Source organism: Lentzea sp. NPDC004789 (genome assembly GCF_053601075.1).
Genome location: NZ_JBSGBE010000001.1, coordinates 566,814 through 623,984, shown reverse-complemented (window position 1 = coordinate 623,984; position 57,171 = coordinate 566,814). Strand labels below are relative to the sequence as shown.

Here is a 57,171-nt window from a genome sequence, read left to right as displayed (position 1 = left end):
GCACCGCCGACTCGGGTTACCTGACCCGTCGTCTGGTGGACGTCTCGCAGGACGTCATCATCCGTGAGATCGACTGCGGCACCACGCGTGGCGTGAACATGACCGTCGGCGAGCAGCTGGGCGACAAGGTCGGCCTGCACGAGTTCGCGCAGACGTCGGTCTACGCCCGCACGGTCGCGGACGACATCCACGACGCGCAGGGCAACCTGATCCTGAACCGCGGCGACGACCTCGGCGACCCGGCGATGCAGTCGCTGGTCGAGGCCGGCATTCTCCGCGTGAAGGTCCGCTCGGTCCTGACCTGCGAGTCCGCGGTCGGTGTGTGCGCGTCCTGCTACGGCCGCTCGATGGCGACCGGCAAGCTGGTCGACGTCGGCGAGGCCGTCGGCATCGTCGCCGCCCAGTCCATCGGTGAGCCCGGTACGCAGCTGACGATGCGTACCTTCCACCAGGGTGGTGTGGCCGGTGACGACATCACGACCGGTCTGCCCCGTGTCCAGGAGCTCTTCGAGGCCCGCGTCCCGAAGGGCAAGGCGCCGATCGCCGACGTCGACGGCCGCGTCCGCATCGAGGACGGCGACCGCTTCTGGAAGATCACGCTGATCCCGGACGACGGCTCCGAGGAGATCGTGTTCGAGAAGCTGTCCAAGCGTCAGCGTCTCGCCAACACGGCGACCGGCCCGCTGCAGGACGGCGACCACGTGGCCGTCGGCCAGCAGCTGCTGGAAGGTACCCCGGACCCGCACGAGGTCCTGCGCGTCATGGGCCCGCGCGAGGCCCAGCTGCACCTGGTGCAGGAAGTGCAGAAGGTGTACCGCGCCCAGGGTGTGGCCATCCACGACAAGCACATCGAGGTCATCGTCCGGCAGATGCTCCGCCGGGTCACGATCATCGACTCCGGCGCGACCGAGTTCCTGCCCGGGTCTTTGGTCGAGCGTGCCGACTTCGAGTCGGGCAACCGCGCCGTCGTCGCCGAGGGTGGCGAGCCGGCAGCCGGTCGTCCGGTGCTGATGGGTATCACGAAGGCCTCGCTGGCCACCGACTCGTGGCTGTCCGCGGCGTCGTTCCAGGAGACCACTCGTGTGCTGACCGACGCCGCCATCAACGGGCGTTCGGACAAGCTCATCGGTCTGAAGGAGAACGTGATCATCGGTAAGTTGATCCCGGCTGGTACGGGCATCAACCGCTACCGCAACATCCAGGTCCAGCCGACTGAGGAGGCGCGTGCGGCTGCGTACGCGATCCCCTCGTACGACGACGGGTACTACACGCCCGACGTGTTCGGGACCGGGACCGGTGCTGCGGTGCCGTTGGACGACTACGACTTCGGGCGGGACTACCGCTGAGGTTGCTTAGTTGACATGGGACGGCCCCTGGAGCTTTCGCTCCGGGGGCCGTTTCGCGTTGGTGGGTGCGTTGCGGGCGGGTGGTCGCCTTGCTCAGGGTGCGTCGCGTTTAGGGCTTTCGGGGCTGCGCCCCGGACCCCGCCAATATGATCAAGGGCTGGCCAGTGCCGCACGCGGGTAGATGGCACGCCTGTTGCTTACGGCGGCCGCCGGTTGCGTTGGTGCTTGCAGTGACGGGACCACCCCACCGGGTTGTTTTGGAAAGACGGCTCGGCTTCGCCATCGCTGGATCAGCGGTTTGCGATTCCGTCCAGGCGGAGCGTTGTGGACTCGTCTCGGTGGGTGCCGGTGGTGCCCACGTGCTTCTCGCTGATGGTCGGGCCGTTCTTCAGCACGTGGTAGAGCGCCATGCCGTGGCCTCTGCCCAAGTCGTAGTCGGTCTTCAGCCACTCCAGGACCACGCCTGCCTTCGTGGTGGCGTCGTAGCCGCGTCCGGTGGCTTCTGCCAGCAGCTCGGCCGGGGTCTTGCCGGTCTTCTTCTCCGCGCCGTCTAGGTAGGCCTGGAAGGACATCGTCGGCTCCGTTCGTCTGTTGAACCGAGCCTAGGACGACTATCCCTGTCTTGACAAGAAAATTTGTCGGTAGAGCATGCCAGCTGGAAAGTCCTAGCGGCGGCGAGCGCGGGCCAGGGCTCGGGCTCGGATGACGAGGTCGTCTACGAGGTTTTCGTCGACGAGAGGTGGGACGCCGGGCTCGTCGGTGCAGCAGCGGGGCTTCGTGCGCTTCTCGGACAGGCGGGGGCGGACGCCGGCCATCTCGTAGAGGGCCTCGTAGAGGTCCAGGCCTGGGTCGTCGTCATGTGGGCCGACCAGCAGGACCCACACGACTTCGGGGGACGGGAAGGCGACCACCACTCGGTCGGCGCCTCGCAGGTGTTTCACGCAGAGGCGGGGGAGGGGTTCTGGGCCTGTCACGCGGTAGCCGAGGGCGGCGCAGCCTGAGTGGGCCAGGTCGTCCAGGAAGCGTTCGTAGGCCAGGCGGGCTCGGCCGCGCAGGCCGTTGGCCTGGGCGTGTGCGGTGTGGGTTTCTACTACCTGGATCAAGCTGTGCGGACCACGCGTCCCTTGCCGCTGCGCATCTCGTCGAGGGAGGTGGCGAGGTCGGAGCGGTCCAGCAACGACTGGTCGCTCAGGCGGCGGTGGACTTCGTCGATGAGGCCGCGGGTCTTGCCGGCGCGGCGGAGGTCGGAGACGAGGTGGAGGACCTCGTGGAGGCGCACGGTGTCGAGGAGCATGCGCGGTTCTTGGCTGTGGATGGCCAGTACGCCTTCCCGGGCCCAGGCCTTCACGGTCTTCTCGGTGAGGTCGAGGAGCTCTCCTGCCACCACGGGGCGCACCGGTGGGGCTTGGCGGAGGGTTTTGGCTACTACGCCGTCGAGCTTGTGGCGGCGTTCGTCGTCTTCTGCCAGGGATGACGCCACGGACTCGATCTCTTCGATCGTTTCGAAGAGGTCCCGGATGTGGGCGGCCTCGGTCGCGACAGACATGGCTACTCCTCCCGTTGACTACCGATTATCCACCCGTTTTTCGGTAGTCGTCAACGGCCCCGGAGCAGGGATCCGGGGCCGTGCGGACTCACGAGGAGAAGAAGAGGCCGGCGAGGCCGTGGTGCTTGCGGTGGCCGTAGTAGCCGTGGCCGCCGTGGTGGTGGTGGACCTGCGGTGCGGCACCCCAGGCGGGCTGGGCCGGGTAGTGCGCCGCGGGCGGAGGGGCGACGGGCGGCGGCGGGGGCGTGTGCAACGTGGCTTCGAGACGGGTGATCGACTCGAGCTCGCCGTAGTCGAGGAAGACCCCGCGGCAGCCGTCGCACTGCTCGATGTGGACGCCCATGCGGTCGAACGTGCGCATGTTCGCATGACACTTGGGACACTGCATCGTGTGAGCCTCCTGGGTGGGACCGGACAAAAGCGATATTAGCCGCGGTCACCGCGGTCGTGCGTCGAGATGATCCGACGGCACGCGTCGACCAGCGGTTCCACTGCCTGCAGACCGGTCACTAGTGCCCGTGCTGCCATCTGAACAACGTAGGCCTGAGCCGGGATGTTGAGGACATCCCATTCCGATGTCGTCAGGGCCACACCGCCTGTTTCACGGTAGGTGTCGAGGAACCGCGCCCACAGGTCACCGGGCAGGACGCCTGCCGCGAACAACGCCGCAGGTCGCGCCAAGTCCCACACCGGATCGCCGACTCCGAGGTCGTCCACGTCGATGAGGCGCCACGCCCCTCGGTGCACGAGCTGTCCGAGGTGCCAGTCGCCGTGGATGAGAGCTTTCGCCGACACGTCGAGCGGGGGCAGGACGGCGAACGCCGCGAGCACCACGTCGGCGTGCGGGAGCTCCGGTGGCAAGGCTCGGATGGCGCGCACGATGCGTTCCGGCGCACCGGCGACCGGGCCCTGCGCGGGCAGCGCGTGCAGCTTCGCGAGCAGGGCCGCGCTCTCCTCCCACGGTGCCGCGTCGGGGTCGGCCTGGCTCACCGGCGTCCCGTACGGCCACACCGTCACGGGCCGGTCTTCCACGAACTGCAACGGTTTCAACGGCGGCAACATGAGGTCCGGGTGCGCGGCCGCGATCTCCAGCCGTTGCCGCAACGCCTCGGCGTCGGTGTCCGCGGGATGCGCCTTGGCCACCACGTCGCCGACGCGCACCACGACGACGTCGCCGCGGTCGCCTCCGAGCACCTCGGGATCGGCGGAGGAGCCGGTCAGCGAGGCCATCGCCGCGATCAAGTCGTCCACCGGCTCAGTGAATCAGGTCCGCCTCACCTGGAGATGCAGATCGTCCGCACCGGCTGTGAGTAGGTCCGCGAGTCCTCGCCGCGGCACAACGAGCGGTCCGACTCGCCCTCGACGACCTTGGTGACCCTGCGCGTCCCCGCCCCGCACGCGACGCGCTGGAAGTACTGGTTCGTCGCTTTGAGACAGTCGCCTTCGCGGACGTTGAGCACGTAGCAGTAGCGCGTCGTGCCGGTCTTCCTCGACCGGCCGGACGACTCGTCCAGGTAGTCACCGGTGGGACACATGGTGCGCCTCTCGCGCGAGGAGACCCGGTACACGGCCTCGTCGGACGAACAGTCCACTTCGGCCATGTTCACGCTGGTGTCGTTCACGTCGACCTGCTTCGCGCACTCGCCGACGCCGGCCTGTTCGTGCCAGCCGGAGCAGCCGGCGAGGGTCAGCGTCAGCGCGGCGAGCAGGACGGTGATCTTCACGGCTTCCCCAGGCAGATGGTCGTGGCGGGCTGTGCGTAGAAGGTGGTCTTCTCGCCGGGACCGCAGCTCGGCCGGGTTCCGGTGACGACCTTCGTCACCTTCGACTCCGACGAGGAGCCGCACCGGCTCCTGCCGAGGTCGCTGTCGGTGCCCGTCCTGGCCCGGACGGGGCTGAGGCAGTCGCCCTCCCGCACGTTGAGCAACAGGCACGACGTGTCACCGGTGGCGGTGCGCCGGACGGCGCGATAGGACCCGTCCGGGCAGGTCCCCGGATCGAGTGACCAGCCGGGTGACTCGACGGTCAGCGCGGTCCGGTAGGTCGCGTCGTCCGCCGAGCAGTCGGCGGCCGCGAGGCCGACGGACTTCCGGTCCGCGACCACGGCGTAGCAGTGGCCGACGTCCGACGAGCTGCGCCCGTCGTCGAGGTGCAGGCCGGCGAGAACTGTGAAACCCGCCACGAACAGAGCCGTCAGCACGACCGGCACGATCCACTGCCGCCACACCGTCCGCGCCTCCCCGTCAGGATGAATCCGCTGGCCTGATGTCTACTGCACGTGCGCGTGCGGCACCCCCGTTTTGACCCGGGTAGACGTGGGCGGGTATCTTTGCTACTCGTGCCCGACCCATGTCGGGCCGCTCCGCGTGCCCGTGAGGCAGCGGTGTCCTCCACTCGCAGTGGCAGTTGAAGCCTTTGTTGGGTCTGAACTGTTGCTCGCGGACCTTGGGAGCGGGCGACACGCCCGACCTCGGGTGCAGAGAGGGATCAAGAAACACGAGGGTGAACCGCAAGGTGAACCCGCAAAGACGGAAGAAGCAGCCGGCGAATGCCAACGATCCAGCAGCTGGTCCGCAAGGGCCGCCAGGACAAGGTGGCGAAGCAGAAGACGGCGGCCCTCAAGGGCTCGCCGCAGCGGCGCGGTGTGTGCACCCGCGTTTACACCACCACCCCCAAGAAGCCGAACTCCGCACTGCGCAAGGTCGCTCGCGTGAAGCTGACCAGCGGTATCGAGGTCACGGCGTACATCCCCGGTGAGGGTCACAACCTCCAGGAGCACTCGATGGTGCTCGTGCGTGGCGGTCGTGTGAAGGACCTGCCGGGTGTTCGTTACAAGATCATCCGTGGCTCTCTCGACACCCAGGGTGTGAAGAACCGCAAGCAGGCTCGCAGCCGTTACGGCGCGAAGAAGGAGAAGAGCTGAGATGCCCCGCAAGGGACCGGCCCCCAGGCGGCCGCTGATCTCCGACCCGGTCTACAGCTCGCCGCTGGTGACCCAGCTCATCAACAAGGTGCTGGTCGACGGCAAGCGCTCGGTGGCCGAGAAGATCGTCTACGAAGCGCTCGAGGGTGCTCGCGAGAAGACCGGCACCGACCCGGTCGTCACGCTGAAGCGCGCGCTCGACAACGTGAAGCCGGCTCTCGAGGTCAAGAGCCGCCGCGTCGGTGGCGCGACCTACCAGGTCCCGGTCGAGGTCAAGCCCGGCCGTGCCACCACGCTGGCGCTGCGCTGGCTGATCACCTTCTCCCGGCAGCGTCGTGAGAAGACCATGGTCGAGCGTCTGATGAACGAGCTGCTCGATGCGAGCAACGGTCTCGGTGCGAGCGTCAAGCGCCGTGAGGACACGCACAAGATGGCCGAGTCCAACAAGGCCTTCGCCCACTACCGCTGGTGATGTGACGCCCGGCCCCGCACAGGGGCCGGGCGCTCCCAGCCCTAGTGAGCTGACAAGCTCAAGACAGGGGAAAGACCCGTGGCACAGGACGTGCTCACTGATCTTGCCAAGGTCCGCAACATCGGGATCATGGCCCACATCGACGCGGGCAAGACCACGACGACTGAGCGGATCCTCTTCTACACGGGGATCAGCTACAAGATCGGCGAGGTCCACGACGGCGCTGCCGTGATGGACTGGATGGAGCAGGAGCAGGAGCGCGGCATCACGATCACGTCGGCCGCGACGACCTGCTACTGGAAGAACCACCAGATCAACCTGATCGACACGCCCGGCCACGTCGACTTCACCGTCGAGGTCGAGCGCAACCTGCGCGTCCTCGACGGCGCCGTTGCCGTCTTCGACGGCAAGGAGGGCGTCGAGCCGCAGTCCGAGCAGGTCTGGCGGCAGGCGACCAAGTACGACGTCCCGCGCATCTGCTTCGTCAACAAGATGGACAAGCTCGGCGCGGACTTCTACTTCACCATCCGCACCATCTCCGAGCGCCTCGGCGCGAAGCCGCTCCCGATCCAGATCCCGATCGGTGCCGAGAGCGACTTCATCGGCGTCGTCGACCTGGTCGAGATGCGCGCTCTGACGTGGCGTGGCGAGGTCCAGAAGGGCGAGGACTACACGGTCGAGGAGATCCCGGCCGACCTCGTCGACAAGGCGCAGGAGTTCCGCGAGGGTCTTCTCGAGGCCGTTGCTGAGACCAGCGACGAGCTGATGGAGAAGTTCCTGGAGGAGGGCGACCTCACCGTCGACGAGATCAAGGCGGGTCTCCGCAAGATCGTCGCCGAGGGCTCCGCCTACCCGGTGCTGTGCGGTTCCGCGTTCAAGAACAAGGGCGTTCAGCCCATGCTCGACGCGGTGATCGACTTCCTGCCGTCGCCGCTGGACCTCCCGCCGGTCGAGGGCACGCTGCAGGACGGCGAGACCGTCGTGTCGCGCAAGGCCTCATCCGACGAGCCGTTCTCGGCGCTGGCGTTCAAGATCGCCGTGCACCCGTTCTTCGGCAAGCTGACCTACATCCGGGTCTACTCGGGCAAGGTCGCCTCCGGCACCCAGGTCATCAACGCGACCAAGGACCGCAAGGAGCGCATCGGGAAGATCTTCCAGATGCACGCCAACAAGGAGAACCCGGTCACCGAGGCCATCGCGGGCCACATCTACGCCGTGATCGGTCTCAAGGACACCACGACCGGTGAGACCTTGTGCGACCCGCAGCACCCCATCGTGCTGGAGTCGATGACCTTCCCCGAGCCCGTCATCCAGGTGGCCATCGAGCCCAAGACGAAGGCGGACCAGGAGAAGCTGGGCACCGCGATCCAGAAGCTCGCCGAGGAGGACCCGACCTTCCGGGTCAACCTGGACGAGGAGACCGGCCAGACCATCATCGCCGGCATGGGCGAGCTCCACCTGGACATCCTGGTGGACCGCATGCGCCGCGAGTTCAAGGTCGAGGCCAACATCGGCAAGCCTCAGGTGGCGTACCGGGAGACCATCCGCAAGGCGGTGGAGAAGTACTCCTACACCCACAAGAAGCAGACCGGTGGTTCCGGCCAGTTCGCGAAGGTGCTCGTCACCGTCGAGCCGCTGCCGAAGTCCGACGACGGCGCTCTCTACGAGTTCGTCAACGCGGTCACCGGTGGTCGCATCCCGCGTGAGTACATCCCGTCGGTCGACGCGGGTGCTCAGGACGCGATGCAGTACGGCGTGCTGGCGGGCTACCCGCTGGTCGGCGTGAAGGTGACGCTGCTCGACGGCGCCTACCACGAGGTCGACTCCTCGGAAATGGCGTTCAAGATCGCTGGTTCGATGGCCCTCAAGGAAGCCGCCCGTCAGGCGTCTCCCGCGATCCTCGAACCGATCATGGCCGTCGAGGTCACGACGCCCGAGGACTACATGGGTGAAGTGATCGGCGACCTGAACTCCCGCCGTGGCCAGATCCAGGCCATGGAGGAGCGCAGCGGTACCCGTGTCGTCAAGGCGCTGGTCCCGCTGTCGGAAATGTTCGGGTACGTGGGTGACCTGCGGTCCAAGACCCAGGGTCGTGCCAACTACTCGATGGTGTTCGACTCCTACGCAGAGGTTCCCGCGAACGTCTCGAAGGAGATCATCGCGAAGGCGACTGGGGAGTAACCCCGCACCGGAGCACCGCAGTTCCACCGCGGGCTCTCCGGGGTTAACTCCCTGGGGTCCGCACTATCCGACCCTGACGTGTAAGTCCGGCGGGCGGCCACTACATTGCCCGCCGGACCAGCAAAGAAGAAGTCCAGGAGGACAATCCAGTGGCGAAGGCGAAGTTCGAGCGGACGAAGCCGCACGTCAACATCGGCACCATTGGTCACATCGACCATGGCAAGACCACGCTGACCGCGGCGATCTCCAAGGTTCTGCACGACGCGTACCCCGATGTGAACGCTTCGTTCGCGTTCGACCAGATCGACAAGGCGCCGGAAGAGAAGCAGCGCGGTATCACGATCTCGATCGCTCACATCGAGTACCAGACCGAGAACCGTCACTACGCGCACGTCGACTGCCCCGGTCACGCCGACTACATCAAGAACATGATCACCGGTGCGGCGCAGATGGACGGCGCCATCCTGGTGGTCGCGGCGACCGACGGCCCGATGCCGCAGACGAAGGAGCACGTCCTCCTGGCCCGCCAGGTCGGCGTCCCCTACATCGTCGTCGCGCTCAACAAGGCCGACATGGTCGACGACGAGGAGATCCTGGAGCTCGTCGAGCTCGAGGTCCGCGAGCTGCTCTCCGAGTACGAGTTCCCGGGCGACGACCTGCCGGTCGTGCGCGTTTCGGCGCTGAAGGCGCTGGAGGGCGACGAGACCTGGGGCAAGTCCGTGCTGGAGCTCATGGCCGCCGTCGACTCGGCGATCCCGGAGCCGGAGCGCGAGACCGACAAGCCGTTCCTCATGCCCGTCGAGGACGTCTTCACGATCACCGGCCGCGGCACCGTCGTGACCGGTCGTATCGAGCGCGGCATCATCAACGTCAACTCTGAGATCGAGATCGTCGGTATCAAGGAGACGTCGAAGAAGACGACGGTCACCTCGATCGAGATGTTCAAGAAGTTCCTCGACGAGGGTCGCGCCGGCGACAACGCCGCTCTGCTGCTCCGCGGCATCAAGCGCGAGGAGGTGGAGCGCGGCATGGTCATCGTCAAGCCGGGCACCACGACCCCGCACACCGAGTTCGAGGCTCAGGTCTACATCCTGTCCAAGGACGAGGGTGGCCGCCACACGCCGTTCTTCAACAACTACCGTCCGCAGTTCTACTTCCGCACCACGGACGTGACCGGCGTTGTGACGCTGCCCGAGGGCACCGAGATGGTCATGCCCGGTGACACCACCGGTATGACGGTCAAGCTGATCCAGCCGATCGCCATGGACGAGGGCCTCCGCTTCGCGATCCGCGAGGGTGGCCGCACCGTCGGCGCCGGCTCGGTCACCAAGATCATCAAGTGACCCAGCTGTAGCCAGTAGTTCGGCGCAAGGCCGGGCCAACGGACTCGTTGGCCCGGCCTTCGTCGTTGCAGGACCCGATGTGTGCGTCAGCTCACGTCACACCGCGCAGGGCGAGCGGGTGCAGATCCGCTGCGGGGGATTCCGTTGCCGGACAAAGAATCCGCCACCGCCGTCGCTCCACAAGCGACGGACGAGGTGGTTCACCGGCCAAGATCCGCACGTGATCTGCCTCCAACTCGCCCACCCCGATTTGGACCGCCTCACGCCCGTGTGGCATCCTTTACGGGTTGCTCGACGAAGGCCGGGCCGCACTCGTGCGTGTTCGAGTCCTTCACCGAGCGTCCGCGCCCTGTTAGTGAACGCCTCCTTGCGGAGATGGGCATCAGGGTGCATGGGCTGTGGTAGGCCCAATCCCACCGGGGAGACCTTGAGTGGGACCGGTATGCGCACCGGGCGCGACACGCCCGACCGCGTGGACCGGGCACCATGACACTTCAACAGGGGCGGAGCGCGCCAAGAGGCTGTAACAGGCCTCATCCGAGGCACCGCACCGCAGCGGTACGAGAAGCAGAGGAACGGCAAGCCATCATGGCGGGACAAAAGATCCGCATCCGGCTCAAGGCCTACGACCACGAAGCGATCGACGCGTCTGCGCGCAAGATCGTGGAGACCGTGACGCGCACCGGCGCTCGGGTCGTCGGGCCGGTGCCGCTGCCCACCGAGAAGAACGTGTACTGCGTCATCCGCTCGCCGCACAAGTACAAGGACTCGCGCGAGCACTTCGAGATGCGCACGCACAAGCGACTGATCGACATCCTCGACCCGACGCCGAAGACGGTGGACGCGCTCATGCGCATCGACCTGCCGGCCAGCGTCGACGTCAACATCCAGTAAGCGTTGGGCGCGGAGAGTAACGGACCAATGTCTGACAGGCAGATCAAGGGCATCCTGGGCACCAAGCTCGGCATGACTCAGGTCTTCGACGAGAACAACCGGGTCGTCCCGGTGACCGTCGTGAAGGCTGAGCCGAATGTCGTCACCCAGGTTCGCACCGAGGAGAAGGACGGCTACACGGCCATCCAGCTGGCGACCGGCGCGATTGACCCGCGCAAGGTCAACAAGCCCGTCGCGGGCCACTTCGCCAAGGCCGGGGTCACGCCCCGTCGCCACCTGGTGGAGCTGCGCACGGTCGACGCCAGCGAGTACGAGGTCGGCCAGGAGATCACCGCTGAGGTGTTCGAGGCCGGCGCTGTTGTCGACATCACCGGCACCAGCAAGGGCAAGGGCACCGCGGGTGTCATGAAGCGCCACAACTTCCGGGGCCTCGGCTCCAGCCACGGCACCCAGCGCAAGCACCGCTCGCCGGGTTCCATCGGTGGCTGCGCCACCCCGGGTCGCGTCTTCAAGGGTCTGCGCATGGCCGGCCGCATGGGCCACGTGCGCGTCACGACCCAGAACCTGAAGGTGCACAAGATCGACGTGGAGAACGGCCTGCTGCTCATCAAGGGCGCCGTTCCCGGTCCCAAGGGCGGTCTGGTGTTCGTCAAGACGGCCGCGAAGGGTGGTGCCTGATGTCGACGGTTGAGATCCGTACGCCGGACGGCAAGTCCGCCGGCACGGTCGAGCTTCCCGCCGCCGTGTTCGACGCGCAGGCGAACGTCGCGCTGCTGCACCAGGTCGTCGTGGCCCAGCAGGCCGCCGCGCGCCAGGGCACGCACGCGACGAAGACCCGCGGCGAAGTCTCCGGTGGTGGCAAGAAGCCGTACCGCCAGAAGGGCACCGGTCGCGCCCGCCAGGGTTCGACGCGTGCTCCGCAGTTCGCCGGCGGTGGCACGGTCCACGGCCCGCAGCCGCGCGACTACTCGCAGCGGACGCCCAAGAAGATGAAGGCCGCCGCGCTGCGTGGCGCCCTCTCCGACCGGGCTCGCGCCAACCAGGTGCACGTCGTGTCCGGCCTGGTGGACGGGGACACCCCGTCGACCAAGACCGCGCGCAAGGTTCTGGAGTCGGTCACCCAGGCTCGTCGCGTTCTCGTGGTGCTCAACCGCACCGACGAGGTCGCGTGGGTCAGCGTGCGCAACCTGCCGCACGTGCACGTGATCGCGCCCGACCAGCTCAACACCTACGACGTGCTCGTCAACGACGACGTGGTGTTCACCAAGGACTCGCTCGACGTGTTCCTCGCCAGCAAGGCCCAGTCGGGCTCTGGCTCGGCCGAGGCCACGGCGGTCGTGGTGGACGAGGAGGCCTCGAAGTGATCCCCGACCACAGGGACATCTTGCTCGCCCCGGTGATCTCCGAGAAGTCCTACGGACTGCTCGAGGAGAACAAGTACACCTTCCTGGTGGCGCCGGGTTCGAACAAGACCCAGATCAAGATCGCCGTGGAGAAGGTCTTCGGCGTGAAGGTCGTCAGCGTCAACACCATCAACCGGCAGGGCAAGCGCAAGCGCACCCGCACCGGGTTCGGCAAGCGCAAGGACACGAAGCGCGCGATCGTGACTCTGTCCTCGGACAGCAAGCCGATCGAGATCTTCGGCGGCCCTGCCGCCTGATGACGAGGACTGCGTAGAGATGGGCATTCGCAAGTACAAGCCGACGACCCCCGGTCGTCGCGGTGCGAGCGTCTCCGACTTCGCCGAGATCACTCGGTCGACGCCGGAGAAGTCGCTGATCCGCCCGCTGCACGGCCGTGGTGGCCGCAACGCGTCGGGCAAGATCACCACGCGGCACAAGGGTGGCGGTCACAAGCGGGCTTACCGCTTGATCGACTTCCGTCGCAACGACAAGGACGGCGTGCCGGCCAAGGTCGCTCACATCGAGTACGACCCCAACCGCACCGCGCGCATCGCGCTTCTGCACTACGCGGACGGCGAGAAGCGCTACATCGTCGCACCGGAGAAGCTGAAGCAGGGCGACACGGTTGAGAACGGCCCCAAGGCCGACATCAAGCCGGGCAACAACCTGCCGCTGCGCAACATCCCGGTCGGCACCGTGATCCACGCGATCGAGCTCCGCCCCGGTGGCGGCGCGAAGATCGCCCGCTCGGCCGGCGCCTCGGTGCAGCTCGTGGCGAAGGACGGCCCGTACGCCCAGCTGCGGATGCCTTCGGGCGAAATCCGCAACGTGGACGTCCGCTGCCGCGCCACGATCGGCGAGGTCGGCAACTCCGAGCACCAGAACATCAACTGGGGCAAGGCCGGCCGCATGCGGTGGAAGGGCAAGAAGCCCACCGTGCGTGGTGTCGCCATGAACCCCGTTGACCACCCGCATGGTGGTGGTGAGGGCAAGACCTCCGGTGGTCGCCACCCGGTCAACCCGGCTGGTAAGCCCGAGGGTCGTACCCGCCGCCGCAAGCCAAGCGACAAGCTCATCGTCCGGCGTCGTCGCACCGGTAAGAAGCGCTGAGCAGGGAGGGAGTGAAGGATGCCTCGCAGCCTTAAGAAGGGCCCCTTCGTGGACGACCACCTGCTCAAGAAGGTGGACGTTCTCAACGAGTCGGGCAAGAAGACCGTCATCAAGACGTGGTCCCGCCGGTCCACGATCATCCCGGACATGCTTGGCCACACCATCGCGGTGCACGACGGCCGTAAGCACGTCCCGGTGTTCGTGACCGAGGCCATGGTCGGGCACAAGCTGGGCGAGTTCGCCCCGACCCGCACCTTCAAGGGCCACATCAAGGACGACCGGAAGTCTCGTCGCCGCTAGGCGTCGAACTGAGAAGAGCAAGGGAAAAGCAGCGATGAACGCCCGTAAGGACGCTGAGGCGCAGGAGTTTCCGCGCGCCGTGGCTCGGGCTCGCTACGTCCGCGACACCCCCATGAAGGTCCGTCGCGTCGTCGAGCTCATCAAGGGTCGTAACGCCAGCGAGGCCCTGGCCGTGCTCCAGTTCGCGCCCCAGGCCGCCTCTGAGCCGGTCGCGAAGGTGCTCGCCAGCGCCATGGCCAACGCCGAGAACAACCTGTCCCTGGACCCCGCCACCCTCTGGGTGTCGGCGGCCTACGTGGACGAGGGTCCGACCCTCAAGCGTTTCCGCCCGCGTGCCCAGGGCCGCGCGTACCGGATCCGCAAGCGGACGTCCCACATCACCATCGAGGTGGAGTCGCGTCCGAAGAAGACCAGCGCGAAGGGAACCCGGTAGTGGGCCAGAAGATCAACCCGCACGGCTTCCGGCTGGGGATCACCACCGACTGGAAGTCCCGCTGGTACGCCGACAAGCAGTACGCCGAGTACGTGGCCGAGGACGTCAAGATCCGTCGGCTGCTCTCGCGTGGCATGGAGCGTGCCGGTATCTCCAAGGTGGAGATCGAGCGCACCCGTGACCGGGTTCGCGTCGACATCCACACCGCCCGGCCGGGCATCGTCATCGGCCGTCGCGGTGCCGAGGCGGACCGCATCCGCGGTGAGCTGGAGAAGCTCACCCGCAAGCAGGTCCAGCTGAACATCCTCGAGGTCAAGAGCCCCGAGTCGGACGCGCAGCTCGTGGCACAGGGTGTCGCCGAGCAGCTGTCCAACCGCGTTGCCTTCCGCCGCGCGATGCGCAAGGCCATTCAGTCGGCCATGCGTTCGCCGCAGGTCAAGGGCATCCGCGTGCAGTGCGGCGGTCGCCTGGGCGGCGCCGAGATGTCCCGCTCGGAGCACTACCGCGACGGCCGCGTGCCGCTGCACACGCTCCGCGCCGACATCGACTACGGCTTCTTCGAGGCCCGCACCACGTTCGGCCGTATCGGCGTCAAGGTGTGGATCTACAAGGGTGACGTGGTCGGTGGCATCTCCGCCAAGCGCGAGCGCGACGCGGCCCCCTCGCAGGCCGACCGCGCCCCGCGCCGCGACCGCGGCGAGCGTCCGAACCGGGCCCGTCGCTCGGGTGCCAGCGGCACCACCGCGACGAGCACCGAGGCCGGTCGTGCCGCAGCTGACGCCAACGCGTCCGCCGAGGCCCCGGCTGCTGCAGAGAAGACGGAGAGCTGAGTCATGCTCATCCCGCGCAGGGTCAAGCACCGCAAGCAGCACCACCCCAAGCGGTCGGGTGCTGCCAAGGGCGGCACGAAGGTCACCTTCGGTGAGTACGGCATCCAGGCTCTGGAGCCGGCCTACGTGACGAACCGGCAGATCGAGTCCGCTCGTATCGCCATCACTCGCCACATCCGCCGTGGCGGCAAGGTCTGGATCAACATCTTCCCGGACCGTCCGCTCACGAAGAAGCCGGCCGAGACCCGCATGGGTTCCGGTAAGGGTTCGCCGGAGTGGTGGGTGGCCAACGTCAAGCCGGGTCGCGTCCTCTTCGAGATGGCCTTCCCGAACGAGCAGGTGGCCCGCGAGGCGCTCCGCCGCGCGATCCACAAGCTCCCGATGAAGTGCCGCATCGTTACGCGTGAGGGTGGTGAGTTCTGATGGCAGCGGGTACCACCGCTTCCGAGCTGCGTGAGCTCACCGAGGAAGAGCTCGTGCTGCGTCTGAAGGAGTCGAAGGAAGAGCTCTTCAACCTTCGCTTCCAGATGGCCACGGGCCAGCTCGACAACAACCGGCGGCTGCGCACGGTCCGGCACGACATCGCCCGGATCTACACCGTGATGCGGGAGCGGGAGCTCGGGCTCTCCGTTTCGCCGGAATCCACTGGTGAGGGTGCGGCATGACCGACAGCAACGAAGTTCAGACCGAGAAGCGCAACGACCGCAAGGTCCGTGAGGGCCTCGTCGTGTCCGACAAGATGGACAAGACGATCGTGGTTGCGCTCGAGGACCGCAAGAAGCACCCGCGTTACTCCAAGGTCATGCGCTCTACCACCAAGGTGAAGGCGCACGACGAGGAGAACACGGCGGGCGTGGGCGACCGCGTCCTGCTCATGGAGACCCGTCCGCTGTCGGCCACCAAGCGCTGGCGGCTCGTCGAGGTCCTCGAGAAGGCCAAGTAAGTCCTTTCTAGACAGACCGAGCCCGTCGGGTCGGAAATCCGGCGGGCCAGGAATGGTCAGGAGCAAGTAAGTGATTCAGCAGGAGTCGCGGCTTCGTGTCGCCGACAACACTGGTGCGAAGGAGATCCTTTGCATCCGTGTTCTCGGTGGCTCCGGCCGCCGCTACGCGGGCATCGGCGACATCATCGTCGCGACCGTCAAGGACGCGATCCCCGGTGCCGGCGTGAAGAAGGGTGACGTCGTCAAGGCGGTCGTCGTCCGCACGGTGAAGGAGCGCCGTCGTCCCGACGGTTCCTACATCCGGTTCGACGAGAACGCCGCTGTGCTCATCAAGAACGACAACGAGCCGCGCGGCACCCGCATCTTCGGCCCGGTCGGCCGTGAGCTGCGCGACAAGAAGTTCATGAAGATCATCTCGCTGGCTCCGGAGGTGCTCTGACCATGAAGGTGAAGAAGGGCGACACGGTCGTCGTCATCGCCGGCAAGGACAAGGGCGCGAAGGGCAAGGTCATCCAGGCCTACCCGGAGACCGGCAAGGTCCTGGTCGAGGGCGTCAACCGGATCAAGAAGCACACCCGGATCACGCAGACCCAGCGTGGCGCGCAGTCCGGTGGCATCGTGACCCAGGAAGCCCCGATCAACGTCTCCAACGTGATGGTGGTCGACTCGGACGGCAAGCCGACCCGTGTTGGTTACCGTACGAACGACGAGGGCAAGCGGGTCCGCATTTCCCGTCGTAACGGGAAGGACATCTGAGCATGACTACCGCAGAGAAGATCGTGCCGCGGCTCAAGACGCGCTACCGCGCCGAGATCACCGGCGAGCTGCAGAAGCAGTTCAACTACGCCAACGTGATGCAGATCCCCGGCGTCGTGAAGGTCGTCGTCAACATGGGTGTCGGCGACGCCGCCCGTGACGGCAAGCTGATCGAGGGCGCCGTCAAGGACCTCTCGATCATCACCGGTCAGCGTCCCGAGGTTCGTCGGGCCCGCAAGTCCATCGCGCAGTTCAAGCTGCGCGAGGGCATGCCGATCGGCGCGCGCGTCACGCTGCGCGGCGACCGCATGTGGGAGTTCCTGGACCGCCTGCTGACGATCGCGCTGCCCCGTATCCGCGACTTCCGCGGCCTCTCGGGCAAGCAGTTCGACGGCAACGGCAACTACACGTTCGGTCTGAACGAGCAGTCGATGTTCCACGAGATCGACCCCGACTCGATCGACCGTCCCCGCGGCATGGACATCACCGTCGTCACCACCGCCACGAACGACGAGGAGGGCCGGGCGCTGCTGAAGCACCTGGGCTTCCCGTTCAAGGAGAACTGAGTCGATGGCCAAGAAGGCGTTGATCAACAAGGCCGCGAAGAAGCCGAAGTTCAAGGTCCGGGGCTACACCCGGTGCCAGCGTTGCGGCCGTCCCCACGCGGTGTTCCGCAAGTTCGGCCTCTGCCGGATCTGCCTGCGCGAGATGGCTCACCGCGGTGAGCTGCCTGGCGTGAGCAAGTCCAGCTGGTAATTCAAAGCTCCATTACTTCGCTGTAGGCCCGCACACGACCGTCCAGTCCCTCCCTCCGGGGAGGGCTGGTCTGGACCCTGAGCCGGTGAACCGCAGCGAGAAAGGTTGACCAGGTCACCATGACGATGACCGACCCGATCGCAGACATGCTCACTCGTCTGCGCAACGCGAACTCGGCTTACCACGACAAGGTCGTGATGCCGCACTCGAAGTTGAAGGCCAACATCGCCGAGATCCTCAAGCGCGAGGGCTACATCGCCTCGTACCGCGACGAGGAGGGCGAGGTCGCGAAGAACCTCGTCGTCGAGCTGAAGTACGGCCCGAACCGGGAGCGCAGCATCGCGGGCCTCCGCCGCGTGTCGAAGCCCGGCCTGCGCGTGTACGCGAAGTCCACCAGCCTGCCCCGAGTTCTCGGTGGCCTTGGTGTGGCGATCATTTCGACCTCTGGTGGTCTCATGACCGACCGCCAGGCCAACAAGGCAGGCGTGGGCGGAGAAGTCCTCGCCTACGTTTGGTAAGGGGGAGTAGACATGTCGCGCATCGGTAAGCAGCCGATCATTGTCCCCTCCGGGGTCGACGTGAACATCGCCGGCCAGGACGTCAGCGTCAAGGGCCCCAAGGGCACCCTGACCCTGACGATCGCTGAGCCGATCAGCCTGGAGAAGGCCGAGGACGGCACTCTCGAGGTCAAGCGCCCGAACGACGAGCGCCGCGTCCGCGCGCTCCACGGCCTGTCGCGCACGCTCGTGCACAACATGGTCGTCGGCGTGACCCAGGGTTACGAAAAGAAGATGGAAATCCACGGCGTCGGTTACCGCGTCGCGCTCAAGGGCTCTGAGCTCGAGTTCGCGCTCGGTTACTCCCACCCGGTGAAGGTCGAGGCCCCCGCGGGCATCACCTTCGCGGTGGAGACCCCGACCCGTTTCTCCGTCTCGGGTATCGACAAGCAGCTGGTCGGTGAGGTCGCCGCCAACATCCGCAAGCTGCGCAAGCCCGACCCGTACAAGGGCAAGGGCGTCCGCTACTCGGGCGAGAAGATCCGTCGCAAGGTCGGAAAGACGGGTAAGTGACATGAGCGAGTCGACTGTTACGAAGCGCAAGCCGGTGGGCAAGGACATCTCCACCAGGCGTCGTGTTGCCAAGGCCCGTCGCCACTTCCGCCTCCGCAAGAAGGTCAGCGGCACCGCCGAGCGTCCGCGCCTGGTCGTGCACCGGTCGTCGAAGCACATCACCGTGCAGATCATCGACGACCTGAAGGGCCACACGCTGGCGTCCGCTTCCTCCATGGAGGCCGACGTGCGTGCGCTGGAAGGCGACAAGAAGGCCCGTGCGGCCAAGGTCGGCCAGCTGGCCGCGGCCCGTGCCAAGGACGCCGGCATCACGGCGGTCGTGTTCGACCGCGGTGGCAACGCGTACCACGGCCGGATCGCTGCTCTGGCGGATGCCGCCCGCGAGGCGGGGCTGGAGTTCTGACAATGATGATCACTGGAATTGAGAGGGACGCCTGATGCCAGGACGTACGCGTCGCGAAGGCGGCGGGGGCGAGCGCGGAGAGCGCCGCGACCGTCGTGACGGCGGCCGCGGCGGCGCGGCCCAGGAGAAGACCCCCCACCTCGAGCGCGTGGTTGCGATCAACCGCGTCTCCAAGGTGGTCAAGGGTGGTCGTCGCTTCAGCTTCACCGCACTCGTGGTTGTTGGTGACGGCGACGGCATGGTCGGCGTCGGCTACGGCAAGGCCAAGGAAGTTCCCGCGGCCATCGCCAAGGGTGTCGAGGAGGCGAAGAAGAACTTCTTCCGCGTGCCTCGCATCGCCGGCACCATCCCCCACCCGGTCCAGGGTGAGAAGGCCGCTGGTGTGGTTCTGCTGCGTCCGGCCTCGGCCGGTACCGGTGTCATCGCGGGTGGCGCTGTCCGCGCCGTCCTCGAGTGCGCCGGCGTGCACGACGTGCTGTCGAAGTCGCTCGGCTCCGACAACGCGATCAACATCGTGCACGCGACCGTGGCGGCCCTCAAGGGCCTGCAGCGTCCCGAAGAGGTCGCGGCCCGTCGTGGCCTGCCCCTCGAGGACGTCGCTCCCGCCGGCATGATCCGCGCTCGCGCGGGCCAGGGGGTCTGACCATGGCTCTCAAGATCACCCAGGTGAAGAGCACCATCGGCACGAAGCACAACCACCGCGAGTCGATGCGCACCCTCGGGCTGCGCAAGATCCGTCAGTCGGTCGTGCGTGAGGACACCCCCCAGGTCCGCGGCTTGATCCACGCCGTGCGCCACCTGGTGGTTGTTGAGGAGGTCCAGTCGTGACCATCAAGATTCACGATCTGCGTCCGGCCCCTGGTGCCAAGACCGCCAAGACCCGCGTCGGTCGTGGTGAAGGCTCCAAGGGCAAGACCGCCGGCCGCGGTACGAAGGGCACGGGCGCTCGCAAGAACGTCTCGCCGCGCTTCGAAGGTGGCCAGATGCCGCTGCACATGCGGCTGCCGAAGCTCAAGGGCTTCAAGAACCCGTTCCGCACCGAGTACCAGGTCGTCAACGTCGGTGACATCGCGGCCGCCTTCCCCGAGGGTGGTTCCGTGGACGTCGCCGCGCTGATCCTGGCCGGGCTGGTCCGCAAGGGTCAGCTGGTCAAGGTCCTGGGCGACGGTGAGGTTTCGGTCAAGCTGGACGTCGTGGCGAACAAGTTCTCGAAGTCCGCTGTGGACAAGCTGGCTGCTGCCGGTGGGACCACCACCGTGCTGTAGTTCTGCGTTGTGTTGAAGGGCCCTGAGGCGTTGCCTCGGGGCCCTTTGGCGTTGCTGGGGTGTGGGTGCTGGTGGTAGGCCGTGGACGGGCGCGTTGGGGCGGGTGGTCGCCTTGCTGGACGCGACCGGGCGGGTGGTCGCCTCGCGTTGGGCGGGTCGCGTTCCCTGTCCGTGGGTGGGCGCGTTGGCACCGGACGGTTGCGTTGGTGCTTGCGGTGGCGTGTGACGGGACCACCCCGCCGGGTTCGTGTGGAAAGACGGCTCGGCTTCGCCATCGCGGGGGTTCTGCGGGTAGCTGAACTTTTGCGGGTCCCGGTGGGAACCCCTGGATGGGCGCAAACGTTCGCGGGCGGTGAAATCGCTGCTTGTAGCACGGATTTGCGTGGCGTGCTGGCCCGGATGGCCTAGTCGGGTGGCGAGAGATCAACCGGTTTGAACCTGTGATTGGCCACTGGGTACGGGCTGGTCGCGGGGGGCTGTTAGTGTTGCGGGCTGAACCCGGATGTCCTCCGGGTTGCTTGGTCGTGGCTGCCTGCTGCGGCCTGCCAACTACCGCATGTGCCGGTCCCTGGGGGTCGGCAACGCTCAGGAGGTTCGCGTGCTCGGCGCATTCCGCTCGGCTCTCGCGACGCCGGATCTACGCAAGAAGATCCTCTTCACGCTCGGGATCATCATTGTGTACCGGCTTGGTGCGACCATGCCCGCGCCGGGCGTGTCCTTCAAGAACGTCAAGCTGTGTGCCGACCAGCTTGAGGGGCAGAACATCTACTCGCTGATCAACCTGTTCAGCGGTGGTGCGTTGCTGCACCTGTCCGTGTTCGCGCTGGGCATCATGCCCTACATCACCGCGAGCATCATCATTCAGCTGCTGACCGTGGTCATTCCGCGGTTCGAGCAGTTGAAGAAGGAAGGGCAGGCCGGGCAGGGCAAGCTGACGCAGTACACGCGGTACCTGACCATCGGGCTCGCGATTCTGCAGTCGACCGGTCTGGTGGCGCTGGCGGTGCGCGGGCAGCTGTTCGGCGAGTGCGACCAGGACGTCATTCCTGGCAAGGACAGCATCTTCACCCTCATCGTGCTGGTCATCACCATGACCGCCGGTACCTCGGTCATCATGTGGCTGGGTGAGCTGATCACCGAGAAGGGCATCGGCAACGGCATGTCGCTGCTGATCTTCACCGGTATCGCCGCCCGCATCCCGACCGAGGGCAAGAACATCCTCGACAAGAGCGGCATCACCTTCGCCCTCGTGATCGTGGCCGCTCTCGTCATCATCGCGAGCGTCATCTACGTCGAGCAGGCCCAGCGCCGCATCCCGGTGCAGTACGCCAAGCGCATGATCGGCCGCCGCATGTACGGCGGTACGTCGACGTACCTTCCTCTCAAGGTGAACCAGGCCGGCGTCATCCCGGTCATCTTCGCCTCGTCGCTGCTCTACCTGCCGGACCTGATCGTCCGCCTCACCCAGGGGTCGTCGTCCCAGGCGAACTGGTTCTCGACGTTCGTCCAGACGTACCTGGTCAAGCAGTCGAGCTGGGTGCACATCAGCGTCTACTTCCTGCTGATCGTCTTCTTCACGTACTTCTACGTCGGCATCACGTTCAACCCGGACGAGCGTGCGGACGAGATGAAGAAGTTCGGTGGCTTCATCCCCGGCATCCGTCCCGGTCGTCCGACCGCCGAGTACCTGAAGTTCGTGTTGGGCCGCATCACGCTGCCCGGCTCGCTCTACCTCGGCATCGTGGCGATCCTGCCGAACCTGTTCCTGGACCTCACTGGTGACAACCAGAACCAGAACTTCCCGTTCGGCGGCACCGCGGTTCTGATCATGGTCGGTGTCGGTCTCGACACCGTGAAGCAGATCGAGAGCCAGCTCATGCAGCGCAATTACGAAGGGTTCCTCCGCTAGATGCGACTCGTTCTCGTTGGCCCGCCCGGTGCGGGCAAGGGCACCCAGGCTGAGGTTCTGAGCCGCAAGCTCGGCGTGCCGCACATCTCGACGGGCGACCTCTTCCGGTCACACATCAGCAACCAGACCGAGCTCGGGCTCGAGGTGCAGAGCATCCTCGACGAGGGCGCGCTGGTGCCGGACTCCATCACGAACGAGATGGTGCGCAAGCGCCTGGCCGAGTCGGATGCGGACCACGGGTTCCTGCTCGACGGGTTCCCCCGCAACGTGGCGCAGGCCGACAAGCTCGGTGAGTTCCTGGCCGTCGGTGGCCACGAGCTCGACGCGGTGCTCGAGTTCCGGGTCGACGAGGACGTCGTGGTGGAGCGGCTGCTCGCGCGTGGGCGCACGGACGACAAGGAAGACGTCATCCGGCACCGGCAGCAGGTGTACCGCAACGAGACGGCTCCGCTGCTCGACTACTACGCGGAGAAGGTCATCTCCATCGACGCGGTCGGTGAGATCGACGAGATCAGCGAGCGCGCCCTGGCGGCGTTGAACTCGCTGCGCGGCGAGAAGTGACGGGTGGACTGCTTGACCGGCTCCGCTCCGCTGTTTCGAGTTTTTCCGGCAGTGAACGCATGATCGAGATCAAGACTCGCGGCCAGCTGGAGGCGATGCGCGCCTCCGGCCTGGTCGTGGCGCGTGCCCTCAAGAACGTGGTCGACGCGGTGAAGCCCGGGGTCTCCACGTGGGAGCTCGACGAGATCGCCGAGCAGACGATCCGCGACGCCGGCGCCATTCCGTCGTTCAAGGGCTACCACGGGTTCCCGGCGAGCATCTGCGCGTCGGTGAACGACCAGATCGTCCACGGCATCCCCAGCCGCACGCAGGTGCTGGCCGAGGGTGACCTGATCTCGATCGACTGCGGTGCGATCCTCGACGGCTGGCACGGCGACTCCGCCGTCACGGTCGGCTGCGGTGAGCTCTCGCCTGCCGACCACAAGCTGTCCGAGGCCACCAGGCTGTCGATGCTCGCGGGCATCGAGGCCGCGGTGCCCGGTGGGCGGCTCACGGACATCTCGTTCGCCATCGAGTCCTCTGCCATCGAGTCGGGGGAGCGCGACGGCATCGAGTACGGGATCGTCGCGGACTACGGCGGCCACGGCATCGGCACCAAGATGCACATGGACCCGTTCCTGCCGAACTTCGGCAAGCCCGGCAAGGGGCCGAAGCTCAAGGTCGGCATGGCCATCGCGATCGAGCCGATGCTCACGCTCGGCACGGACGACTCCCAGGAGCTGGAGGACGGCTGGACCGTCATCACGCTCGACGGGACCCGTGCGGCGCACTGGGAGCACAGCGTCGCGATCACCGAGGACGGCCCGTGGGTGCTCACCGCGCCTGAAGAGCAGTAATCCCCTGAGCGTGGACTTGGCCCCGTTCGCCGTGAGGTGAGCGGGGCTATTTCGTTTGTCAAGCCGGATATGGTCGGGGTGACGAGCGAGTCCAATGCTTGGGGGCATTGTGGGGGTAACCCGTTTCGTCCTGTCCGCCCTTCTGATTTCCGCTTCAGGCTGCGCTGCCGTCAAGCCGGCCACCGACTTCACCTACCAGGACATCCCGCCGGAGAAGATCGCCGACCGGATCTTCCTGGCCGACACCATCGCCGAGGTCGAGCACTGCGAGCCGCCGTTCGGCGACGTGCGGGTCCTGCGGCCGAACTTCGTCAGCCCGCCGGCACCGGTCGACGGCGGCTGTGGAGGGCGGGCCCGAGCCGCCGCCGGGCAGGAGTACATCGAGGCCGTGAGCCGCATCACGGCGTTGCACGACACCGTCGTCCACGAGTGGGACGTGGTGCTGAAATCCGGGCCTGAGGCCGCGTACACGCGGTCGATAGCGGTGATGTTGCTGCACTGCCTCGACCGGGAGGGGTTCACCCAGCGCGGGCCCGGTGACCCCAGCCTGGAGAGCTACGGCGTCGGATCCGGCGACGTCGCGCTCGACAACGCGGCGCAGAGGTGCTCCGACGACACCGGCTACGGCAGCTCCGTCGCAGCTCAGAGGGTGCGCACGCTCAAGTCCGTGCTCGGCAGGCACGAGTCGGAGATCAACGAGATCGCCAAGCTCAGGCTCGTGCTGACGAGGTACGCACGGCCGGGTGACGGACCTGACAGGGCCCGATTTGGGTTGCCGGAGTGAACTGCGTACACTGGTCAGGTGGCGCATCCGTCGCGCCGGTTCAGTCATGCCCTCCGAGGTGAGATCGAGCCGGGCTGGAACGCGTCCGAAGGTTATTACCACCGTCACGAAACGCGGAGGACATGGGCAAGAAGGACGGGGCCATTGAGGTCGAGGGCCGCGTAGTCGAACCGCTTCCCAACGCGATGTTCCGCGTCGAGTTGGAGAACGGTCACAAGGTGCTCGCACACATCAGCGGCAAGATGCGACAGCACTACATCCGCATCCTCCCTGAGGACCGGGTTGTCGTGGAGCTCTCGCCCTACGACCTGTCCCGCGGGCGCATCGTCTACCGCTACAAGTGACCTCCAATAGCAGGAGATCTCAGGCGTGAAGGTCCAGCCGAGCGTCAAGAAGATCTGCGACAAGTGCAAGGTGATCCGCCGTCACGGCCGGGTCATGGTGATCTGCGAGAACCTGCGCCACAAGCAGCGTCAGGGCTGAGCAGTCCCACCACGCGCTCGTCGAGATCATCGATGACGCAGTAACGAGAAACTCCTCGCACCTGCCGCACGCAGGGCTTCAAGCGTGCGGACACCCCCGGATTCCAGGCCGGGGCCGGGACACCGGCTGTGAGAGCAGCCGGAAAACGACACAGCGAGTCAGTCACCGGAACTGGGCGAGGAGCAGACCTGGAAGTAGTCGACAGGAGTTAACCGCCACATGGCACGACTCGCTGGCGTCGACCTCCCCCGCGAGAAGCGGATGGAGATCGCGCTCACCTACATCTTCGGCATCGGTCGTACGCGCTCCAAGGAGCTGCTCGCCGCCACCCAGATCTCCCCCGACCTCCGGGTCAAGGATCTGACGGACGACGACCTCGCCAAGCTGCGGGACCACATCGAGACGAACTACAAGGTCGAGGGTGACCTTCGCCGTGAGGTCGCGGCCGACATCCGTCGCAAGATGGAGATCGGTTGCTACGAGGGTCTTCGGCACCGTCGCGGCCTGCCCGTTCGCGGTCAGCGCACGAAGACGAACGCCCGTACCCGCAAGGGTCCGAAGAAGACCGTGGCCGGCAAGAAGAAGGCCGGCAAGAAGTAAGACCTCGCGTCTACTGCCCTCAACTTAGGAGCTCGTTTTGCCACCGAAGTCCCGTCAGGGCGCCGGGGTCAAGAAGATCCGGCGCAAGGAAAAGAAGAACGTCTCGCACGGCCAGGCGCACATCAAGAGCACGTTCAACAACACCATCGTGTCGATCACCGACCCGATGGGCAACGTGATCAGCTGGGCGTCCGCCGGCCACGTGGGTTTCAAGGGCTCGCGCAAGTCCACGCCGTTCGCGGCGCAGATGGCCGCCGAGAACGCCGCCCGCAAGGCCGCCGAGCACGGCATGCGCAAGGTGGACGTGTTCGTGAAGGGTCCCGGCTCCGGCCGTGAGACCGCGATCCGTTCGCTGCAGGCCGCCGGTCTCGAGGTCGGCACCATCCAGGACGTGACCCCGCAGCCCCACAACGGCTGCCGCCCGCCCAAGCGGCGCCGGGTCTGAGGCACGGGGAGGAGTAAGCACAAATGGCTCGTTACACGGGACCTGCGACGCGTATCTCGCGCCGCCTGAAGGTCGACCTCGTTGGTGGGGACCAGGCGTTCGAGCGCCGTCCGTACCCGCCCGGCCAGCACGGCCGCGGCCGGGTCAAGGAGTCCGAGTACCTGCTGCAGCTCCAGGAGAAGCAGAAGGCTCGCTACACCTACGGCGTGCTCGAGAAGCAGTTCGTCCGCTACTACAAGGAAGCGGTTCGTCGCCCGGGCAAGACCGGTGAGAACCTGCTCCAGATCCTCGAGGCTCGCCTCGACAACGTGGTGTACCGCGCGGGCCTCGCCCGCACGCGTCGCCAGGCTCGCCAGCTGGTCAGCCACGGGCACTTCCTGGTCAACGGCCACAAGGTGAACATCCCGAGCTACCAGGTGTCGAAGTTCGACATCATCGACGTGAAGCCGAAGTCCATGCCGACGCTGCCCTTCGAGGCCGCTCGCGCGTCCTTCGGTGACCGCCCGATTCCCGCTTGGCTGCAGGTCGTTCCGTCGAACCTGCGCATCCTCGTGCACCAGCTGCCCGAGCGCGCGCAGATCGACACGCCTGTCACCGAGCAGCTCATCGTCGAGCTCTACTCGAAGTGATCCTCTCCGAGCCACTGTCCGCTCTGGACAGTGGCTCGGGTCGGGTCCCGCATCGGCGCGAAGGGTGTGCCGAGTGCGTTTGCCGGTCTCCGCACCGGCGTCGTGACGGCGTCAAATAGCGGGCGTCGTTGTAGAAAGGTTGAACCCAGTGCTGATTTCCCAGCGCCCCTCGCTCGGCGAGGAAGCGGTCTCCGAGACCCGTTCCCGGTTCGTCATCGAACCGCTGGAGCCGGGCTTCGGTTACACGCTCGGCAACTCGATCCGCCGCACGCTGCTCTCGTCGATCCCCGGTGCTGCTGTCACGAGCATCCGCATCGACGGCGTGCTGCACGAGTTCACCACGGTTCCCGGGGTGAAGGAGGACGTCACCGACGTCATCCTGAACCTGAAGGAGCTCGTCGTCTCGTCCGAGGAGGACGAGCCGGTGACCATGTACCTGCGCAAGCAGGGCCCCGGTGTGGTGACCGCGGGCGACATCGTGCCTCCGGCCGGTGTCACCGTGCACAACCCCGACCTGCACATCGCGACCCTGAACGGCAAGGGCAAGCTGGAGATCGAGCTCGTCGTCGAGCGCGGTCGCGGCTACGTCCCGGCGGTTCAGAACAAGCAGGCCGGCGCCGAGATCGGCCGCATCCCGGTCGACTCGATCTACTCGCCGGTTCTCAAGGTGACGTACAAGGTCGAGGCGACTCGTGTCGAGCAGCGCACGGACTTCGACAAGCTGATCCTCGACGTGGAGACCAAGCCCTCGATCACTCCGAGGGACGCGGTTGCCTCCGCGGGTAAGACCCTGGTTGAGCTGTTCGGCCTCGCTCGCGAGCTGAACATCGACGCCGAGGGCATCGAGATCGGCCCGTCGCCGGCCGAGGCCGACACCATCGCCGCGTTCGCGATGCCTATCGAGGACCTGGACCTCACGGTCCGTTCCTACAACTGCTTGAAGCGGGAAGGCATCCACACCGTCGGCGAGCTCGTGTCGCGCAGCGAGGCGGACCTGCTGGACATCCGCAACTTCGGTGCGAAGTCGATCGACGAGGTCAAGATGAAGCTCGTCGGCCTCGGCCTCGCCCTGAAGGACTCGCCTCCTGGGTTCGACCCGTCCGCCGCCGCGTCGGACTACCACCCCGGTGACACGGGCTGGGGTGCCGGTGCAGGCCTGGACCCGCACGACGACGGCCAGGACTACGCGGAGACCGAGCAGCTCTGACGCTCTGAATCAGAGCTAGAGGATCTCTTTCAGTTACAGGAGTAAGCGATGCCCACCCCTACCAAGGGCCCCCGGCTCGGTGGGTCTCCGGCGCACGAGCGGCTGCTGCTCGCCAACCTGGCGACGGCGCTGTTCCAGCACGGCCGGATCAAGACCACTGAGGCGAAGGCGAAGCGGCTGCGTCCGTACGCCGAGAAGCTGATCAGCAAGGCCAAGGTCGGTGACCTGCACAACCGTCGCGAGATCATGAAGGTGATCCGCGACAAGGACGTCGTGCACAAGCTGATCGCGGAGATCGGTCCGTTCTTCAGCGACCGTTCCGGTGGCTACACCCGCATCACCAAGACGCTGGCGCGCAAGGGCGACAACGCCCCCATGGCCATCATCGAGCTGGTGCAGCAGAAGCTCGTCTCCACCGAGGCCGAGGCTGCGCGCAAGACCAAGTTCGCCAAGGACGAGAAGCCGGCTGCGGCCGCGGTCGTCGACCAGGACGCCGAGGCGCCCGAGTCCGCGACCATCGACGCCGCCGACGAGCCCGCTGAGGGCGCTGTCGAGGTCGACGGCGAGCCGTCGGCCGAGGACGTCGAGGCGGAAGAGGCTGCTGAGAAGGACAAGTCCTGAGCAGTACGTCTGCTGACGAGCCCGTCGTTCCCACTTCTGGGGACGGCGGGCTCGTTCGTGTGCGGTTCGACCTGGGGTACGACGGCACCGAGTTCTCCGGGTGGGCCCGTCAGCCCTCGCGTCGCACGGTGTGCGGGGTGCTCGAGGACACCCTGTCGATGGTGCTGCGCGAGGACGTCGTGCTGACCGTGGCCGGGCGGACCGATGCCGGGGTGCACGCCTCCGGACAGGTCGCCCACGCCGATCTGCCGTCCACTGTGGATGTTGCCGGGCTGCCCAAGCGGTTGGCTCGGGCGTTGCCGTCGGATGTGCGGGTGTTCTCGGCTCGGGTGGTGCCGTTCGCGTTCGATGCGCGGTTCTCGGCGTTGCGGCGGCACTACGAGTACCGGGTTTCGGATGCTGACTTCGGGGCGCATCCGTTGCGGCGGTTGGACACGCTTGCCTGGCCTCGGCCGCTGGACGTTTCGGCGATGAACGCCGCGGCTGAGTTGTTGTTGGGGGAACACGACTTTTGCGCGTTCTGCAAGCGGCGGGACGGGGCTACGACCATTCGCGAGTTGCAGCGGCTTGAGTTGGCTCGGTCTGCTGATGACGGTGTGATCACCGCGTTTGTGTCTGCTGATGCGTTTTGTCACTCCATGGTTCGGTCGTTGATCGGGGCGTTGCTGGCCGTTGGGGAAGGGCGTAAGGGTGTTGAGTGGCCCTCGTCCTTGTTGTCGTTGAGCGGGCGCGCTAGTGGGGTGACTGTGGCTCCTGCTCATGGGCTGTGCTTGGTTCGGGTTGATTTTCCTGGGGATTCTGAGTTGGCGGCTCGGGCTGAGGCCACTCGGAAGGTTCGGACTCTGTCCGGGTCGTAGGTGGGCGCGTTGCGGGCGGGTGGTCGCCTTGCGTTGGGCGGGTTGCGTTTTCTGGCTTTCGGGGCTCTGCCCCGGACCCCGCCAATCTGATCAAGGACGGCCAGCGCCGCGGGCGGGCTGATGGCACGCCGGTTGCTTTGGGCGGCTTGCGGTCGCGTTGTTCGGTTGAGGTGACGGCACCACCCCACCGGGTTTGCACGGAAAAGACGGCTCGGCTTCGCCATCGCGGGTGATCTGGTGTTCCCTTCCCTTTCCCGTGGAAAGGGAGGAGCCCCCGGCGGGGGGACCGGGGGCTCCGAGGGGTGGAGTGGTTGTCGTTGGGCTAGATGTCCAGGGTCCAGGAGTCCAGGTAGCCCGTGTCCTGGCGGTAGTAGTCGTGGACGCGGAGTTTCCAGGTGCCGTTCGCGTCCTCAGTGGAGACGTTCACGTTGTAGGTGGCGTTGACGTCGTCTGCGCTGTCGTTGCCGTTGGGGACCTTCAGCATTTTGACGGCGCCTGAGGGGGCGATCAGGGCCAGTTCCAGGTCGCCTCGGTAGGTGTGCTTGATGGCCACCTTCACGGTGCCCGTGGCGCTTGCTTTGCCGTTGCAGTCGGCGATCGTGATGGACGAGGTCACGGTGTCGGCGTCTGGGATGGCGGTGCGGGTGTTGTTCGTGACCGCTGGGCACTGGCCCGGTGGGTTGCCCGGGGCGGTGCCGGTGATGTGCAGGAGCTTGTTCGGCGAGCCGGTGCCTGGGTTGGTGACGACGTCGGAGGTGGCGTTGTCCACCAGGGCGTCGCGGACCTGTTGCGGGGTTGCCGTCGGGGACGAGCCGAGGAACACCGCTGCCGCGCCCACTACGTGAGGTGTGGCCATTGAGGTGCCGCTGATGGTGTTGGTGGCGTTGTCGTCGGTCAGCCAGGCGCTGGTGATGTCGCGGCCCGGGGCGAAGATGTCCAGGCAGGTGCCGATGTTCGAGAAGGACGAGCGGGCGTCGGTGCGGTCGGTCGAGCCGACGGTGATGGCTTCCGGGGTGCGGGCCGGGGAGGTGTTGCAGGCGTTGCCGCCGTTGTCGTTGCCTGCGGCCAGGCCGTAGGTCACGCCTGCCGCGATGGAGCGCTTCACGGCTGCGTCCACGGTGTCGTTGGCGCCGCCGCCCAGGGACATGTTGGCCACCGCGGGCTTGTTGGCCGGGTTGTTGGTGACCTGGTCGGTCACCCAGTCGATGCCGGCGATGACGCCTGCGAAGGTGCCGGAGCCGCTGCAGTTCAGGACTCGGACGCCCACCAGCTTCACGTCCTTGGCGACGCCGTACTTCGTGCCGCCGACGGTGCCTGAGACGTGGGTGCCGTGGCCGTGGCAGTCGGTGGCGTCGTCATCGTTGTCCACGGTGTCGCGGCCGGAGACGGCACGGCCGCCGAAGTCGCTGTGGGAGAAGCGGATGCCCGTGTCGATGATGTAGGCGGTGACGCCTGCGCCTCGGTTCGGGTAGGTGTAGCTGTTGTCCAGGGGGAGGGCGTTCTGGTCGATGCGGTCCAGGCCCCACGACGGGGTCGGGGACTGCGTGTCGGTGAGGTGGACCTCGCCGTCCTGCTCGACGTAGGCGACGGCCGGGTCTGCTGCCAGGTGCTTCGCCTGGGTCTCGGACATCTCGGCGGAGAAGCCGCGCAGTGCGGACTTGTAGGTGTGCGTGACCTTTGCGCTGTACTTGGCGCTGAGGTTCTCCACACTGCTCGTGCCGTTGTCCTTCAGCACGACGATGTAGTTGTCCTTGATCGCGTTCGACGCACCGAGGTTACGAATCTCCCCCTCGGGCGCAGCGGTGGCGGAGACGGACGACAGGGCGAGCGCCGTGCTCGCCACCAGTCCGATCCCTGCCGCTCGTCTGACCCACGATTCACCCATAGCAGCGTGCTCCCTCGTCGAAGGATCGTGCAGGTGAGAGTTTTCTTAGTGGCGTAGACGGATTTCGCACAAGAAGGTCCACGAAAGTACCTTCGTATGGCGAATCAACAGATTTGCGGGCCATGTGAATTAATTGGTTCCGCTGAGCTATGGACAACGCAATTGCGCCCCGAACGGTTCACCGTTCGGGGCGCAAGTTTCGTCTATTTCGCCGAGCGTCTCAATCGCCTCGGCGGACGGCGCCGAGGATCTGCTGTTCGGCCGGGGTGGTGTACAGGCGCAGGTGCGCCCACATGTCCTGGCCCATCGCGATGACCTGGTCGTCCTTCAGCTGGGTCAGCTGCTGGAACATCTGCGGGCGCAGGCGCCACATCTGGCCCGCCAGCTGGGCCTGGCCCATCGGGAGGCGTTGCAGCAGCACGAGGTCCGCGTTGTTCGCCGTCGACGAGGCCTGCGGGTGCAGGTACGGCAGCACGTACATCGTGGTCTGCCACGGTGCGCGCGGCGGGAACAGCTCCTGCGGGACGTGGCCGCCGTCGTGGATCACGAGCAACGGCATGTCCTCCGTCGGGCGCGGCAGGTCCGCCGGGGAGAGGCGGCGCAGCTGCACCAGCTGAGACGGGCGGCCGTCCGGGCCCTGGCCCGCGGCGCGCACGACCGGTTGCCAGGCCTGGGGGCGGCCGGTGGCGATGATGATCCACGCGCCGGTGGCCATGGCCCTCAGCGCGATCTGGCGGGCCAGGTACAGGCCGCCGACGACCACCATGCGGGTCGGGGTGGGGCGCAGCACGGACACGGTGAGCGGTTCGCCCTTGGTGCCCTGGCCGAGCATCATGCCGCCGCGGTCGCCGCTCGGGCTGACCAGGTCGAGCATGTTCGGCGACACCAGGAACTCCGGTGCCACCGAGCCGCGGCCGCGCGAGTCGAGCAGACGGGACGAGCTCATGCCGCACCTCCCAGCGGCAGCGTCGCGGCCAGGCCGGCGAGCTGCATGCCCCGCAACGGGGTCAGCGTGATGTCGAGCTTGTCGCTCAGCTTCGACAACTGGTCCTCCGCGCGGTCGAGCTCGCTCGGCGTGCGGGCGCTCACCCGCACCAGGCCGCGCAGCGAGACCTGACCGTCCTCACGGGACGGTGAGATCGACATCGCCAGGGTCGAGGACAGCGCGCGCACGCCCGTGAGCGCGTTCAGGTTGCCCTTCAGGCCCTTCGACGGCCAGCCGGTGATCGCGTAGCTCGCATGACCGACGCCACCCGCGGTGACGCCCGACCACTTTTCGCGCAGCGACACGGGATTCGTGTTGCCGACGGCGGCGGTCAGTTCGGCGGACGAGATCGCCGCGCGCAGCAGCTCGTCCGAGTCGAGCGGGCGGATCGTGACGCCCGCGGACTCCAAGGCGTTGCGGACGCGGGACAACGCGCCGATCAACGCGCGGTGGGCGCCGACGACGCCGCCACCGCGCTCCCGGATCGCGTCACCGCACCGGCGCGGGTCGAGCCGCACCGTGATCCACGTGGTGCGCCGGGCGGCCGCGGGCAGCGGGCCGAGCACCTCCATGTACGAGCTGACCGCGGGCGAGTTCGGCGGGAGTGCCGCGCTGCCGGGGTAGCAGTGCCAGATCACGGTGATCGCGTCCAGCACGACACCGCGGTCCTCCAGGCACGGCGCCAGCGCGCCGAGCGGCAGCGACGGGGCCGAGCCGACCGGGGAGATCAGCGGCGGGGTCGGGTCGACCAGCAGCACGGCCGTCCACACGCCGTCGTGCCACGACAGCGCGAGCGGGCGGCGTTCGTGGTCGACGCCCTTCGCGATCACCAGGTCCGGGATCGCCAGGCGCAGCAGCGCGACGCGCGGGTCCTCGGGGCCGAGCACCTGCATCTCGTCGTCACCCGGCTTGGACTCCTGCGGCTCGACGCGCTTCGCGGTGCGGCTGTGCGAGCGGAAGCTGTAGCGGAGCCGGACGCCGATCCACTGGGTCAGCCAACGACCACGCGATCGGGTGAACGCCAGGATCAGTGCGATGAGAAGCACACCGCCGGCGATCGACACGGACACGACGTTGAGGGCGCCGCCGGAGGTTTTCACGCCCATGAGGGTGAGAACGAGGAGTGCGATGGCGAGACCGATCTCGATCGTGACTACGTTCGAGACGGGCAGAGAGCCGAGGCTGACTCCGGCACCTCTGCGCCGGACACGCCCGACGGGACGCGGAGGCACAGGTGCCTGCTGGCCAGGAACCCCAGGTCCCTGCGGCCGTGCCATCCCTGGGTTCGGCCGGGGCGGATGTGGAGTGGTCACGGACATCCGTTGTGGTCTCTTTCCCCTCGATGGTCGGTGGGCTTGGCGAACCGGCCCACGGAGCAACCTGCGTCCGGCTATCCTGCCGAACCGTACCGCGACTGGGAGAGCAGCGAGCCGAGAATGGCATCAACACCCACCACCAAGTCACACGTCGAGGCCTACCAATTCGTCCTGCGGCGGATGCAGTCCGCACTGGTCCGCAGAGACGCGGTGATGCTGCATGACCCCATGCGCAGCCACTCTCGCGCGACAGCGGTCGGTGTGGTCCTGGGCGTCGTCGGTCTGCTCGGCTTCCTCGTGTACGGGGTGTTCAGCCCGGCACCGCGGCTGGACGAGAACACGCAGATCGCCATCAGCAAGGAGACGGGTCAGGTCTACGTGGTCGACGCCTCGCCGAGGCGCCTGATCCCGATGACGAACCTGGCCTCGGCCCGGCTGCTCTGGTACTCCCGCAACAACCCCGACCAGCAGTCCGGTGGCGGTGACGCGCCGGGTGGCACCGCGAACAGCGGGCAGAACCAGGTCGCGGGCGGCGAGCCGAAGCTCGTGAGCGAGGCGACGCTCGCGGCACTGCCGCGCGGCAGGCTCACCGGTCTGCCGGACGCGCCGGACGTGCTGCCCAAGGCGGATCTCCGCATCGACGCGCAGTGGTCGGTCTGCGACACCCTCCAGCTGGACAAGTTCCGCGAGGACCAGGCGGTGGAGAACCAGATCAAGACGACCGTGATCGCGGGCGTCAGCGGCGGCAACCCGGAACTGGGTGACGAGGCCGTGCTGGTGCAGCAGCGCGGGGGCGCCAAGAAGACGTACCTGATCTACCGCAAGCCCCAGCAGCTCAAGGACATCTCGTCGTCGACGGTCCGCGCGGAGGTGGACCCCAAGAACGACAAGGTGCTGAACGCGCTGAAGATCAAGAACAAGCGGCCCCGGGCGATCAGCACGGCGCTGCTGAACGCGATCCCCGAGGTGGCTCCGCTGGCCGCGCCGGTGATCGCCAACCAGGGCAAGCAGGCGACCTACGTCACCGAGACGAGGGTCAACATCGGTGACGTCGTCCGGGTCGAGCGGCAGGCCGGCGACGAGTTCATGGTGGCGCTGGAAGACGGTTTCCAGACCGTCGACGAGACCGTCGGCGACCTGCTGCGCTGGTCCTACGCGAACAACAAGCAGGCGATCGAGCTCTCGCCGAACGCGATCACCGACCACAAGGACCCGAAGAACCCGCTCAAGCTCGAGTCCTACCCGACCAAGATCCCGACCACGCTCGAGGCGAACCCGAACAACACCGTCGTGTGCCTGGGCTGGAAGGCCGAGAACTACACCGCGGACAACAAGGCCGAGCACATCTCGGTGACGATCGGCTCCAAGCTGCCCGGTCCGAAGGACATGTCCGGAGTCGAGCTGAACACGCCGGGCGCGGCGGGCGAGATCATCGACGAGTTCATGATGCTGCCCGGCAAGCAGGCGGTCGTGCGGGCCAGCCAGAGCCTCGGCGACTACGGCACGGGCCCGGTGCAGATCGTCACCGGCCGCGGCGTCCGCTACGGCATCCCGGACGCCGGCACCGCGGCGGCGCTGGGCCTGGAGGGGAACTTCCCGCCGGCGCCGAACCAGATCCTGAGCCTGCTGCCGATGGGCCCGCAGCTCAACAAGAACGAGGCGAACCGCAGCTACGACGCGATCAACCCGGCCCAGAAGGGCCAGATCAAGGATCCGCAGGCGACCCAGAAGTAGCGGAACCGTTCCGGGTGCCTCATCGTCGGATTCACGGCAAATGCACTCGGAAGTGTCTTAGGGGGACAGTCGTGGCCGGTCGCATCTCCGTCGATCCGGAGTGGTTGGAGCAGTACGCCGACCGGATCGACGGCACGACGGACGATCTGCGGCGGGTGCGGGACGCCATGAAGGTGTCCCCGCTGCGCCCCCAGTCGTTCGGCGAGATCGGCGCGACGCTGGGAACCGCCCAGGGCTACGCGCGTGCGGCCGAGCTGCTCAACTCGCAGCTCGCCCGCGCCTGCGACACGCTCGACGCGGCCGCCAAGGGCCTGCACGCCGTTGCCGCGGAGCACGGGCACCACGACCGAGAAGCCCTGCAGCTCATCAAGAAGGCCGATCGGCGGTAGGGGGAGCTGTGGTGGCCAAGGACGGCAGGCAGATCGCGGCCGAGGTCGGTCCCGAGCTCGACTACCTCTCACGGGTCAGTCGCAAGCTCGGTGTCGTGGACCTCGTGCACGACTTCTTCGACCCGCTCGTGGGCGACTGGAACGACCTGCGCGAGGAAGCCGAGCGCTGGCGCAAGGCCGCGAAGGTGACCGAGGCGGTCACCAAGCACATCGCGGCACCACTCGGTGGCCTCGACGCGCGGTGGGAGGGCAAGGACGCCGACGCGTTCATGGACCACATGCGCAAGGTGGGGCTCGCGGGCGGCGACATGTCCGACGCGATGAACGCCATGGCGGACGCGTTGGAGGAGACCGCCGACGCGGTGCACGGCATCGTGCAGGACATGGCGCACGTGCTCGCCGACGCCGCCGACTCGGTGTCCGGCACGGCGGCGTTGCCCGTGGAGGGCGACCAGCGCGCGATCAGCCACATCGAGGAGCTCAAGGACCCGGTGCGCGAGCTGCACGACTCGGCACGGCAGGTCCTGGAGGCGTTTCTCAAGCTGTGCGACGGGGTTTCCGGCGACGGCGGCCACTTCGGCGCCGTGCGGATGGAGCACCAGTATCCCGACAAGGACTGGACCTACGCCGCGCCGGCCAAGCCGGAGCCGAAGCCGGCACCCGAACCGGCCAAGGCGTCCGACACGGCCACCGCGAGCAAGGGCGGGGTTCCGCCGACCGGTGGTGGCGGCGGTGGTGCCGGCGGCGTCGGCTCGGTCGGTGCCCCTGCCGCGTCCGCGGCGCAGCCGCAGCAGATGCAGTTCGGCGGCGCCACCGGCGTTGCTGAGCAGCCTCCGCCCCCGGAGAGGGGTACCGGTGCGGCCCCGGCCGCCGCGGCCGCTGGTGGACGTCCTGGGGCCGCGCCCGGCGGTATGACGGGCGGCATGCCGATGATGGGCGGCATGATGGGCGGGCAGGGTGGTCAGCAGGGCGGCGACAAGGAGCACAAGCCGCGGCAGCGGATCACCGGCTCGATCGACGACCTGCTCGGCAAGCCGAAGAAGGCGGCCCCGCAGACGATCGGCGAGGACTAGCTGTACTGACGACGAAGGGCTCCTTCCTCCACCACGTGGAAGAAGGAGCCCTTCGTCGCTTGCGGCTCTGCGGACTACACCGGGCGGCCGCGCCTGCGGTTCATCGAGTTGCGCACGAACAACGTCAGCATCAGCAGTGCGCCGCCGATGCCGATGCCCGACAGCGCCACGATGATCGGCGGCCAGTCGGTGCCGGGCGGCGGCGTGACGGTCGTGTTCATCTCCTTCGGCTGCGGCTTCTGGAAACCCTTGGCCTCCGCGGGAAGCACCGCGGTCAGCGCCGCCACCGGGTTGATCATGCCGTAGCCGACCTTGTTGTCCCGTCCGGACACGTTGCCGGGGTGCAGCGCGGTGGCCTTCAGGCGGTCCATCACCTGGCGCGCGCTGAGATCGGGGAACCGCTGGCGCACCAGCGCGGTGATGCCGGCCACGTACGGCGAGGCGAAGCTGGTGCCCTTGATGTCGCTCGCGCCCTGCGCGGTGACGTTCGAGTTCGTCAGGCCGGTGCCCTTGGGGTCGACGGAGATGATCTCCTCACCCGGTGCGGCGATGCTGACCCACGGGCCCCAGACGCTGAACGACGAGACCGCGCCGGAGCGGGCGATCGACGCCACCGACAGCACGTCGTTGGCGAACCACGCCGGCGACGAGACCACGTTGACGTTGCTCGGGTCCAGGTTGTCGTTCTGCTTCGGGCAGCCCGCCTCGGTGCTGAGGTTGCCCGCCGCGGTGACGATCACCACGTCCTGGACGTCGACCGCCCACCTGATCGCGGCCTGCAGCTTGCGGTCGTCGTCGCTGAAGAGCTTGGGGGCGCTGCAGTTCGTCAGCGAGATGTTGATGACCTTGGCGCCCTTGCTCGCCGCGCGGACGATGGCCTGGGCCAGGGTGCCGACCTTGCCGGCGGAGTTGCGCTGCTCGCCCTGGTCCTTGTACTCGTACCGGTCACTGGTCTGGCGGATCGCCAGGATCTCCGCTTCCGGTGCGGCGCCGACGAAGTCGCCCTCGGTCTTGGCCGCCGCCGCGACGCCCGCGACCTCGGTGCCGTGGCCGTCGCAGTCGTCCGTGCCGTTCTTGCCACCGGACTGGTCGACGTACTCGCCGGTGGGGGTCACGCGGTTGCCGAAGCGCGGGTTGCGCGGGTCGACACCGGTGTCGATGATCGCGATCTTGATGCCCTTGCCGGTGGCGAAGCTGTGCGCCTGCTGCAGGTTCAGGTAGACCTGGCCCCACGGCATGTACTTGATCAGCTCGTTCTTGGTGTCGGACTCCACGCACGCCTTGGAGGTGCGCTTGTAGAGGACGTCCGGCTTCCCCTCGTCCTTGGGCGGATCGGTGTTCGGCGGCAGTTCCGGCGGAACCGAGTTGGAGGACTTGGCCGCGGCCGACGTGGACGACGGCTGAGCGGAGGCGTGCGGCAGCGCTCCCGTCAGCAGCAGCAGTCCGGCGGTCGCTGCCGCCGTGGTGCGCCTGATGCCGGTCCTCACAGCGTGATCAGCCCCCGGAAGACCGAGTACAGGTCCATGACGGCCAGCGCCAGCGGGACGACCGCGGCGATCAGGACCGCCTCGACGATGTCGACGGTGCGGCGCAACGGCGGCGAGAACCGCTGGCCGGGGAAGACCACGCCGAGCACCAGCGCGCCCGCGCCGAGGATCAGCAGCGTGCCGAACACGAAGACGATGCGGTTGAACTCGTCGGAGTCGATCAGCCAGCCGAGCAGGATGCCGGCGCTGGCGAACATGCCGGTGGACAGCAGCGCCACGGCCTGCGCGCCGTTCGCGTACGCCCGGCCGCGCATCATCAGCACGATCGCGACGACGACACCGTAGATCGGGCCCCAGATCGTGTTGGCGGACGCGGCGACGATCGCGGCCAGCGCGGCCACGACGCCCGTTCCGATGATCATGCCGGTCAGGTACTCGTGCGCGACCGCGGTGCGCCGCTCGATCACGGCGAACTCCGGGAAACCGGTGTCCTCCTTGAGGTCCTCGGCGTTCGTCGGCACGACGGGCGGCGGGATCTTGGCCAGCTGCAGCGTGAGCCTGGGCAGCATCGACAGCGCGGCGAGCGCCACCGCGCCGCTCGCGGCGGCCACTCCGGCGAGCGGGTGGTCGACGAACGTCGCGACGAGGAACGCCAGCGCCACGATCGTGCCGCTGGTCGCCGCGGCGATGAACACCGTGATGCCCTGGCCGATCAGCAGGATGCCGCCCCACGCGAAGATCATCATGAGGGCCGAGGCGAGCAGCATCTTCGGGTTGAAGCCGACCCCGGGCACCGCGTGGAAGCCCGCGACGAACGCCATCGGCAGCGAACCGCACGCGGCGATCAGCACACCCGTCGACGCCGCCCGGTACGCCCGCGCGATGGTCGCGCCGGTGGCCAGCGCGGCGATGGCCGCGACACCCGCGGTGATGGCGGCGGCGAGCCCGCTGCCCTTGTCCCCGGTCGTGATCGGGCCGGACAGGAAGAGGGCCACCGCGGCGGCGATCAGCGCGAGCGCGCCGGCCAGGTGACCGAACTTCTGCGCGGTCTCCTTGGTCCACGGCCGGAACGAGTCCGGATCGGACTCCGCGATCGCGTCGACGACGTCGTCGTACAGCGGTGGCGGCGGGTTTTCGTTGCGGCGGCGCAACTGCAGCAGCTCACCGTCGACGACGCCGAGCGACGCCAGCGTGCGCGCCGGGTCGAGCGGGTTGTCGCCGAGCTTGGCGAGGCACCAGCCGCCGTGCCGGACACCGCCGTCCGGAGTGGCCTCTCTCGCCATGTCCAGCAGCATCGGCAGGAGATCGGCCACCGCCACGTCGGCAGGCAGCGCGACGTCGATACGCGTTCGAGGTGCCACCACCGTGACACGGCTGAACACCGTCGTACCGGTCGCCACCAGGGCCCCCTAAGTCAGATCAGCACTTGTAACTTCGCCCCGACCTTATTGGTCCACTCGGACGGTCGCCGGGCGGCCCTAGTATGGCCGCACCGGCACCCTCTGCACGTGTTGTTCGCAGAACACGTTCGACTGGGTTTTTTCCAGACCCACCTTCGTGGCGCGCGCAGATGCGCAATAGTGTCGGTTGCTACTGGTGGCGTAACGAGAGTCGAAGAGGTGCCTGTCAGTTGAGCACGCTGCAGTTCAAGCGAACGGCACGCCTTGCTGCTCCCCGGCCTCCCGGCGGCGAGGTCCACCTCGAGCCGCCACCCGAGGTCCCCCGGATCATCCCCGGCAACATCATGATGAAGGCGATGCCCGTCGTCATGATCCTGGCGTCCGTGGGCATGATGGCAATGATGTTCATGTACTCCAACAAGCAGCCGGCGTCGATGATCATGCCCGGCATGATGATGATCTCGACCATCGGCATGATGGCGGGAGGCATGGGCTCCGGGAAGGGCCAGAAGAAAGCCGAGATGAACGAGGACCGCAAGGACTACCTGCGGTACCTCGGCCAGATGCGCGACCGCGCCCGCGAGGCCGCCGACGAGCAGCGCGCCGAACGCGAGTGGGTGCACCCGGACCCGCAGATGCTGTGGTCGCTCGCCACCACCCGGCGCATGTGGGAACGCCGCCAGAACGACCCCGACTTCTGCCACCTCCGCGCGGGACGGGGCTCGCAGCGCCTCGCCACCCGACTGGTGCCGCCGCAGACCGGTCCGGTCGAGGAGCTGGAGCCGATCGCGACGCTGGCCCTGCGCCGGTTCGTGCGCGCCCACTCGCTCGTGCCCGACCTGCCCATCTCCATCGCACTGCGCGGTTTCGCCGCGGTCGGCCTGCTCGGTGACATGGAGGACCGCCGCGACCTCGCGCGTGCCCTCATCGCCCAGCTCGTCACCTTCCACGCCCCCGACGACCTGCTGATCGCGATCGTCAGCGCGGGCCGCACGAAGCAGCTGTGGGAGTGGGCGAAGTGGCTGCCGCACGTGCAGCACCCCACCGACATCGACGGCATCGGCCAGCGCCGCATGATGGCGAACTCGCTCGCCGAGATCGAGGCGATGCTGGACGAGAACCTGCGCGACCGGCAGCGGTTCACCCGCAACGCCCCGCCGCCGCCCGACCAGCCGCACATCGTGATCGTCATCGACGACGGCGACATCAGCCGCGAAGAGATGATCATCCTGGAGGAGGGCCTGGTCGGCGTCACGCTGATCGACCTCTCCGAGTGCCTCGGCAACCTGACCGCCCGGCGCGGCCTGCGCCTGGTCGTCGAGAACAACCAGCTCGGTGCCCGTTCCGCGAGCGGTGTCGAGTGGTTCGGCGCGCCGGACCGACTGTCCATCGTGGAGTCGGAGGCGCTGGCCCGCAGGCTCTCGCCTTACCGCATGGGCGCAGCCGGCGAGGTCGGTGGCGACGGCGGCGAAGACCCGTTGGCGATGAACAACAACCCGCCGCTGCTCGAGTTCATGGGCATCCCCGGCGACCCGATCACGTTCGACGTGCAGCAGGCGTGGCGGCCGCGGCCCAAGCGCGACCGCTACCGCATCCCGTTCGGCATCGGCGAGCACGGCCAGCAGGTCGAGCTCGACATCAAGGAAGCGGCCGAGGACGGCATGGGCCCGCACGGCCTGTGCATCGGCGCGACCGGTTCCGGCAAGTCGGAGTTCCTACGCACCCTGGTGCTGGGCCTGCTGGCCTCGCACTCGTCGACGGCGCTCAACATGATCCTCGTCGACTTCAAGGGTGGTGCGACGTTCCTCGGCCTGGACAAGGCACCGCACGTCGCCGCGACGATCACCAACCTGGCCGGCGACCTCACCCTGGTCGACCGCATGAAGGACGCCATCGCCGGTGAGGTGTCGCGGCGCCAGGAGGTGCTGGCGAAGGGCAACTACAAGAACGTCTGGGACTACGAGAAGGCCCGTGAGAACGGCGCCCAGCTCGACCCGCTGCCCGCGCTGTTCATCTGCATCGACGAGTTCTCCGAGATGCTGACGGCCAAGCCGGACTTCATCGACATCTTCCTCCAGATCGGTCGCGTCGGCCGGTCGCTGCAGATGCACATGCTGCTCGCGTCGCAGCGACTCGAGGAAGGCAAGCTGCGCGGTCTGGACACGTTCCTGTCGTACCGGATCGGTCTGAAGACGTTCAACGCGGCCGAGTCGCGTGCGGCGATCGGCGTGCCGGACGCCTACGAGCTGCCGCCGATCCCCGGCTCGGGTTACCTGAGCGTGCAGGGCATGCCGCTGACCAGGTTCAAGGCGCTCTACGTCTCGGGCACCTACCGGCCGTCGGGCATGCAGTCCGCCGGTGAGTCGGTGGCGGTCCGCAGCGACAAGCGCCCGCGGTTCTTCGTGCCGGACTTCATCGAGATCCCGAAGGAGCCGGAGCGGCCGATCGAGCCGGTCCCCGTCGCGGCCGCGCCCAAGGAGGACGCGAACGAGCCGACCCAGCTGGAGCTCATCGTCGACCGCCTCGTCGGTCAGGGCCCGCCCGCGCACGAGGTGTGGCTGCCGCCGCTCAACGAGCCGCCGACGATGGACACGATGCTGCCGCCGCTCGACGTGACGCCCGACCGAGGTCTGACGTCGCCCGGCTTCCCCGGCAACAGCACGCTGCAGATCCCGGTCGGCGTGGTCGACAAGCCGTTCGAGCAGCGCCGCGACCTGCTGTGGGCGGACTTCTCCGGTGCCGCCGGTCACGGCGCGGTCGTCGGTGGTCCGCAGTCGGGCAAGTCGACGCTGCTCAGGACGATCATCGCGTCCATGGCGTTGACGCACACCCCGCAGGAGGCGCAGTTCTACTGCATCGACCTCGGTGGTGGCACGCTCGCCTCGATGGAGGACCTGCCGCACGTCGGTGGCTTCGCCGGTCGTCTCGACGTCGACAAGGTCCGCCGCATGGTGGCCGAGCTGCAGACCCTGATCACCGAGCGCGAACTGCGGTGGCGCGACCAGCGCATCGACTCGATGTCGGAGTTCCGCAACCGCAGGCGCCGCGGTGAGATCAAGGACGACAACTTCGGTGACGCGTTCCTGATCGTGGACGGCTGGATGAACTTCCGCCAGGAGTTCGAGATGGTCGAGCCGCAGGTCCAGGCGCTGGCGGCGCAGGGTCTGTCCTACGGCGTGCACGTGATCATCGCCGCCAACCGGTGGGCGGAGATCCGGCCCGCGATGAAGGACCTGCTGGGCACGCGGTTCGAGCTGCGGCTCGGTGACCCGAGCGAGTCCGAGATCGACCGCAAGGTCGCGGTCAACGTGCCGCCCGGTCGTCCCGGCCGCGGTCTCACGGGCGACAAGCTGCACTTCCTCACCGGTCTGCCGCGCATCGACACGTTGCAGGACCCGACCACCGTCTCGGCGGGTGTCCAGGACCTCAGCAACAAGCTCAACCAGGCCTGGCAGGGCCCGCGCGCCCCGCAGGTCCGGATGCTGCCCGACCTGCTGGACTACGCGCAGTTCATGGCTCAGGTCCAGCAGCACAACCCGAACCGAGGCCACCTGGTCCCGGTCGGCGTCAACGAGGACGAGCTCGCGCCGGTCTACATGGACTTCGACGCGGACCCGCACTTCTTCGCGCTGGCCGACGGCGAGGCGGGCAAGACGAACATCCTGCGCACGATCGTCCGCGGCATCATGACGAGCTACACCTCCGCGGAGGCGTTGATCCTGCTCGCGGACTTCCGCCGCACGATGCTCGGGTTCATCGACACCGACCACCTGCTGAGCTACGCGGTGTCGAGCACCCAGCTCACGCAGAACATCCAGGAGGTCCGCGGCTCGCTCACCAAGCGCATGCCCGGCCCGGACGTCACGCAGGAGCAGCTCAAGAACCGGTCCTGGTGGACGGGTCCCGAGGTGTTCATCGTCGTCGACGACTACGACCTGGTGGCGCCGCAGGGCGGTGCGAACCCGCTGCAGCCGCTGGCCGAGTTCATCCCGCAGGCCAAGGACGTCGGTCTGCACATCGTCCTGGTCCGCCGCATGGGTGGTGCGTCCCGCGCGATGTACGACCCGGTGATGGGCAAGCTGAAGGAGATCTCGGCGCCGATCTTCGTGGGTTCCGGTTCGAAGGAGGAGGGCAACATCGTCGGCAACCTCAAGCCGTCGCCGCAGCCTCCTGGCCGGGGCACGATGGTGACCCGCAAGCACGGCCAGCAGCGCATGCAGTTCGCCTGGATCCAGCCCGACTGAGCAACCGCTCACGGCACGCGGGGACCTTTCGTACTCTCCACGAGTACGAAAGGTCCCCGCGTGCGTTTCGCGGGCAAGCAAAAGGGCCCGCAGCCGAAGCCGCGGGCCCAACCGAACAGCAGGGGACTGTCCGGTTCCCCCATGACCGGATCTCCGTCCGAACCGACCCACTGGGGAGGGGCGGTCCGGCAGGAGGGCCGACGATCGTGACACCCCCCAAACCTTCGTTGTCACTCTCGTCCTCCGGCTGATCACCACTCTGCCTGGTGGCGCTCACACTTCGGTCACAGTGCGCGCCCATACACTCGACGCTCGTCACCACGGGGGGAGAGGTACGGCGTGGGAGTCGAGTACCGCGTGCTGGGGCCGCTGGAGGTCCTGCTCGACGACGCCCCGGTCGCCGTGCCCGCCGGCCGGTGCCGTGTGCTGCTCGCCACACTCCTCTTGCGCGCCAACGAGTTCGTGCCGACCTCCGAGATCGTCGAACGGCTCTGGGACGGCGCGCCGCCCAGTCTGGACCGGGCGGGCAAGACGTTGCACATGGTCGTCACCCGGCTGCGGCAGGCGCTCGGACCGGCCAACTGCGTGCGCACCGGAGCCGGCGGGTACGCGGCTCTGGTCGATCCCGGGCAACTGGACCTGCTGAGGTTCCGCGCGCACTTGAACGCCGGTGAGCACGCCGCGGCCACGGCGTTGTGGCGCGGACCGGTGCTCGCGAACGTGACGTCGGAGTCGCTGCACCGCGACGCCGTGCCCGCGTTGGTCCAGGAACGGCTGACCGCGCTGGAACACCGGATCGACGCCGACCTGGCGCGGGGCGTCGCGGCGGAGCTGGTGCCGGAGCTGCGGGTGCTCACGACGCAGCACCCGTTGCGCGAGGTGTTCTGGGCGCAGCTGATGCTCGCGCTGCACCGCAGCGGCCAGCAGGCGGACGCGCTCGCGGCGTACCACGAGGTCGCGGCCGTGCTGAACGCCCAGCTCGGCGTCACGCCGGGGCCGCGGTTGCGGGACGCGCAGCAGCAGGTGCTGGCCGGTGACGTGCCGAGGGCGCCGGTGCGGCACCACGTGCCCAGGCAGCTGCCGACCGCGTTGCCGAACTTCGTCGGCCGGGAGTCCGAACTGGACGGGCTCGACGCGGTGCTCGGGTCCCGCCACCTGGTCGTGGTGATCAACGGCAGCGGCGGCATCGGCAAGACCTCGCTCGCGGTGCAGTGGTCGCACCGGATCGCCGACCGGTTCCCCGACGGCCAGCTCTACGCCGACCTGCGCGGGTTCGACCCGACCGGCGCGCCGGTGAACCCGAACAGCGCGGCCCGGGACTTCCTGCTGGCGCTCGGCGTGCCGGCGGACGAGATCCCGCTCGGCACCGAGGCGATGCTGGACAGCTACCACGAGCTGCTCTCGCGGCGGCGGGTGCTGGTGCTGCTCGACAACGTGCGCGACGTGGCCCAGGTGCGCCCGCTGCTGCCCGGCGGGTCGCGCAGCCTGGCCGTGATCACGAGCCGCAACCGCTTGCGCAGCCTGGTCGCGGACGGCGGCCACGCGTTCGGCCTGGACGTCCTGGACCCGGCCGAGTCGATGGTGCTGTTCGGCGGACGCGTCGGCGCCGACCGGATCGCGGCCGAACCGGACGCGGCCACGCGGCTGGTCCAGCTGTGCGCGGGGCTGCCGCTGGCGCTGGCGGTGGTGGCCGCACGGGCAACGCTCGACCAGCACCCGTTGGGCATGCTCGTCGAGGAGCTGGAACACGCGGCGTTGGACGCGTTGGACACCGACGACCCGTTGACCAGCGTGCGCGCGGTGTTCTCGTGGACGTTCGGCTGCCTGAGCCCGGCGGCGGCACGGCTGTTCGTGCTGCTCGGCCTGCACCCCGGCCCGGACGTGACGGTGCCGGCCGCGACGAGCCTGATGGCGGCACCGGCGGTCGAGGCGCTCGACGAACTGGCCAGGTACAGCCTGATCACCTCCCAGGACGACCGCTACCGGTTGCACGACCTGATGCGGTCCTACGCGGCGGAGGAGGCGGCTCAGCGGCTGTCGTCGGCAGAACGGTCCGAGGCCCGGCAACGGATCTTCGACCACCTCCTGCACTCGGCACTGGCCGCGGTCGCCAAGTCGGACCCGCTGCGCCAGCCCATCACCACGCCGCCCCCGGCACCGGGCGCCGTCGTGCTGACGTTCGAGACGACCGGCGACGCCGACCACTGGTTCGCCGCGGAACGCGCGGTGTTCGGCCCGGCCGTGGCCGCGGCGGGCGAGGCGGGCCTGGACGGCCACGTGTGGCGCACGGTGTGGGCGATCCGCCACTTCCTGCTCGCGACCGGCCGGTGGCGCGAGGGCGAACGCCTGCAACGCCTCGCCATCGCCGCCGCACTCCGCGCGGACGACCTGGAAGGACAGTGCCGGTCCCGGCGCGGCCTGGTGTCGTTCCTGGTGCCGGAGCAGCAGTTCGAGGAGGCCGAACAGCAGCTCAGAACGGCCGTCGCGCTGGACTCGCAGCTGGGCGACCCGATCGGCCTCTCCAACGACCTGCGCGGCCTCGCCTACCTGCTGGGCCGCCAACGCCGCTACGCCGACGCCCTCGAACCGCTGTCCCGTGCCCTGGAGGTCGCCTCCACCAGCAACGACCAGATCGAGATCGCCAGCGTCGCGGCCTCGCTCGGCTTCGTGCACCACGAGCTCGGCGACCACGAGGAGGCGGCGGTCTGGGCGGTGCGGGCGCGCGACATGTTCCTGGAGCTCGTGCCCGACGAGCTCGACACCGCCGTGGCCTCGAACCACGACACCCTCGGCAGCATCTACCGCGCACTCGGCCGTTACGCCGACGCCGAGGCGAACTACCTCAGGTCGGTGGAACTGCAGGGCGCGCTGTCGTACCGGCACTACCAGGCCGACACCCTGGTCCGGCTGGCCGACATGAAGCGGGACCTGGGCGAGCTGGACGCGGCCCGCGGCCACTACCTCGCCGCGCTCGCCCTGTACGACGACCTCGGTTTCGCGAAGGCGGACGACGTGCGCGAGGTCCTGGCCCGGATGGGCTGAGGAGGCCGGTCCCACCACAGTGAAGAGGGAGGTGACTGCGGCGGACCGGCCAGTCATCAGGGTTGCCGACCGGGCTCACACTTCGGTCACGTGGCGCTGCCTGAGAACTGATGAGCGGTGCTGGTGGCCCCCCAGGTCTTGCGCCACCAGCACCGCTGAGGAGAACTCTGCCGTACTGTGCTCACACTTCGCTCACACAGCGATCACACCGCGTCTACACTGCCGGTGACCTGGGGAGATGTCGTGGGAGCCGAGTACCGCGTGCTGGGGCCGTTGGAAGTGCTGCTCGACGGCGAGCCCGTCACGGTCCCGGCTGGACGGTGCCAGGTGCTGCTCGCGGCGCTGCTCCTGCGGGCCAACCGCTTCGCGCCGGTCGACGAGCTGATCGACCTCGTCTGGGACGGTACTCCGCCGCGGCTCGACCGCGCCAAGGCCACTCTGCAGATGGTGGTGCGGCGGTTGAGGGTCGCGCTGGGCGAGGCGGACTGCGTGCGCTCGGCTCCCGGTGGCTACCTGGCGGTCGTCGAACCCGACCAGCTCGACCTGCTGAGGTTCCGGGCGCTGGCGGACTCCGGTGACTTCGGGGCGGCGGCCGCGTTGTGGCGCGGGCCGGTGCTCGTGGACGTAGCCTCGGACGCCCTGCACCGGGCGGAGGTGCGGCGGCTCGCCGATGAGCGGCTGGTGGTGCTGGAGCGGCGGATCGAGGCCGATCTCGAACGCGGCCTGGCCGGCGAGCTGGTGACCGAGCTGCGGTCGCTGGTGGCCGATCATCCGTTGCGGGAACCGTTCTGGCGGCAGCTGATGCTCGCGTTGTACCGGTCGGGGCGGCAGGCCGAGGCGTTGAACGCCTACCAGGACGTGCGGGCCGAGCTGGTCGAACAGCTGGGGGTCGAACCCGGCGAGGCGTTGCGGGACCTGCACGAGCGGATCCTGCGGGCCGACGTGCCGAAGTGCGCGAAGGTGCCGCGGCAGCTGCCCGGCGGGGTGCAGACGTTCGTGGGCCGCGACGAGGAGCTCGGCCTGCTCGACGGCCCCGGCGGGGTGACGGTCGTGCACGGCGTCGGCGGTGTCGGGAAGACGGCGCTCACGCTGCGGTGGGCGCGCGAGGTGCGCGACCGCTTCCCGGACGGCGACCTCTACGTGAACCTGCGCGGGTTCGACCAGGAGGCGGCGCCGCTCGACCCCGCCGCGGTCGCGGAGACGTTGCTCGTCGGGCTCGGCGTGACCGCGGTACCGGCGGACGAGGACGCGCGGTTCGCCCTGCTGCGCACCGAGTTCGCCGACCGGCGGATGTTGCTCGTGCTCGACAACGCCGCTTCGGTGCGTCAGGTGGTGCCGCTGCTGCCCGGTTCCGCCGGGGTGCGGGTGCTGATCACCAGCCGCAACCAGCTCCGCGCGCTCGTCTCGCGGCACGACGCCACGGCGATCGGTCTGCGGCAGTTGGCCTTCGACGAGTCACGGGCGTTGCTCGCGGCCGTGCTCGGCGAGCAGCGGCTGCGGGCCGAACCCGAGGCCGTCCGCGAGATCGCCGATCGCTGTGCCGGGCTGCCGCTCGCCCTTCGGGTCTTCTCGGAACGGGTCGCGCGCTTCCCGGACATCTCGTTGCGGGAGTTCGTGTCCGAGTTGGACAGTGCGCGGCTGGACGCGTTGAGCGACTTCGACGACGTGGACGTGCGGTCGGTCTTCAGCTGGTCGTACCGGGCACTGGACGACGATTCCGCGCGGATGTTCCGGCTGTTGTCCCTGCATCCCGGCCCTGACCTCGACGTGAGCGCGGCCGCCGCCCTCGCGGGAGTCTCCGTCGTCCAGGCGCGCAGAACGCTGGAGCGGCTGGTCGCCGACCACCTCGTGCAATCGCGCACACCGGGCCGTTACGACCTGCACGACCTATTGCGCGCGTACTCCGCCGAGCTGTGCGGTGACGACGAGGCGGCGGCGCTGAGGCTGACCGAGTTCTACGTCCACACGCTCGAAAACGCCGCCACGCACGAGGGTTCGCGCATGCTCACGCGAGCGGGTGAGGTCACGTCCGGGGTGGTGCCGCGGGAGTTCTCGTCGCGGTCCGACGCGCTCGCCTGGGTCCGGCAGGAGTGGGACAACTTCCAGGCCGTGGCGCACCAGGCGATCGCCCGCGGCTGGGGACGCCTCGGCATGGTCGTCGCGGCCCACATGCACTCGTATCTGCTGTTCACGAAGACCCGGTGCAACGACGCGATCAGTCTGTTCGAGGTGGCGCGGTCGCACGGCACGCCGCGCGAACAGGGTTTCATGCTGCTCAAGCTGGCTGCGGTCTACGACGACGTCGGCCGGCTGGAGGAGTCGCTGCGCTGCTTCGACGAGGGGCTCCGGTTCGCGCACGAGGCGGGTGAACGGGTGGCCGAGGCGGCTTCACTGATCAACATGGCCGGCGTCCACCGGCGACTGGGGAATGCGGAAGACGCCGTCGACTGCGCCAGGCGCGGCCTGGAGATCGCTCTCGAACTGGCGGATCCGTACTACGAGAGCGCTGCTCGCGCCAACGTCGCCCTGCAGCTGCGGGTGGCCGGCCGGCTGGAGGAGGCGCTGGCGGAGAGCGAGCGGGCGCTCGTCGTCGCGCAGGACCTGGACGACAAGTTCATGCGCGCCAACGTGCGCGGGCTGCACGCGAGGATTCTCGGCCAGGTCGGCCGGCTCGACGAGGCGGTGTCGGAGCTGAGCTCGACCATCGAGGTGTCGTTCCAGTTCGGGGACGTCGCCGGTGCCGCGGAGGGGTTGCGCGACCTCGGCAAGTTCCTGGTCGGGCTCGGGCGCCCAGACGACGCTGCCGAGGCCTGGCGGCGCGCGCTCACCACCTGCCGCGACCTGGACGGCAAGCACGCCGAGGAGATCACTGCCTTGCTGGAGGGGTTGTGACGACGGTCGAGGACCGCCGCGGTCAGCCGCCTTCGAGTTCTCGCACCAGCTCGCGGATCTTGTCCGCACCTTTGAGCTTCGTGTGTTCGGTGACGGACAACGCCTCGCGTGCACACCTCAACGCGGCCGGCCTGTCACCTGCGACACCGAGCACCTCCGCACCGTTGAGGAGGATCTCGACACGAGCCGCGCTGCTGACGTGATCGAGCGACTTGGCGAAGATCTCGCGGTACACGCGGACCGCACCGTCCAGGTCTCCCATGCCGTACTTCGCCTTCGCCCTGGTGTCCTGCATCACCTCGTCCGTGACGCCCAGAGCGGCGAACACGTCGGCGGCCTCGTCCGCGATTCTCGCGCCCTCCTCGTAGTCGCCCATGACGACCAGGGTCCAGGCGAGGGAGTTCAACGCGGTGCCGAGTCCGAAGCCGTCGTCGATGATCCTGCGATATTCGACGTGCTGGCGGTCGTGGTGCAGCGCCTCGTCGTAGCGCCCCATCGCGCGATAGGTGCCGGCCAGCGTGCCGGATGTGCTGGCCATTCCCTGCGTGTGACCGATGTCCCTGCGCAGCCGCAGTGCCTCGTGCAGGAGGCGGAGCGACTCCTCCAAGTTGCCCGTGTTCCGGTGTGCGTATCCCAGCGTGTGCAGCGCTGACGCCTCTGCGTACCGATTGCCGAGCTGTCGTGCCGCATCGAGCGCGATCGTGTTGAGGCGCAGGAAGTCCTCGGTGCTGCCATCCGCGATGAGGTAGCCCCACATCCCGCTCGGGATCTGCCACGCGTGCTCCAGGTGCCCGTGCGCCAGCGCGAACTCGCAGAGCTCCAGGAGCATGTCGTGCCAGGTCCTGAACCAGGACATCGCGTCGCCCTTGTCGCGGAACCCGACGAGTTCGACCACGTCCTCGCGGTCGGTCAGCGGCAGTTCCATCCGGCTCCTGCGGATCACGCGGTCGGCGCTGTCCACCGAGTGGAGGTGGTGGTCGAGGAACCTCACCACGGCGGCACGCTGCTCAGCGGAGGGCTCCTGGGCTGCCACGCATTCCCGCGCGTGCAGTCTGAGCAGATCGTGTTGCGAGAACCGCTGGGGCGCGTGCTCTTCGACGAGATGGGCTCGTGCCAGCACTCGCAGCAGCTTCAACGCACGTCCGCTCGGCACACCCAGCAGTGCCCCGGCGGACTGCGGAGTGAGGTCCGCCCGCGGGGCCAGCCCGATCATCCGGAACATCCGTTGTTCCTCCGGGGCGAGAGCCGTGTAGGAGAGGTCGAACGCGGCCCTGACCGCTGCGTCCTCGTCGTCGCCGATCTCCAGCTCGGCCAGCCGGTTCTCGGTGTCGAGCTGGTCCACGAGATCTCGCACCCGGAGATGAGGTTCGCTCGCGAGCAACGACGCGGCGATGCGCAACGCCAGCGGTAGGCAGGCGCACAACCTGGCGAGCTCCGCGGTGGCCTCGGCCTCGGCCCGTGCGCGGTCGGTGCCGATCACGTTCTCCAGCAGCTGGATCGCCTCGTTCAGCGGCAGCACGCCGAGCTTCAGCACCTTCGCGTCGTTCAACGCGACCAGGCCGCGGAGGTCGGAGCGGCTGGTGATCACCACGACCGACCGGCCGCCCGCGGGCAGCAGCGGCCGCACCTGGTCGGCTGTCCGAGCGTTGTCGAGGAGCACCAGAACGCGGCGGTCGGCGAGCAGCGACCGGTACTCACCGATGCGCTGGGTGGTCTCGTTGGGAATGTCCTTCGAGGACCGGCCGAGTCCGCGCAGCAGCTGGCCGAGCGCGTCGTGAGGGGTGACCGGATCCTCACGGTCGTAGCCGCGCAGGTTCACCGCGAGCTGCCCGTCCGGGAACCTGTCGCGCACCCGATGCGCCCAGTGCACGGCGAGCGCGGTCTTCCCGACGCCCGCCGAACCCGCGATCGCGGAGATGACCACGGCCTGTCCGGCCTGGTCGGACGGCAGCAGCCGGTCGAGCGCGGCGAGGTCGTCGGTTCGGCCCGTGAACCGGGCCAGGTCGGGAGGCAGCTGCCTGGGCACCGCGGTGTCCGGCCGGGTGGAGCCGCCCGTCGGCTCGGCTCGCAGGATCGACTGGTGCACCTCCTGCAGCAGGCTGCCGGGATCGATCCCCAGCTCGTCCGCGAGGAGGCTGCTGACCTGCCGATACGCTTCGAGCGCCGCAGCCTGCTGGTGCGAGCGGTAGAGCGCGATCATCAGCTGCGCCCAGAAGCGTTCGCGCAGCGGGTGCTCCGCGGTCAGCGCCCTCAACTCGGGCACGAGGTCGGCCGCGTGCCCGTCGTCGAGATCCTGCTCGATGCGTCGCTCCAGCACCACGAGCCGTTCCTCGGCGAGAACGGGCACCTCCTCCCGGTGCAGGGCGTCCGAGACGACGTTCTGCAGTGCCGGGCCGCGCCACAGGGCCAGCGCGCTGTGCGGATCGGTGGCCGCCAGCGAGCGGAACCGCAGGAGATCGAGGTTGTCGACCTCGGCGAGGTAACCGTTGCTGCTGGTGGTGACGCAGTTCGCGGGCCCGAGTGCCTGTCTGAGCCGGGTGACGGTCATCTGCAGCGTCTTCGCCACCCGATCGGTTGATATGTGCGAGTCGTCCCACAGCCGTGTCACTAGCTCGTCGGTGGACACGAACTGATTGGCGCGCAGGAGCAAGGTGGCCAGCAGCACCCGGCCCTTGCCGCTGGGCAAAGGCACGGGCTTGCCGTCGAAGAGCACTTCCAGCGGCCCGAGCACGCGGTACTCCGTCCCCTGCACGCGGCGAGCCTATGACACCTCCGACCCAGCGTGGCGGCGATGTAGCAGGCCTTGAGACGGCGCGCCGTCATCCTCCGGCGTTCTTGATCCCGTCACGGCTTCGGCAGACTTGTCAGCGGCTGCCACACTCGTTGGCCAGGTGGAAGGGGGATGGTGAGCGTCGAGTTCCGCGTGCTCGGGCCCCTCGAGGTGCTGCTCGACGGAGAACCGGTCGAGGTGCCGGCCGGTCGGGGCCGGGCGTTGCTGGCGACGCTGTTGTTGCGCGCCAACCAGCTCGTGCCGGTCGACGAGCTGGTCGAGCGGCTGTGGGACGGCGAACCGCCGACCGCCGACCGGGCCCACAAGACGCTGCAGATGACGGTGCTCCGGCTGCGGAAGGCCCTGGGCGCTGCCAACTGCGTGCACACCCGCCCCGGCGGCTACCTGGCCGTCGTGGAACCGGACCAGCTCGACCTGCTGCGGTTCCGCGCGCTGGTGGGCTCGGGTGACCTCGGTGCGGCGTCGGCGTTGTGGCGCGGCTCGGTGCTCTGCAACGTCCAGTCCGACGCCTTGCACCGCCACGACGTGGCCGGGCTGGCCGACGAACGGCTCGACGCGCTGGAACTGCGCATCGAGGCCGACCTCGACCGCGGCCTCGGCCGTGAGCTCGTGGCCGAGCTGAAGTCGCTGGTCGCCGACCACCCGTTGCGCGAGTCGTTCTGGCGGCACCTGATGCTCGCCCTGTACCGCGCCGGCCAGCAGGCCGAGGCGCTGTCGGCCTACCAGAAGGTGCGGGAGAAGCTCGCGGACGAGCTGGGCGTCGATCCCGGCAGGCCGCTGCAGGAGCTGCACCAGCAGATCCTCCGCGCGGAGGTGTCGGTCAGCGGGCGGCAGGTGCCGCGCCAGCTGCCGGCCGGCGTGCGCAACTTCGTCGGCCGGGACGAGGAACTCCGGTTGCTCGACAAGGCGCGCGGTGTGACGGTCGTGCACGGCGTCGGCGGCGTCGGCAAGACCGCCCTGGTGCTGCAGTGGGCACGCCAGGTGCGGGACCGGTTCCCGGACGGCGACCTGTACGTGAACCTGCGCGGGTTCGACCCCGAGGCGCAACCGATCGACCCCGCGACCGCGGCGGAGTCGCTGCTGGTCGGCCTGGGTGTGCAGGACATCCCCGCCGGTGCGGACGCGCGGTTCGCGTTGCTGCGCACCACACTCGTCGACCGGCGCGTGCTGATGGTCCTCGACAACGCCGCCTCGCAACGCCAGGTGCTGCCGCTGTTGCCGGGAGCCGCCGGCGTGCGGGTGGTGATCACCAGCCGCAACCAGCTGCGCGGGCTCGTGTCGCAGCACGACGCCACCGCGTTCAGCCTGCGTCAGCTGGACTTCGAGGCGGCACGCACGCTGCTCGCCGCCGTGCTCGGTGCCGAGCGGCTCGACGCCGAACCGGAGGCCGCGCGCGAGATCGCCGAGCGGTGCACCGGTCTGCCGCTGGCGTTGCGGGTCTTCGCGGAACGCGTCTCCCGGTTTCCCGGCGTGTCGCTGCGGGAGTTCGTGACAGAGCTGGAAAGCGCCAGGCTCGACGCCCTGACCGACTTCGACGACGTGGACGTGCGCGCGGTGTTCTCGTGGTCCTACCGCGCGCTCGACGAGGAGTCGGCGCGGATGTTCCGCCTGCTGTCGGTGCATCCGGGCGCGGACTTCGACGTCAGCGCGGTGGCCGCGCTCGCCGGCGTCACCGTCGCCCAGGCCCGCCGTCTGCTGGAACGCCTGGTCGCCGATCACCTGGTGCAGTCGCGGACGCCCGGCCGGTACGACCTGCACGACCTGCTGCGGGCGTACTCGGCCGAGCTGTGCGGCGACGACGAGGAAGCGGCGCTGCGGTTGACCGAGTGGTACGTCCACACGCTGGAGAACGCCACGTCCCGCGACCCGGCGCGGATCATCGTGCGCGCGTCCGCCGTGACGTCCGGCGTGGTGCCGCAGGACTTCTCGTCGTGGTCGGAAGCGCTCAGGTGGCGCCGCCAGGAGTGGGCCGGCCTCAAGGCGATCGCGTTCGCGGCCATCGCACGGGGATGGCGGCGCCACGCCCTGGTGATCTCGATTCACCTGCACAGCTACCTCGTCGTCGACAACACCCACTGGCACAGCGCGGTCGACCTCTTCGAGGCGGTGCGCGGCTTCGGTTCGGTGAGCGAGCAGGGCATCCTCCACACCAAGCTGGGCGGGCTTTACGAGTTCGTCGGACGCCACGAGGACGCGTTGCACTGTTACGACGTCGGACTGCCGCTGCTGCGAGCGGAGGGCGAGCGGATCTCGGTGGCGGGAGCTCTGGCCAACCTCTCCAAGCTCTACAGCAAGCTCGGGCGGCGCGAAGAAGCGGACGCCGTCCTCCGCGAGTCCCTCGCCATCGCGATCGAGATCGACGACGCCTACATGCAGCTCGTGGCGCACGCCAACTTCGCCAGCCGGTTCATCCACGACAAGCGGTGGGAGGACGCGCTGCGGGAGATCGACCGGGCGACGGCCCTCGCCGCGCGAATCGGTGACGAGTACCTCGTCACCAGGATCCGCGGCTTCCGCGCCGAGGCGCTCGTCGGCCTGGGCCGGTACGGCGAGGCCGAGCCGGAGCTGCGCGCGGTCGTGGACGTGATGAGACGGGTCGGTGACACCGAGGGGGTCGCCGACGGGCTGGTGCTGATCGGTGAGGCGTTGATCGGGCTGGAGCGGCCTGCAGAGGCCGCGGTGGAGTGGCAGCGCGCCCTCGACATCTGGCGCGCGGTGAAGGACCGCCGCGCGGACGGGCTGGCCGCACGGCTGCAGGCCCTGCGATGAGCGTCGAGTTCCGCGTCCTCGGGCCCCTTGAGGTGCTGCTCGACGGCGAGCCGGTCTCGGTCCCGGCCGGACGGAGCCAGGTGTTGCTCGCCACCCTGCTGTTGCGCCCCAACCAGTTCGTGTCCGTCGACGAACTGGTCGACCGGTTGTGGGACGGCGAACCACGCACGGCTGACCGGGCCCACAAGACGTTGCAGATGGTCGTCACCAGGTTGCGGCAGTCGCTCGGCGCCGCCAACTGCGTGCGCACGGCCAGTGGTGGTTATCTGGCGGACATCGGTCAGGACGAGCTGGACCTGCTGCGGTTCCGCGCGCTGGCGGGCTCCGGCGACTTCGCCGCGGCCGTCGCGTTGTGGCGCGGCCCGGTGCTCGGCAACGTCAGGTCCGACGCACTGCACCGCGACGACGTGCCGCCGCTGGTCGACGAACGCCTCGTCGTCCTGGAACGCAGGATCGACGCGGACCTGAACCGGGGCCACGCTTCCGGGCTGGTGGCGGAGCTCAGATCCCTGGTCGACGAGCATCCGCTGAGGGAGACGTTCTGGCAGCAGCTGATGCTGGCGCTCCACCGCTCCGGCCGACAGGCCGAGTCGCTCATCGCGTACCAGGAGATCAGGGAGCGGCTCGCCGACGAGCTGGGCGTCGACCCGAGCCCGGCGTTGCGCGACCTGCACCAGCAGATCCTCCGCGCGGACGTCTCCCACGTGGATCGCCGTGCGGTGCCACGGCAGCTGCCGGCCGGTGTGCCCGATTTCGTCGGCCGCGACGAAGAGCTCTCGGTGCTGGGCGAGGAGAACGGGATCACGGTCGTGCACGGCGCGGGAGGCGTCGGCAAGACAGCCCTTGCGCTGCAGTGGTCCCACTCGGTGCGGCACGACTTCCCGGACGGTGACCTCTACCTGAACCTGAGGGGCTTCGACCGGGAGGCGCAGCCGGTCGGCCCAAGTCAGGCCGCGGAGCTCCTGCTGCTGGGACTGGGCGTGAAGGACGTGCCGGCCAGTGAGGAGGCGCGGTACGCGTTGCTGCGGACCGAGCTGGCCGGACGCCGCATGCTGCTGATGCTGGACAACGCCGCGACCAGCCGGCAGGTGCTGCCGCTGCTGCCCGGCACGGCCACCGTGCGGGTGATCGTCACGAGTCGCAACCAGCTGCGCCCGCTCGTGGTGCGGCACGGTGCGACGAGCGTCGCGTTGCGGCAACTGGACAACGACGACGCCCACGCACTGCTCACGGTGGTGCTGGGCGCCGCACGGCTCGACGCGGAACCCGAGCCCGTCCGCGAGATCGTCGAGTGCTGCGCCGGGCTTCCCCTCGCCCTGCGAGTTTTCGCCGAGCGGGTGGCGAGGTTCCCGGACACCCCGCTGCACGCTTTCGCCGCCGAGCTGCGCACCGAGCGGCTCGACGCGCTGACCGACTACGACGACGTCGATGTGCGCGCGGTGTTCTCGTGGTCGTACCGATCGCTGGATCCGGAGCCGGCGCGGATGTTCCGCCTGCTGTCCGTCCACCCGGGAACCGACCTCGACGTCGGTGCCGCGGCCGCGCTGGCCGGGGTGACCGTGGCGCAGGCCCGTCGGTTGCTGGAACGGCTCGTGGCCGATCACCTCGTGCAGACCCGTTCACCGGGCCGGTACGACCTCCACGACCTGCTGCGCGACTACGCCGCCGAGCTGTGCGGCGACGACGAGGCGGCCGCGCTGCGGTTGACCGAGTGGTACGTCCACACCCTCAAGAACACCGTGGCACGGCACGGGGTCAAGCATTCGTTCGAGCCGGCCGAGATCACAACAGGTGTTGTCCCGCACGAGTTCAACACCCGGTTCGACGCACTCGCGTGGTGTCGCAACGAGTGGGACAACCTCGCGGCGACGATGTACGCGGCCGTCGATCGCGGCTGGCACCTGCTCGCCCAGCTGATTCCGATCTATCTGAACACACACGACAGCATCGAGGGACGTCGCAGCCGGGAGCTCGTCACGCTGTTCGAGCGGGTGCGAGATCTGGGCCTTCCGCGTGAGCGCGGGTTGATCAACGTGAAGCTCGCGTCGCTGTACGTCGACGTCAAGCGGTACGAGGACGCCTTGCGCGGTTTCGCGGCCGGGCTTCCACTCGTGCGCGCGGCGGGAGACCGCATTGCCGAGGCGTCCGCGCTGAGCAACATGGGCAACGCCTATCAGCGCATCGGGCTGCTGGAGGAGTCGCTCGACTGCCAGCGCCGCAGTCTTGCGCTCGTGGTCGAAGCCGGTGTGGCGAACCAG

At 68.3% G+C, this 57,171-nt stretch carries 59 protein-coding genes (2 of these 59 running past the window's edge); 46 read left to right on the top strand and 13 right to left on the bottom strand.

Features of this window, described 5'->3' with window-relative positions; all coding sequences use genetic code 11:
- Window positions 1-1,346: the end of a DNA-directed RNA polymerase subunit beta' gene (locus ACWEIJ_RS03060; RefSeq protein ID WP_449835506.1), read on the top strand. It extends 2,551 nt beyond the left edge of the window; only the last 1,346 of its 3,897 coding nucleotides appear in the window; its start codon lies off the left edge, out of view; it ends in the stop codon at window positions 1,344-1,346.
- Window positions 1,347-1,636: 290 nt separating this feature from the next.
- Here ACWEIJ_RS03060 and ACWEIJ_RS03055 read toward each other — a convergent pair whose 3' ends face one another.
- The 7 genes from ACWEIJ_RS03055 to ACWEIJ_RS03025 form a co-directional block, all read right to left on the bottom strand.
- Entirely contained in the window at window positions 1,637-1,918 is a 282-nt protein-coding gene (locus ACWEIJ_RS03055) for a DUF4287 domain-containing protein (RefSeq protein WP_449835505.1), read from the bottom strand.
- Between the two features lie 93 nt (window positions 1,919-2,011).
- Window positions 2,012-2,449, bottom strand: a complete 438-nt coding sequence (locus tag ACWEIJ_RS03050) for a hypothetical protein (protein ID WP_449835504.1) — start codon at window positions 2,447-2,449, stop codon at window positions 2,012-2,014.
- A complete protein-coding gene (locus ACWEIJ_RS03045) occupies window positions 2,446-2,892 on the bottom strand; it encodes a hypothetical protein (protein WP_449835503.1) in 447 nt (148 codons plus the stop codon). Before ACWEIJ_RS03045 ends, ACWEIJ_RS03050 begins: the two co-directional genes overlap by 4 nt.
- Before the next feature lie 88 nt (window positions 2,893-2,980).
- Window positions 2,981-3,280: a TFIIB-type zinc ribbon-containing protein gene (locus ACWEIJ_RS03040; protein ID WP_449835502.1), complete on the bottom strand. Its 300-nt coding sequence runs from the start codon at window positions 3,278-3,280 to the stop codon at window positions 2,981-2,983.
- 38 nt (window positions 3,281-3,318) lie between these two features.
- The gene (locus ACWEIJ_RS03035) at window positions 3,319-4,143 is read right to left on the bottom strand and encodes a phosphotransferase family protein (RefSeq protein ID WP_449835501.1); all 825 of its coding nucleotides are present in this window, start codon (window positions 4,141-4,143) and stop codon (window positions 3,319-3,321) included.
- Between the two features lie 23 nt (window positions 4,144-4,166).
- On the bottom strand, window positions 4,167-4,616 hold the full coding sequence (locus ACWEIJ_RS03030; protein ID WP_449835500.1) for an LppU/SCO3897 family protein: 450 nt from the start codon (window positions 4,614-4,616) through the stop codon (window positions 4,167-4,169).
- Complete coding sequence (locus tag ACWEIJ_RS03025) at window positions 4,613-5,119, bottom strand: LppU/SCO3897 family protein (RefSeq protein ID WP_449835499.1); 507 nt, start codon at window positions 5,117-5,119, stop codon at window positions 4,613-4,615. Before ACWEIJ_RS03025 ends, ACWEIJ_RS03030 begins: the two co-directional genes overlap by 4 nt.
- A gap of 321 nt (window positions 5,120-5,440) precedes the next feature.
- On the opposite strand from ACWEIJ_RS03025, the gene rpsL reads away from it, so the two are divergent.
- The 37 genes from rpsL (at window position 5,441) to truA (ending at window position 28,906) form a co-directional block, all read left to right on the top strand.
- The gene (gene rpsL / locus ACWEIJ_RS03020; protein ID WP_030473471.1) at window positions 5,441-5,815 is read left to right on the top strand and encodes a 30S ribosomal protein S12; all 375 of its coding nucleotides are present in this window, start codon (window positions 5,441-5,443) and stop codon (window positions 5,813-5,815) included.
- Window position 5,816: 1 nt separating this feature from the next.
- Window positions 5,817-6,287, top strand: coding sequence for a 30S ribosomal protein S7 (rpsG, locus tag ACWEIJ_RS03015; RefSeq protein ID WP_285745757.1), 471 nt, complete (start codon window positions 5,817-5,819; stop codon window positions 6,285-6,287).
- A 78-nt stretch (window positions 6,288-6,365) separates the two neighbouring features.
- Window positions 6,366-8,468: an elongation factor G gene (gene fusA / locus ACWEIJ_RS03010; protein ID WP_449835498.1), complete on the top strand. Its 2,103-nt coding sequence runs from the start codon at window positions 6,366-6,368 to the stop codon at window positions 8,466-8,468.
- Window positions 8,469-8,617: 149 nt separating this feature from the next.
- Complete coding sequence (gene tuf, locus ACWEIJ_RS03005) at window positions 8,618-9,811, top strand: elongation factor Tu (protein WP_449835497.1); 1,194 nt, start codon at window positions 8,618-8,620, stop codon at window positions 9,809-9,811.
- 588 nt (window positions 9,812-10,399) lie between these two features.
- Window positions 10,400-10,705, top strand: a complete 306-nt coding sequence (rpsJ, locus tag ACWEIJ_RS03000) for a 30S ribosomal protein S10 (protein ID WP_003938093.1) — start codon at window positions 10,400-10,402, stop codon at window positions 10,703-10,705.
- A gap of 27 nt (window positions 10,706-10,732) precedes the next feature.
- Entirely contained in the window at window positions 10,733-11,383 is a 651-nt protein-coding gene (gene rplC / locus ACWEIJ_RS02995) for a 50S ribosomal protein L3 (RefSeq protein WP_109628779.1), read from the top strand.
- A complete protein-coding gene (gene rplD / locus ACWEIJ_RS02990) occupies window positions 11,383-12,069 on the top strand; it encodes a 50S ribosomal protein L4 (RefSeq protein ID WP_449835496.1) in 687 nt (228 codons plus the stop codon). The genes rplC and rplD overlap by 1 nt, the downstream gene beginning before the upstream one ends.
- Window positions 12,066-12,365, top strand: coding sequence for a 50S ribosomal protein L23 (gene rplW / locus ACWEIJ_RS02985; protein WP_030473465.1), 300 nt, complete (start codon window positions 12,066-12,068; stop codon window positions 12,363-12,365). The genes rplD and rplW overlap by 4 nt, the downstream gene beginning before the upstream one ends.
- Before the next feature lie 19 nt (window positions 12,366-12,384).
- Entirely contained in the window at window positions 12,385-13,218 is an 834-nt protein-coding gene (gene rplB / locus ACWEIJ_RS02980) for a 50S ribosomal protein L2 (RefSeq protein WP_109628772.1), read from the top strand.
- Between the two features lie 18 nt (window positions 13,219-13,236).
- Complete coding sequence (gene rpsS, locus ACWEIJ_RS02975; RefSeq protein ID WP_015105260.1) at window positions 13,237-13,518, top strand: 30S ribosomal protein S19; 282 nt, start codon at window positions 13,237-13,239, stop codon at window positions 13,516-13,518.
- Window positions 13,519-13,552: 34 nt separating this feature from the next.
- The gene (rplV, locus tag ACWEIJ_RS02970) at window positions 13,553-13,951 is read left to right on the top strand and encodes a 50S ribosomal protein L22 (protein ID WP_355434706.1); all 399 of its coding nucleotides are present in this window, start codon (window positions 13,553-13,555) and stop codon (window positions 13,949-13,951) included.
- Window positions 13,951-14,781: a 30S ribosomal protein S3 gene (rpsC, locus tag ACWEIJ_RS02965; protein ID WP_449835495.1), complete on the top strand. Its 831-nt coding sequence runs from the start codon at window positions 13,951-13,953 to the stop codon at window positions 14,779-14,781. Before rplV ends, rpsC begins: the two co-directional genes overlap by 1 nt.
- Before the next feature lie 3 nt (window positions 14,782-14,784).
- Window positions 14,785-15,204, top strand: coding sequence for a 50S ribosomal protein L16 (gene rplP / locus ACWEIJ_RS02960; protein WP_030473461.1), 420 nt, complete (start codon window positions 14,785-14,787; stop codon window positions 15,202-15,204).
- Entirely contained in the window at window positions 15,204-15,446 is a 243-nt protein-coding gene (gene rpmC, locus ACWEIJ_RS02955; RefSeq protein WP_146358719.1) for a 50S ribosomal protein L29, read from the top strand. The genes rplP and rpmC overlap by 1 nt, the downstream gene beginning before the upstream one ends.
- Window positions 15,443-15,724 (top strand): 30S ribosomal protein S17, encoded by a 282-nt coding sequence (rpsQ, locus tag ACWEIJ_RS02950; protein WP_189259760.1) that lies wholly within the window; start codon window positions 15,443-15,445, stop codon window positions 15,722-15,724. The genes rpmC and rpsQ overlap by 4 nt, the downstream gene beginning before the upstream one ends.
- 70 nt (window positions 15,725-15,794) lie before the next feature.
- Window positions 15,795-16,163: a 50S ribosomal protein L14 gene (rplN, locus tag ACWEIJ_RS02945; protein WP_089949053.1), complete on the top strand. Its 369-nt coding sequence runs from the start codon at window positions 15,795-15,797 to the stop codon at window positions 16,161-16,163.
- 2 nt (window positions 16,164-16,165) lie between these two features.
- Window positions 16,166-16,480, top strand: a complete 315-nt coding sequence (rplX, locus tag ACWEIJ_RS02940) for a 50S ribosomal protein L24 (RefSeq protein ID WP_030473457.1) — start codon at window positions 16,166-16,168, stop codon at window positions 16,478-16,480.
- Window positions 16,481-16,482: 2 nt separating this feature from the next.
- A complete protein-coding gene (rplE, locus tag ACWEIJ_RS02935; RefSeq protein ID WP_355434697.1) occupies window positions 16,483-17,046 on the top strand; it encodes a 50S ribosomal protein L5 in 564 nt (187 codons plus the stop codon).
- Window positions 17,047-17,050: 4 nt separating this feature from the next.
- Window positions 17,051-17,236 (top strand): type Z 30S ribosomal protein S14, encoded by a 186-nt coding sequence (locus ACWEIJ_RS02930; protein ID WP_030473455.1) that lies wholly within the window; start codon window positions 17,051-17,053, stop codon window positions 17,234-17,236.
- Window positions 17,237-17,355: 119 nt separating this feature from the next.
- Window positions 17,356-17,754 (top strand): 30S ribosomal protein S8, encoded by a 399-nt coding sequence (gene rpsH / locus ACWEIJ_RS02925; protein ID WP_204763286.1) that lies wholly within the window; start codon window positions 17,356-17,358, stop codon window positions 17,752-17,754.
- 12 nt (window positions 17,755-17,766) lie between these two features.
- A complete protein-coding gene (gene rplF, locus ACWEIJ_RS02920) occupies window positions 17,767-18,306 on the top strand; it encodes a 50S ribosomal protein L6 (protein WP_449835494.1) in 540 nt (179 codons plus the stop codon).
- 1 nt (window position 18,307) lies between these two features.
- On the top strand, window positions 18,308-18,709 hold the full coding sequence (rplR, locus tag ACWEIJ_RS02915) for a 50S ribosomal protein L18 (RefSeq protein ID WP_355434690.1): 402 nt from the start codon (window positions 18,308-18,310) through the stop codon (window positions 18,707-18,709).
- A 34-nt stretch (window positions 18,710-18,743) separates the two neighbouring features.
- A complete protein-coding gene (gene rpsE, locus ACWEIJ_RS02910; RefSeq protein ID WP_030473451.1) occupies window positions 18,744-19,352 on the top strand; it encodes a 30S ribosomal protein S5 in 609 nt (202 codons plus the stop codon).
- Window positions 19,353-19,354: 2 nt separating this feature from the next.
- Complete coding sequence (gene rpmD / locus ACWEIJ_RS02905; protein WP_109628759.1) at window positions 19,355-19,537, top strand: 50S ribosomal protein L30; 183 nt, start codon at window positions 19,355-19,357, stop codon at window positions 19,535-19,537.
- Window positions 19,534-19,974, top strand: a complete 441-nt coding sequence (rplO, locus tag ACWEIJ_RS02900; protein WP_449835493.1) for a 50S ribosomal protein L15 — start codon at window positions 19,534-19,536, stop codon at window positions 19,972-19,974. The genes rpmD and rplO overlap by 4 nt, the downstream gene beginning before the upstream one ends.
- A 598-nt stretch (window positions 19,975-20,572) precedes the next feature.
- Window positions 20,573-21,883, top strand: a complete 1,311-nt coding sequence (gene secY / locus ACWEIJ_RS02895; RefSeq protein ID WP_449835492.1) for a preprotein translocase subunit SecY — start codon at window positions 20,573-20,575, stop codon at window positions 21,881-21,883.
- Window positions 21,884-22,444, top strand: a complete 561-nt coding sequence (locus tag ACWEIJ_RS02890) for an adenylate kinase (RefSeq protein ID WP_449835491.1) — start codon at window positions 21,884-21,886, stop codon at window positions 22,442-22,444.
- Between the two features lie 59 nt (window positions 22,445-22,503).
- The gene (map, locus tag ACWEIJ_RS02885; RefSeq protein ID WP_449835490.1) at window positions 22,504-23,280 is read left to right on the top strand and encodes a type I methionyl aminopeptidase; all 777 of its coding nucleotides are present in this window, start codon (window positions 22,504-22,506) and stop codon (window positions 23,278-23,280) included.
- A gap of 109 nt (window positions 23,281-23,389) precedes the next feature.
- Window positions 23,390-24,064: a hypothetical protein gene (locus tag ACWEIJ_RS02880; RefSeq protein WP_449835489.1), complete on the top strand. Its 675-nt coding sequence runs from the start codon at window positions 23,390-23,392 to the stop codon at window positions 24,062-24,064.
- Between the two features lie 122 nt (window positions 24,065-24,186).
- Window positions 24,187-24,408 carry a translation initiation factor IF-1 gene (gene infA, locus ACWEIJ_RS02875; RefSeq protein WP_005166804.1) on the top strand — a complete coding sequence of 74 codons (222 nt, stop codon included), beginning with the start codon at window positions 24,187-24,189 and terminating at the stop codon, window positions 24,406-24,408.
- Between the two features lie 25 nt (window positions 24,409-24,433).
- Complete coding sequence (gene rpmJ, locus ACWEIJ_RS02870; protein ID WP_010148647.1) at window positions 24,434-24,547, top strand: 50S ribosomal protein L36; 114 nt, start codon at window positions 24,434-24,436, stop codon at window positions 24,545-24,547.
- A 219-nt stretch (window positions 24,548-24,766) separates the two neighbouring features.
- Window positions 24,767-25,147 (top strand): 30S ribosomal protein S13, encoded by a 381-nt coding sequence (rpsM, locus tag ACWEIJ_RS02865; RefSeq protein ID WP_086669041.1) that lies wholly within the window; start codon window positions 24,767-24,769, stop codon window positions 25,145-25,147.
- A 37-nt stretch (window positions 25,148-25,184) separates the two neighbouring features.
- Window positions 25,185-25,592, top strand: coding sequence for a 30S ribosomal protein S11 (rpsK, locus tag ACWEIJ_RS02860; protein ID WP_030472036.1), 408 nt, complete (start codon window positions 25,185-25,187; stop codon window positions 25,590-25,592).
- A gap of 23 nt (window positions 25,593-25,615) precedes the next feature.
- Window positions 25,616-26,221, top strand: a complete 606-nt coding sequence (rpsD, locus tag ACWEIJ_RS02855; RefSeq protein WP_030472035.1) for a 30S ribosomal protein S4 — start codon at window positions 25,616-25,618, stop codon at window positions 26,219-26,221.
- Window positions 26,222-26,369: 148 nt separating this feature from the next.
- The gene (locus ACWEIJ_RS02850; RefSeq protein ID WP_030472034.1) at window positions 26,370-27,428 is read left to right on the top strand and encodes a DNA-directed RNA polymerase subunit alpha; all 1,059 of its coding nucleotides are present in this window, start codon (window positions 26,370-26,372) and stop codon (window positions 27,426-27,428) included.
- A gap of 48 nt (window positions 27,429-27,476) precedes the next feature.
- Window positions 27,477-28,049, top strand: coding sequence for a 50S ribosomal protein L17 (rplQ, locus tag ACWEIJ_RS02845; protein WP_449835488.1), 573 nt, complete (start codon window positions 27,477-27,479; stop codon window positions 28,047-28,049).
- Window positions 28,050-28,108: 59 nt separating this feature from the next.
- Window positions 28,109-28,906, top strand: coding sequence for a tRNA pseudouridine(38-40) synthase TruA (gene truA, locus ACWEIJ_RS02840; protein ID WP_449835487.1), 798 nt, complete (start codon window positions 28,109-28,111; stop codon window positions 28,904-28,906).
- Between the two features lie 322 nt (window positions 28,907-29,228).
- On the opposite strand, the gene ACWEIJ_RS02835 is transcribed toward truA, so the two are convergent.
- From ACWEIJ_RS02835 to eccE, 3 genes are all read right to left on the bottom strand, one after another.
- On the bottom strand, window positions 29,229-30,791 hold the full coding sequence (locus tag ACWEIJ_RS02835; protein ID WP_449835486.1) for a S8 family serine peptidase: 1,563 nt from the start codon (window positions 30,789-30,791) through the stop codon (window positions 29,229-29,231).
- Window positions 30,792-31,011: 220 nt separating this feature from the next.
- Window positions 31,012-31,737, bottom strand: a complete 726-nt coding sequence (locus ACWEIJ_RS02830; protein ID WP_355434659.1) for a hypothetical protein — start codon at window positions 31,735-31,737, stop codon at window positions 31,012-31,014.
- Complete coding sequence (eccE, locus tag ACWEIJ_RS02825; RefSeq protein ID WP_449835485.1) at window positions 31,734-33,095, bottom strand: type VII secretion protein EccE; 1,362 nt, start codon at window positions 33,093-33,095, stop codon at window positions 31,734-31,736. Before eccE ends, ACWEIJ_RS02830 begins: the two co-directional genes overlap by 4 nt.
- Window positions 33,096-33,212: 117 nt before the next feature.
- On the opposite strand from eccE, the gene eccB reads away from it, so the two are divergent.
- From eccB to ACWEIJ_RS02810, 3 genes are all read left to right on the top strand, one after another.
- Entirely contained in the window at window positions 33,213-34,826 is a 1,614-nt protein-coding gene (gene eccB / locus ACWEIJ_RS02820; protein WP_449835484.1) for a type VII secretion protein EccB, read from the top strand.
- A 71-nt stretch (window positions 34,827-34,897) separates the two neighbouring features.
- Complete coding sequence (locus tag ACWEIJ_RS02815; RefSeq protein WP_449835483.1) at window positions 34,898-35,215, top strand: type VII secretion target; 318 nt, start codon at window positions 34,898-34,900, stop codon at window positions 35,213-35,215.
- An 11-nt stretch (window positions 35,216-35,226) separates the two neighbouring features.
- Entirely contained in the window at window positions 35,227-36,288 is a 1,062-nt protein-coding gene (locus ACWEIJ_RS02810; protein ID WP_449835482.1) for a WXG100 family type VII secretion target, read from the top strand.
- A gap of 74 nt (window positions 36,289-36,362) precedes the next feature.
- Here ACWEIJ_RS02810 and mycP read toward each other — a convergent pair whose 3' ends face one another.
- Complete coding sequence (gene mycP / locus ACWEIJ_RS02805) at window positions 36,363-37,775, bottom strand: type VII secretion-associated serine protease mycosin (RefSeq protein WP_449835481.1); 1,413 nt, start codon at window positions 37,773-37,775, stop codon at window positions 36,363-36,365.
- On the bottom strand, window positions 37,772-39,175 hold the full coding sequence (gene eccD, locus ACWEIJ_RS02800; protein WP_449835480.1) for a type VII secretion integral membrane protein EccD: 1,404 nt from the start codon (window positions 39,173-39,175) through the stop codon (window positions 37,772-37,774). Before eccD ends, mycP begins: the two co-directional genes overlap by 4 nt.
- Window positions 39,176-39,405: 230 nt before the next feature.
- Here eccD and eccCa point away from each other — a divergent pair, with 230 nt between their 5' ends.
- The 3 genes from eccCa to ACWEIJ_RS02785 all read left to right on the top strand — a co-directional run bounded on the left by eccCa (window position 39,406) and on the right by ACWEIJ_RS02785 (window position 49,353).
- Window positions 39,406-43,419, top strand: coding sequence for a type VII secretion protein EccCa (eccCa, locus tag ACWEIJ_RS02795; protein ID WP_449835479.1), 4,014 nt, complete (start codon window positions 39,406-39,408; stop codon window positions 43,417-43,419).
- Between the two features lie 339 nt (window positions 43,420-43,758).
- Window positions 43,759-46,461: a BTAD domain-containing putative transcriptional regulator gene (locus tag ACWEIJ_RS02790; RefSeq protein ID WP_449835478.1), complete on the top strand. Its 2,703-nt coding sequence runs from the start codon at window positions 43,759-43,761 to the stop codon at window positions 46,459-46,461.
- Window positions 46,462-46,704: 243 nt separating this feature from the next.
- A complete protein-coding gene (locus ACWEIJ_RS02785) occupies window positions 46,705-49,353 on the top strand; it encodes a BTAD domain-containing putative transcriptional regulator (protein ID WP_449835477.1) in 2,649 nt (882 codons plus the stop codon).
- A 22-nt stretch (window positions 49,354-49,375) separates the two neighbouring features.
- Here ACWEIJ_RS02785 and ACWEIJ_RS02780 read toward each other — a convergent pair whose 3' ends face one another.
- Window positions 49,376-52,105, bottom strand: a complete 2,730-nt coding sequence (locus ACWEIJ_RS02780) for a BTAD domain-containing putative transcriptional regulator (RefSeq protein ID WP_449835476.1) — start codon at window positions 52,103-52,105, stop codon at window positions 49,376-49,378.
- A 150-nt stretch (window positions 52,106-52,255) separates the two neighbouring features.
- On the opposite strand from ACWEIJ_RS02780, the gene ACWEIJ_RS02775 reads away from it, so the two are divergent.
- On the top strand, window positions 52,256-54,913 hold the full coding sequence (locus tag ACWEIJ_RS02775; protein ID WP_449835475.1) for a BTAD domain-containing putative transcriptional regulator: 2,658 nt from the start codon (window positions 52,256-52,258) through the stop codon (window positions 54,911-54,913).
- A protein-coding gene (locus ACWEIJ_RS02770) for a BTAD domain-containing putative transcriptional regulator (protein WP_449835474.1) crosses the window boundary here: on the top strand, window positions 54,910-57,171 show its 5' portion. It continues 414 nt past the right edge of the window; the window shows 2,262 of its 2,676 coding nt (coding positions 1-2,262); its start codon is at window positions 54,910-54,912; its stop codon lies off the right edge, out of view. The genes ACWEIJ_RS02775 and ACWEIJ_RS02770 overlap by 4 nt, the downstream gene beginning before the upstream one ends.

Coding starts and splice junctions, on each gene's coding strand:
- ACWEIJ_RS03055 (WP_449835505.1), bottom strand. CDS start 1,918: ATGTCCTTCCAGGCCTACCTAGACGGCGCGGAGAAGAAGACCGGCAAG.
- ACWEIJ_RS03045 (WP_449835503.1), bottom strand. CDS start 2,892: ATGTCTGTCGCGACCGAGGCCGCCCACATCCGGGACCTCTTCGAAACG.
- rplB (WP_109628772.1), top strand. CDS start 12,385: ATGGGCATTCGCAAGTACAAGCCGACGACCCCCGGTCGTCGCGGTGCG.
- ACWEIJ_RS02890 (WP_449835491.1), top strand. CDS start 21,884: ATGCGACTCGTTCTCGTTGGCCCGCCCGGTGCGGGCAAGGGCACCCAG.
- ACWEIJ_RS02830 (WP_355434659.1), bottom strand. CDS start 31,737: ATGAGCTCGTCCCGTCTGCTCGACTCGCGCGGCCGCGGCTCGGTGGCA.
- rpsM (WP_086669041.1), top strand. CDS start 24,767: ATGGCACGACTCGCTGGCGTCGACCTCCCCCGCGAGAAGCGGATGGAG.
- rpsS (WP_015105260.1), top strand. CDS start 13,237: ATGCCTCGCAGCCTTAAGAAGGGCCCCTTCGTGGACGACCACCTGCTC.
- rplD (WP_449835496.1), top strand. CDS start 11,383: ATGTCGACGGTTGAGATCCGTACGCCGGACGGCAAGTCCGCCGGCACG.
- eccE (WP_449835485.1), bottom strand. CDS start 33,095: ATGTCCGTGACCACTCCACATCCGCCCCGGCCGAACCCAGGGATGGCA.
- rpsE (WP_030473451.1), top strand. CDS start 18,744: ATGCCAGGACGTACGCGTCGCGAAGGCGGCGGGGGCGAGCGCGGAGAG.
- ACWEIJ_RS02835 (WP_449835486.1), bottom strand. CDS start 30,791: ATGGGTGAATCGTGGGTCAGACGAGCGGCAGGGATCGGACTGGTGGCG.
- map (WP_449835490.1), top strand. CDS start 22,504: ATGATCGAGATCAAGACTCGCGGCCAGCTGGAGGCGATGCGCGCCTCC.
- rpmC (WP_146358719.1), top strand. CDS start 15,204: ATGGCAGCGGGTACCACCGCTTCCGAGCTGCGTGAGCTCACCGAGGAA.
- rplX (WP_030473457.1), top strand. CDS start 16,166: ATGAAGGTGAAGAAGGGCGACACGGTCGTCGTCATCGCCGGCAAGGAC.
- rpsH (WP_204763286.1), top strand. CDS start 17,356: ATGACGATGACCGACCCGATCGCAGACATGCTCACTCGTCTGCGCAAC.
- infA (WP_005166804.1), top strand. CDS start 24,187: ATGGGCAAGAAGGACGGGGCCATTGAGGTCGAGGGCCGCGTAGTCGAA.
- rplQ (WP_449835488.1), top strand. CDS start 27,477: ATGCCCACCCCTACCAAGGGCCCCCGGCTCGGTGGGTCTCCGGCGCAC.
- rplP (WP_030473461.1), top strand. CDS start 14,785: ATGCTCATCCCGCGCAGGGTCAAGCACCGCAAGCAGCACCACCCCAAG.
- rpmD (WP_109628759.1), top strand. CDS start 19,355: ATGGCTCTCAAGATCACCCAGGTGAAGAGCACCATCGGCACGAAGCAC.
- rpsG (WP_285745757.1), top strand. CDS start 5,817: ATGCCCCGCAAGGGACCGGCCCCCAGGCGGCCGCTGATCTCCGACCCG.
- eccB (WP_449835484.1), top strand. CDS start 33,213: ATGGCATCAACACCCACCACCAAGTCACACGTCGAGGCCTACCAATTC.
- rplV (WP_355434706.1), top strand. CDS start 13,553: ATGAACGCCCGTAAGGACGCTGAGGCGCAGGAGTTTCCGCGCGCCGTG.
- rpsJ (WP_003938093.1), top strand. CDS start 10,400: ATGGCGGGACAAAAGATCCGCATCCGGCTCAAGGCCTACGACCACGAA.
- rpsL (WP_030473471.1), top strand. CDS start 5,441: ATGCCAACGATCCAGCAGCTGGTCCGCAAGGGCCGCCAGGACAAGGTG.
- ACWEIJ_RS02775 (WP_449835475.1), top strand. CDS start 52,256: ATGGTGAGCGTCGAGTTCCGCGTGCTCGGGCCCCTCGAGGTGCTGCTC.
- rplE (WP_355434697.1), top strand. CDS start 16,483: ATGACTACCGCAGAGAAGATCGTGCCGCGGCTCAAGACGCGCTACCGC.
- rplC (WP_109628779.1), top strand. CDS start 10,733: ATGTCTGACAGGCAGATCAAGGGCATCCTGGGCACCAAGCTCGGCATG.
- rpsQ (WP_189259760.1), top strand. CDS start 15,443: ATGACCGACAGCAACGAAGTTCAGACCGAGAAGCGCAACGACCGCAAG.
- ACWEIJ_RS02930 (WP_030473455.1), top strand. CDS start 17,051: ATGGCCAAGAAGGCGTTGATCAACAAGGCCGCGAAGAAGCCGAAGTTC.
- rplR (WP_355434690.1), top strand. CDS start 18,308: ATGAGCGAGTCGACTGTTACGAAGCGCAAGCCGGTGGGCAAGGACATC.
- rplF (WP_449835494.1), top strand. CDS start 17,767: ATGTCGCGCATCGGTAAGCAGCCGATCATTGTCCCCTCCGGGGTCGAC.
- rpsD (WP_030472035.1), top strand. CDS start 25,616: ATGGCTCGTTACACGGGACCTGCGACGCGTATCTCGCGCCGCCTGAAG.
- ACWEIJ_RS03040 (WP_449835502.1), bottom strand. CDS start 3,280: ATGCAGTGTCCCAAGTGTCATGCGAACATGCGCACGTTCGACCGCATG.